This is a genomic window from Allobosea sp. NPDC055594 (assembly GCF_053618995.1).
The window spans coordinates 112,069-169,019 of record NZ_JBSHIO010000004.1 but is presented as its reverse complement, the minus strand read 5'-3'; the positions used below and the strand labels follow the sequence as shown (position 1 = coordinate 169,019).

The window sequence follows — 56,951 nt, the reverse complement described above, 5'->3', positions numbered from 1 at the left end:
GCAAGATCCTGCAATGGCACCGTTTCCCGCGTGAGGCGGTGGTCACCGACAAGGGCTGGATCGAGACCCTGGTCGCGATCGCGAGCCCGCTCGTGCCCTTCGTCGAGGTCAGGAGCTTCAAGCCCGGCGCCTTCGACGCGGCGCTCGCCTGGGCGAGCGAGATCGAGGGCGGGCCGAACGCCTGATTCCCCGTTTTCACCCCGAGCCGGCGGAAACGCGCCGGTCCCAAGATGAACGGCAGCCGACTGGCCCGTTCAGGCGGGGTTCCGCGCCCCGCTGCTCAAATGCCCATCAGCAGACGAAGGAGACCAGTCATGCGTCACATTCTCATCGCCGCGACCATCGCACTGGGCGCCGCCGTCACGCCGGCCGCAGCCGGCGAGGCCTTTGGCGGCGCGGCCGGCCTCGACAAGCTCGAGGCGACCTATGTCCGCCACAACCGCGAGCACCGGATGTGGGAGATCCAGCGCAACATGGAGCGCCAGCACCGCTATGAGCGCCGCCATCGCCATCGCTATCGCGACGGCTACGGCTATGGCTATGGCCGCCGCCATGGCGGCCCGCCGCCCTGGGCCCCGGCCCATGGCCGCCGCTATCGCGACGCCTACGACCGCTGGTAAGGCGGTCCGTCCCCCGCGCCCTTCGTGCCCCTGTTCCCCACAAGCGAAGGGCGCGGGAATTTCGACGCTCTGCCTTCTCCCCTTGCGGGAGAAGGTGGCGCGGAGCGCCGGATGAGGGGTCGCGCAGCGCTATGCGGTTTCGGCCGCTGCAAGCGCTAATCTGTCAAGGTCGCGAGACCCCTCACCCCGACCCTCTCCCGCAAGGGGAGAGGGGGCAGGTCCCGCCTCCCGCGCCCAAGCCTTTCCCCGCCCGCAGGCTCGCCTGCGGGCGTTGTCGCATCTGAGGGGCAGCGGAGCGCCGCGAGGCGCGGTTTGGTATCCGCTTCCGTGGCCGGGAGCGGCGCGGATGGGTTGAGCCACCACCCGCACGCCCCGTGGCGCTCCGCCAGGCGGCGATTTGAAAACTCCGGGCCGCGCTTCATTCGGATCTTGCCCCGATCCCGTCCGCTGCCTTCGCCAGTTCCCCTCTTCGGGTCGTCGCGTCGGCGCTCGGGCGGTTCACGATCGGCGGCAGGTCCGGCTAGCGAGCTCCTCGCGCAGGGGCCGTAGTACCCCCAGGTCGGTTCCCGAAGCCTCCCGGGACCGGGGTGCAAGCCCGGCCGCAGGCGCCGCGCCCACCCCGCCAAACGACATGCCTCCGGTCGGCCGCCCCTCGGGGATGGGATGCGGGGGATCATACGGGAGATTGGGAGGACGGGGATAAGTTCGGCGCTCAGCCAAGCGTCACGCGCGCAGAAACATTCAAGAAGTGCGGGGATGCGGATAATTTGCCTCGATAGGCCTTGGCGATGCTCTAGACATGATCCCAGCGCCGATGGCTTTGCATTCTAGTACATGGGATTCGGGCGATTAGGCTTGACGAAATGGGAGGCTCAGACTGTAACTTCTGCCCGCGGCGAAACACGATGCTGCGTTGTCTGTAAACGGGACTACGCTAGATAGACCCGATACATAATATATTTGGGATGGAAATGAAGCATTCTCATGAATTTAGAGACCCGATACATACTTTTATTCATGTCAGGTCCGATGAAAGAAAAGTGATAAATTCTGAACCATTTCAGAGGCTAAGAAATATTCATCAGCTAGCACTAACTTATTTGGTTTATCCTGGAGCAACTCACCGAAGATTTGAGCATTCTCTGGGAGTTATGCACCTAGCTTCCCAGATATATGATATCATTACGGGACCTGGAAATGTTCATTCTAGAATAAATTACTTGTTACCGGACGGTGATTCACTCAGGTACTGGCGATCTGTAATTCGTATGGCAGCACTTTGCCACGATATTGGACATTTACCATTTTCACATGCGGCAGAGCATAAGTTATTACCTAAAGGTTGGGACCATGAGAGAATTACTAAAGATCTTATTCTTTCTGATGAAATGAAAGAGATTTGGAATAACATGACTGCGCCTCTTCGGCCGGAGGATGTAGTTAAACTTTCTGTTGGAGTGAAAAAGTGCCCGGAGCTACAATTTACTATTTGGGAGACTATACTTTCTGAGGTTATTGTCGGGGACTCTTTTGGAGCCGACAGAATGGACTATTTACTAAGAGATTCGTACCATGCGGGCGTTCAGTATGGGCGGTTTGATCATAACAGATTGATTAATTCCATAAGGATACTCCCCAGATCGGAAAAGGGAAGCTTAGAGCCCTCACTTGGGATAGAGCAGGGTGGTCTTGAGGCGGCGGAGTCGCTTATTCTAGCAAGATATTTCATATACAGACAAGTATATTTTCATCACATAAGACGTGTATATGATATACATTTGATTGATTTTTTACAAAATTGGCTGCCTGCTGGCCAATTTGGAACTAATAAGCATGATCATTTATCGATGACTGATGCCGAAGTTATCTCAGGCATCAGGCAATGCGCCATTGATCCGCAGCATCAAGCGCACGATGCAGCATCACGTATACAGAATCGTAACCATTTTAGGCGAGTGTTTACCGGAGTGCCCGGGGATAAAGCAGGTGCCGTTTTGGAGCCGGGCAAGGCCTTGTTTGAGCAGGCTTGCAAGGTGTTCGGTGACGAAAGGCTGAGGCACGACTACGTGCCGCCAAAGGCATCAACTCCTGACTTTCCAGTCCTGCTTTATGACGGAGCCGTTGCTTCCTGTCACGGACTGTCGCAGGTCATGGAAAATATTCCTACAATGGAGGTCGATTCGATTTACTGTTGCCAGTCGGTTCAAGCGGACGTAAAGCAGTGGCTCGAACAAAACAAGAATCAAATTCTGAACCTAGCAGGGCAAGAGAACCTCATATGACGGTATCGACTAAGGAAAACTTACTCGCAGTTGACCTTGAGTTGATCGCTCGCCTTAAAGAGGTTGGGAGTTGGTGTGGCGAGACCCACGTTCAAAAATCTATGTTCTTGCTGTCTACAGTCCTAGATTCTGATCTGGGGTATGAATTCATTATTTATAAGCATGGGCCGTTCAGCTTTGATTTTCGTGATGATTTGATAGCGCTCCAATCAATCGGTGCAGTCAAACTCAACACAACCGTCCCTGGATACGGACCGAGTTTTGAGATTAGCGATTTTGCAAATAAGATTCGTGAGAAGAACAAGGAGTTTATCAAAAGACATTTGAAATCTATCGATTTTATCGTGAAGAAATTTGGTAAAAATGATGTTAAGTTCCTAGAAAAGATAACTACCGCAATTTATATTGCGAAAAATGCTAGCTCTGAAAGCGAATCCTCTTGGGTTGCCAAGATGCACGAGCTGAAGCCGCACATTCCATTTAAGGAGTGCGAAGCTGCAGTGAATAGTGCTCAAATTTACCTTTCCGAGGTCAAACAATTCAGAAAGTGAGCTGAGGAGGGCCTGCTACCTCCGCCTTCCCCGCCTCTCCCCCGCCCCCTTCGGCCGCGATTCCGGCACCGGGCCCATTTCGTCGAGCCCGGGCTTCCGCGGTCGCGCCACGCGCGCGAGCGGCTTGGCTTCACCCCCGCCCCAATTATGCGGGCCCATATCGGCGTCGGTCGGCTTGCGGGCGCGGGTCGGCAGGTTGGCGCTGGCCCCGTAGGACCGCTCGCCCTGGTACTTGCCGGCGCTGCCCTCGACATCGCTCTGGCGGGCGAGCGGGTCGTCGGCGATGGCGAGCTCGGTCGCCTGCAGGCGCTTGATCTCGTCGCGCAGGCGGGCGGCGGTCTCGAATTCGAGGTCGGCGGCGGCCTCGCGCATGCGCTTTTCGAGATCGGCGATCGCGGCCTTGAGGTTGTGGCCGGCGACCGGCGCCTCGACCAGCCCGCGATCGACGGTGACATGGTCGCGCTCATAGACCGAGCCGAGGATGTCGCCGATGTTCTTCTTCACCGTCTGCGGCGTGATGCCGTGCTCTTCATTGTAGGCGAGCTGCTTCTCGCGCCGGCGATTGGTCTCGGCCATCGCCCGCTCCATCGAGCCGGTGATGTGGTCGGCATAGAGCACGACCTTGCCGTCGACGTTTCGGGCGGCGCGGCCGATGGTCTGGATCAGCGAGGTCTCGGAGCGCAGGAAACCTTCCTTGTCGGCGTCGAGAATGGCGACGAAGCCGCATTCGGGAATGTCGAGGCCCTCGCGCAGCAGGTTGATGCCGACGAGGACGTCGAACGTCCCGAGGCGCAGATCGCGCAGGATCTCGATGCGCTCGATCGTGTCGATGTCGGAGTGCATGTAGCGCACGCGCACGCCGTTCTCGTGCAGGTACTCGGTCAAGTCCTCGGCCATGCGCTTGGTCAGCACGGTGACGAGGGTGCGGTAGCCCTTCTCGGTGACCTCCTTGATCTCGTCGAGCAGGTCGGCGACTTGGTGCTTGGCCGGGCGGATCTCGACCGGCGGGTCGATCAGCCCGGTCGGGCGGATGACCTGCTCGGTGAAGACGCCGCCGGTCTGCTCCATCTCCCATGAGCCGGGGGTGGCCGAGACATGCACCGAGGCGGGGCGCATCGCGTCCCATTCCTCGAAGCGCAGCGGCCGGTTGTCCATGCAGGAGGGCAGGCGGAAGCCGTATTCGGCGAGCGTCGCCTTGCGGCGGAAGTCGCCCTTGTACATCGCGCCGATCTGCGGGACCGTGACATGGCTTTCGTCGGTGAAGACGAGGGCGTTGTCGGGCAGGTACTCGAACAGGGTCGGCGGCGGCTCGCCCGGCTTGCGGCCGGTGAGATAGCGCGAATAGTTCTCGATGCCGTTGCAGGAGCCGGTGGCCTCGATCATCTCGATGTCGAAGGTGCAGCGCTGGTCGAGCCGCTGCGCCTCGAGATAGCGCCCCATGCGGTTGAGCTCGTCGAGCCGGCCCTTCAGCTCCTCCTTGATCGACTTCACCGCCTGGTTCAGCGTCGGCCGCGGCGTGGTGTAGTGCGAATTGCCGTAGACCTTGATGAATTCGAGCTCGCCGGTCTTCTGGCCGGTGAGCGGATCGAATTCCGAGATGCTCTCGATCTCGTCGCCGAACAGGCCGATGCGCCAGGCGCGGTCCTCATAGTGGGCCGGGTAGAGCTCGACCGTGTCGCCCCGGACCCGGAAGGTGCCGCGCGCAAAATCGTGCTGGACGCGCTTGTACTGCAGCGCCACGAGGTCGGCGATCAGCTGGCGCTGCTCGATGCGCTCGCCGAGCTTCAGCGAGAAGGTCATCGCCGTATAGGTCTCGACCGAGCCGATGCCGTAGATGCAGGAGACCGAGGCGACGATGATCACGTCGTCGCGCTCCAGCAGCGAGCGCGTCGCCGAATGGCGCATGCGGTCGATCTGCTCGTTGATCGAGGATTCCTTCTCGATATAGGTGTCCGAGCGCGGCACATAGGCCTCGGGCTGGTAGTAGTCGTAATAGGAGACGAAGTACTCGACCGCGTTGTCGGGGAAGAAGCTCTTGAACTCGCCGTAGAGCTGGGCCGCCAGCGTCTTGTTCGGCGCGAGGATCAATGCCGGGCGCTGCGTCTCCTCGATCACCTTGGCCATGGTGAAGGTCTTTCCGGAGCCGGTGACGCCGAGCAGCACCTGGTCGCGCTCCTGCCGGCTGATACCGTCGACGAGATCGGCGATCGCGGTCGGCTGGTCGCCCGACGGAGAGAAATCGCTCTTCATCTGAAAACGCACGCCGCCTTCCGATTTCTCGGGCCGTTCCGGCCGATGCGGCGTCCAGGGCTTGCCGGGCTCGATGAACGGGCTGCCGGTCTCCAGCAGCGTCTGCAGCGACTGCGCCGTCAGCGAGGCCGCCGTCTCGCCATCCGAGCCGGCGAAGGCGGCGTCGGCCTTCTTGGAGAGCTTGCGCTTCTTGGTCTCGCCGGCATCGCCCGGCCGCGCCTCGTAGCCGGCCTGCGGCGTGTCTTTGAAGCCGGAGGCGCCGCCCGGCACCGCCGTGCCGCGGTTGATCGCCGGGTTGAGCAGATCGGCGAGATAGCCCTCCAGCGGCTTCAGATCAGGCTTGGTCGCCTTGGAATTGGGCGTGCGGGCGCTCGCCGGCTTCTTGGCGGGCTTGGCCTTGGCCGGCTTGGTCTTGGCGGCGGGGCGTTCCGCCTCGGGCGAGACGGTGTCGGAGCTGGCATCGGGGCGCTTTGGCATGGCCGCAATATGGGCGCAGATCGCCGCCGATGCGAGGGGGCGGGCACGCGCTCCGGCCTGATTGATGACAGGAGTTGACAGGAGACGATCTGCTCGCATTAGTTGCATTAATGGGTAGTGCAATCAATGGGGGCGGCCATGCCGGGGGGCTGGGACCGATGCGGCGGCCGTCGACGCCTTCATCGCGAAATGGCGTGTCTCGGAGGGCGCGGAGCGGGCCGCCTACGCGCAGTTCCTGACCGAGTTCTGCCGATTGATCGGCGCCGAGACGCCGCTGCCGCCGACCAGCGATGCCGAGGCGGTGACCTATCGCTTCGAATATCCGGTGGCGTTCCACGATGACGCCGGTACGGCCGGCACCGGCCGCATCGACCTCTACAAGAAGTCCTGCTTCGTGCTCGAAGCCAAGCAGAGCCGCCTGAAGGGCCAGCGCAAGGAGATCCTGCTGGCCGGGGACGGGGCGGATGAGCCCTCGGCCGCGCCACGCGGTCGCCGCGGCGCCGACCGCTCGCTCGACGTCATGATGCTGCACGCCAAGCGCCAGGCCGAGCATTATGCCCGGGCTCTGCCGGCCTCGCATGGCTGGCCGCCCTTTGTCATCCTCTGCGATGTCGGGCACTGCTTCGAGTTCTATGCCGACTTTTCCGGCCAGGGGAAGAACTACGCCCAGTTCCCCGACCGGCACCGTTTCCGTGTCTATCTCGACGATCTCCGCGGCCCTGCGATCCGGGCTCGGATCGCCGGGATCTGGTCCGATCCCGGCTCGCTCGACCCCGCCCGCCATGCGGCGCTCGCGACGCGCCAGATCGCACTGCGGCTCGCCGCCGTCTCGAAGGCGCTCGAACGGCGCTACGACGCCGAGGATGTCGCGCTCTTCCTGATGCGCTGCCTGTTCACCATGTTCGCCGAGGATGTCGGCCTGATCCCGCGCGACAGCTTCAAGCGCTTGCTGCGCGAATGCCTGGAGGCGCCGAAGAGCTTCAAGCCGCTGGTCGAGGATCTCTGGCGGGCGATGGATCGCGACGACTATTCCTCGGCGGTGCGGGCGCAGATCAAGCAGTTCAACGGCCGCATGTTCGCCGAGCCGCAGGTCTTCGTGCTCGGCCGCGACGGCATCGCCGAATTGCTGGCGGCGGCCGAGCATGATTGGAGCCTGGTCGAACCGGCGATCTTCGGCGCCCTGCTCGAACAGGCGCTGGAGCCGGTCGAGCGGGCAAGGCTCGGCGCGCATTACACGCCGCGCGCCTATGTCGAGCGCCTGGTCGTCGAGACCGTGATCGCGCCGCTGCGCGACGACTGGCGGGCGGTGCTCGGCGCCGCCCAGCAGGCACGCGATGGCGGCAGTGCGCGGGTGGCACTGGCGCTGGTCGAGGCCTTCCACATTAAGCTCTGCAAGACGCGGGTGCTCGACCCTGCCTGCGGCACCGGCAATTTCCTGCATGTCGCCCAGGACCTGATGAAGCGGCTCGAGGGCGAGGTGCTGGAGACCGCCGCCGAACTCGGCGCGGTCGAGCATTTCGGCGGCTTTGCCGAACGCGGCGTCGGGCCGGGGCAGTTCTTCGGTATCGACGCCAATCGCCGGGCGGTGGCGATCGCCGATCTGATGCTCTGGATCGGCTATCTGCAATGGCATCTGCGGACGCGGGCCTACGCGCCGCGCGAGCCGATCCTGCGGAAGCTGGCGCAGATCGTGCCCGGCGACGCGCTGCTGACCTGGGATGATTGGCCGGTGCCTTCGGTGGAGGCCGGCCGCGAGGTCGCGCCGGCCAATCCGCGTCCGCCGCCCTGGCCGGAGGCGGAGTTCATCGTCGGCAACCCGCCCTTCATCGGCGGCAAGGACCTGCGCCGGCGCCTCGGCGACGGCTATGTCGCGGCGCTGCGGCTGGCCTGGCCGCAGATGAACGAGAGCGCCGACCTCGTCATGTACTGGTGGGATCGGGCCGCCGCGCTGCTCACCGCACCGGGCACGGCGCTGCGGCGCTTCGGTTTCGTCACCACCAATTCGATCACCCAGCTCTTCCAGCGCCGCACGGTCGAGCGGCATCTCGATGCGCGGAGCCCGGTCTCGCTGCTGCTGGCGGTCGCCGACCATCCCTGGACCAAGGCCGGCAAGGACGCCGCCGCGGTACGCATCGCCATGACGGTGGCCGCCGCTGGCCAGCATGAGGGACGGCTGCTCGAAGTCATCGCGGAGACGGGTCTCGACAGCGATCAGCCGCAGATCGGCTTTGCTGAGCGGGCGGGCCGGATCAATGCCGACCTCACCATCGGTGCCGACGCCTCGCAGGCCCGGCCATTGCTTGCAAACGAGGCCCTGTGCTCGCCTGGCGTCAAGCTGCACGGGGCGGGCTTCATCGTCTCGCCGGACGCGGCGCAGGCGCTCGGCCTCGGCCGGCGGCCCGGGCTCGAAGCCCATATCCGGCCCTATCGGAACGGGCGCGATCTCACCGCCCGCCCGCGGGGCGCCCTGGTCGTCGACCTGCTCGGGCTCGATGCCGGCGAGGTCCGCGAGCGCTTCCCGGAGGTCTACCAGCACGTCAAGTTGACGGTGAAGGAGGCCAAGGATGCGACCGGCAGGCTTGTTGGCCGCGATGCCAACAACCGGCAGTCCTATCGCGATCTCTGGTGGGTCTTCGGGGAACCGCGCCGCGAATTGCGCCCGGCGCTTTCCGGCCTGCAGCGCTACATCGCAACGGTCGAAACCGCCAAGCATCGCGTCTTCCAGTTCCTCGACCAGGCGATCCTGCCGGACAACATGGTCATCGCGGTCGCGCTCTCCGACGCCTTCCATCTCGGCGTGCTGTCCTCGCACTTCCACGCGATCTGGAGCCTGCAGCAAGGCGGGACCTTGGAGGACCGGCCGCGCTATTCCAAATCGCGCTGCTTCGACCCTTTTCCCTTCCCCGACGCCACGGAGAGCCAGAAGCAGGTGATCCGCGAGCCGGCCGAGGCGCTCGACGCCTTGCGCAAGCAGGTGCTGGCGGCGCATCCCGGGCTGACGCTGACCGGGCTCTACAATGTCCATGACAAGATCCGGGCGGGTTTGCCGCTGACGCCCGGCGAGGAGAATCTCCGCGACCGCGGTCTCGTCCTGATCCTCGGCGAGCATCACGACGCCATCGATGCCGCGGTGGCCGCAGCCTATGGCTGGCCGGCCGATGCCGGAGCGGAGGAGGTGCTTTCCCGTCTGATCGCCCTCAACCGCGAGCGGCGCGGCGAGGAAGCGCGCGGCGCGGTGCGCTGGCTCCGGCCGGACTATCAGCGCCCGCGCTTCGGGGAAGGCGGGGGCATGGGCGAGCAGGTCGAGGCGGCCGAACTCTTGTCGCTGCCTACCGCCGCGGCCGGCCTGCCTGCCTTTCCAACCCAGCCGGTCGAGCGGGTCGCTGCCGTGCTCGCCGTCCTGGCCAGGGGCGGTGCGCCGCTCGATGCCGAGGCGATCGCCATGCAATTCCGGCAGGGGCTCAAGGTCCGCCCGGCCATTCGCGCCGTCCTCGTTTCGCTGGCGCGGGTCGGCGAAGTCTCGACGGCCGATGGCGGCAGGCGCTTCGGCCGCCGTTTCGCGGCGCAGGGTTAGAGCATTTTCGAGCGAAGTGGACACCGGTTCGCGTGAAGAAAATGCGATTGAAAAAGAGATCGAGCATTTCCGTGTTTCAGGGAAATGCTCAAAAACTGTCGCGCCAGCGTCACGCCGCTGTCGCGCGGCTGCAAACTCCGGGCGCGAAGCGGGGGCCTTCCGCTCTTCCCAACCCGGAGTCCTCCATGCGTCTGCGCCTCGCTGCCGTCCTGCTTCTCTCGTCCACCATGCTCGCCGGCGCTCAGGATGCGTCCCAGGGAGGCTCGAAGGAGTTCCCGGCCAAGCTGGTCGGTCACGCCTTGCTGCCGGCCAACACCATCATCCCGGCCCCGGCCGATGCGCCGGCCGACCTCAAGGTCTCCGGCAAGTTCATCACGCCCGGCAAACGCGTCGAGCAGGTCGGCACGGTGATGGGCACCTCGGTCGGGCGCCCGACCGGCCTTTCGACTCCCTTCGCCGGCCAGCCGGTGCAGGGCTTCTCTGGCATCCGTTCGCTGGGCAATGGCGAGTTCCTGGTGCTGACCGACAATGGTTTCGGAGCCAAGGCGAACTCGCCGGACGCGATGCTGTTCTTCCACCGCCTCAAGGCCGATTTCGAGGGCGGCAAGATCGAGCGCCTGGCGACCACCTTCCTGCACGATTCCGACAAGAAGGTGCCGTTCCGCATCGCCAATGAGGGCACCGAGAAGCGCTACCTGACCGGCGCCGATTTCGATCCGGAATCGATCCAGCCGATCGGCGACAAGATCTGGATCGCCGAGGAGTTCGGCCCCTATCTCATCCGCGTCGACCAGAGCGGCAAGGTCGAGGCGGTGTTCGAGACGCTCATCGACGGCAAGCCGGCCCGCTCGCCCGACCACTTCGCCGTCACCACGCCGGCTGCCCCGAACCTGCCGGTCGCGTTCAATGTCCGCCGCTCCAAGGGCTATGAGGGCATGGCGCAGTCGCCGGATGGTCGTTTCCTCTATCCGCTGCTCGAAGGCCCGCTCTGGAACGCCGAGACCAAGGGCAATGAGGAGCTCGACGGCAAGGAAGTGCTGCGCATCCTCGAATTCGACGTGCAGAACGAGAAGTGGACCGGCCGGTCCTGGTTCTTCCCGCTCGAGCAGAAGGGCCTCGCCATCGGCGACTTCAATATGATCGACAGCACTACAGCGCTGATCATCGAAAGGGATAACGGCGAAGGCACCGCCGACAAGGCCTGCGCTGCCGGCCAGAAGGGCCCGGACTGCTTCCACGACCTCGCCAAGTTCAAGCGCATCGTCAAGATCGAGATGAACGACGCCAATGTCGGCAAGGCCGTGCGCAAGATCGGCCATGTCGACCTGATGAAGATTGCCGATCCCGACAAGAAGGCGAAGCTGGGCGCCATCGACGGCGTGCTGCCCTTCCCCTTCTTCACCATCGAGAATGTCGACGTGGTCGATCTCGCCAAGGGCATCATCGTCGTCGGCAACGACAACAATCTGCCCTTCTCCTCGTCGCGCGACCCGAAGAAGGCCGACGACAACGAGCTGGTGCTGATCGAGGTCAAGGAACTGCTCGCCGCCAAGTGAGGCGCCAAACGAGGCGCTGAGCGCGCCGCAAAGCCGTCGCCGGGCTGCTCAGCCGATCAGCCCGGCCATGGCGACCACGACAGGCCCCATCAGCGGTAGCAGCACGTTCGAGATCGCATAGGTCACGGTGTAGCCGATCACCGGGATCGAGTTGCCGGCGAGCGAGACCAGGGCGCTGATCGAGGGCGTGCTGCAATGCTGGCCGGCAATGGCGCCGAGCAGGATCGGCCCCTCGATCCTGAGCAGATAATGGCCGATATAGAGCGAGGCCACCGCCGGCAGGGCCGAGACCAGGACGGAGAGCACCGGCAGGACGAGCCCGTATTGCTTGAGCAGGGCGAAGGCGTCCGGCCCGACCGAAAGCCCGACTGCGGCGATGAAGGTCGCCAGCCCGAAATCCTTCATGAAGGCGGCGGCCTCGGACGGGATCGCGCCGCTCTGCGGCCGGTGCATGTGCAGCCAGCCGAAGACCAGGCCGGAGACCAGCGCCCCGCCGCCCGTGCCGAGGGTGAGGTCGAGCGCCCCGATCTTCAGGCTGAGCTCGCCGAGCAGGAGCCCGGCGACGATGCCGAGCCCGAGCATGACGAAATCGGTCGCCGCGCTGGGCGAGAGCAGATGGCCGAGCTCCGGGCCGGCGCGGGCGATCGCATCCTCCGTACCGTACAGGGTCAGGATGTCGCCCTGTTCCAGGATGGTGCCCGGCAAGGCGGGGATGTTCTGGCCGAGCCGGCGGATCCGCGAGATGAAGACGCCGCGCCGCAATTCGGCACTGGCAAGCCGGCGCAGGTCGCGGATCCTGCGGCCGCGGACTTCTTGCCGGGTCAGAACCACCTCGCGCTCGACCAGCGGAGCATTGGCGCCGGGCGGCATTGGCACCTCGGCTCCGAGCCGCTCGCTGATCGCGATCACGGCGCGCCGTCGGCCGACCACCAGCACGATGTCGTCGGCTTCCAGCATCGTATCGGTGGTCGCCTTGTCGAAGCTGCCGCCGCGCCCGACCTGCGTGATGGTGACGACCCCGTTGACGCTGTTCTCGAAGGCGCCGACGCTGCTTCCGCCGATCGCGCCGGCGCGGAAACCGCGTGAGACGATCTCCGGCACGCCGTTCTCCTTCGCGGTATCGTCATCGGCGCCGAGCTCGCGGGCAAGCGCAGCCGAGGCCTCGCGCACATTGATCCCGAGCAGGAGCGGGCCGATCTGCGTGGTGAAGACGACGATGGCGACGAGGCCGAACAGATAGGTGATGCTGTAGGCGGTCGCCATATTGCCCTGCAGGCGCTCGATTTCGGCGGCAGGCAGGGCAAGGCGCGTCATCGCCTCCGAGGCGGTGCCGAGCACGGCGGATTCTGTGGCCGAGCCGGCGAAGAGCCCGGAGGCCGTGCCGGCATCGAGGCCGAACGCCAGGATTGCCGCTGCCAGCAGCAGCAGCACCGTGACGACCTCGACGAAGGACAGGATGCCGTAGCGCCAGCCTCCGCGGATATTGTTGAAGAATTGCGGCCCGGCCGTGAAGCCGAGCGCGAAGATGAACAGCGCGAAGGCGACGTTCTTCAGGTCGGGGCTGATGGTGACGCCGAGCTGCCCGATCGCAAGCGCGACGAACAGCGTGCCGCAGACGCCGCCGATCTCCACCGAGCCGATCCTGATCTTGCCGATGAGATGGCCGAGCGCCAGCGACACGAACAGGGCGACGACCGGTTGCGCGATGAACGACACGATGAAGCCCCGTCATGCTGCCAGCGACCAGCTGACTATCGGCGGCGTCTTTTGCGCGTGCAAGTTGGACGCAGGGCCAATGATCGCGGCTTATTGGGTCGCGGCTTATTGGTCCGAGCTTGCTGGCTTGACGTCCAGCTCAGCAGATCGCGTTGCGCAGCGCCGGCGCCAGCAACAGCTCCGCGGCGGAGCCGGTCTGAATCCAGCTCTTGGCCGAGGCGTCCTCCTCGCGCGGGTCGATCCGCAGCACGATCTGCTCGAGATCGCCGAGGCGGCAGAGGCGCTCGCGCGAAATCTCGGTGGTCATCGGCCCTTCCGGCTGCGCGCTGTCCTCGTTGCTGGCGACGATCGGCGCGCTGTCGGGCAGGCCGATCGTGACGGTGCGCAGCCGCGTCGCGATCGGGGCATTGCCGGAGAGCAACCGCATCCGCAGGCCGACATCGCCGGGCCGGCTGCCCTCGCGGACCGCGAGCTCCAGCCTGATCTCCCGGCCGCGATGCTGGCCGAAGCCGATATTGCCGAGGATCGCCGAGGCGATCCGGCGATCGGCCGGGCCGGGCGCGGCATCCGAACGCTGCTCGGCGAAGACCGCGGTCGCCGGTGCGATCTGCGTCGCGATCGTGGTCGAGCGCATCTCTTCGGGGCGCAGATAGCGCATCGTGTCGGCCGGGGTCGACACGGTCAGTTTCAGGAAGGAGCGGTCGAGCCCCATCGCATCGAGATGGCGGGCGATCTTGGCGTCGATCTCGCCGGTCGCCTGCTCCTGCTTGACCGTGCGCTGTTCCTTGGTCTCCTTGACCAGCTCGCGTGTCTCGATGATGCGGTCGCCCTCGCGACGGCGCACGATCTGGTAGTCGCGCACCGTCGTCGTCTCGGTCTCGACGATGGTCTGCTGATGCACGCCGATGCGCGATTGTGGGGGGATGATCCGCCTGACGCCGCCAGCGAGGACGAAGGTGCAGGCCGAGGAGCAGAGCGGGCTGCGCTCGTCGATGGTGCCCAGTGCCGGACCGCGCTGGCTCAGCACGGTCCGCGCCACCGCGATGTCGAGCCCTTGCTGGCGGATCAGCTCGCCCATGGCGATCGCGACCTCGACCGTGCCGCCGGTCGAATAGATCAGGATCGGCAGCTTGCGGCCGCCGAGCCCGGCGAGGGCGCGGCGCAGCTCTTCCAGCGTGCCATTGGTGATCGCGCCCTGAGCGGCGAGCCATTCGCGGCAATGCGGTTCGCAGCCCGGTTCGGCGCTGCGGACCGCCATGATCCGCATGGGTTCCGGTGCCGGCGCAGGCTTGTCCTGCGCCGCTGCCGGCAAGGCGAGCAGCGAGACGGCGAGCGCCAGGCAGGAGGCGATGCGGGACACGAGAGCAGGAGACTCCATGAAGAGGCCGCGCAAGGGAAGCCCAGGCGCACCGATTTGACAACCGCTTGCGCCGGTCAACGGGTTCCGGCGCCATGGCGGCTGCTGCGGCGACGGGCTGACGCTTCACACCGCCGATTGGGCGGCTTTGAGGCGCTCTCGCGACGCGGCGATGGCTTCGCGCTCAGGCGGTGATCTGGTCGATCTCCGCCAGCTCTTCGGCCGAGAGCTTCCATTCGGCCGCTTTCACATTGGCGGCGATCTGCTCGGGCCGGGTCGCGCCGGCGATCACGCTGGAGACCACCGGCTGCGCGGCGAGCCAGGAGAAGGCGAGCTCGACCAGGGTCTTGCCGTGCTTCTCGCAGAAGGCGGAGAGCTTCTCGGTCTTGCGCCAGTTCTCCTCGGTCAGCACCTCGCCGGCGCGCTGTGCCTCACGGGTCATGCGGGCGCCTTCCGGCATCGGCTGGTTGCGCCTGTACTTGCCGGTGAGCAGACCGTTGGCGAGCGGGAAATAGGGCAGGAGGCCCATGCCGAAATGACGGGCGGCCGGGATCAGCTCCTTCTCGGCGCCGCGCACCAGCAGGCTGTACTCGTCCTGGCAGGAGGCGAAGCCCTCGATGCCATGGGTCTTCGCGGTCCAATGGGCGTCGGCGACCTGCCAGCTCGGCAGGTTCGAGCAGCCGATATAGCGCACCTTGCCCTGGCGGATCAGGTCCTCGAGCGTGCGCAGGGTCTCGTCGATCGGCGTCAGCGGATCGGGACGGTGAATCTGGTAGAGGTCGATCCAGTCGGTCCTGAGCCGGCGCAGCGAATCCTCGACGGCATTCATGATGTAGGCGCGCGAGCCGCCCTTCTTGAGCCCCTCCTCATCCATGTTCATGCCGAACTTGGTCGCGAGCACGATCTGCTTGCGGCGGGCGCCGAGCACCTCGCCGAGCGCGGCCTCGGAGCCGCCGCGATTGCCGTAGATGTCGGCGGTGTCGAACAGGGTGATGCCGTGTTCGATGGCGGCATCGACGACCTTGCGCGTCGCTTCAAGGTCGATCCGCCCGCCGAAATTGTTGCAGCCGAGCCCGACGAGCGAGACACGCAGGCCCGAGCGGCCGAGATTGCGGGTAAGCATGGCGGTTCCTCTCCTCCGAAAGCCGGGCACAGAGGACCAGAGCCGGGGCCGGGCGGCAAGAGCGATCAATGCGGGCCGGGCGCGGCGTCGCGCGCAGGCCGCGGCGATCCGCCGATGCGGTCGCGATTGACCGAACGCAAAGCAGCGGCAAAATGCGCGGCTAGAATTGGCCTACCAAACCCCGATACAGCCGGAGATCCCATGGCCCCGATGATCAAGAGCGTCTTCACCGCCTATACGGAAGAAGGCGAGGGCGAGCGCGAGGCGGCGCTCGGCTATGCTCTGTCGCTCGCGCAGCAGGCCGGCGCGCATCTGACCGTCCAGGCGGCGGCGATGCGCTACAATGTCCCCGGCACGCTGATCGGGGATTTCGGGACGGCCTTCGTCGCCGCCGAGAACCGCCGCATCACCTCGCTGGCGAAGCGTTTCGCGGAGCTTGCCCGGACCAGCGCCGGCCTCGCCGGCGTGACCAGCACGGTCGAGACGCCGGAACTGGTCTATGCCGAGCTCGGCGGGCGCCTGGTCGGCCAGGCTCGTGTCCATGATCTCAGCGTGCTCGACCTCGAGAAGGACGCTGCCGAGCGCGATCGCGGCCTGATCGAAGCCGCCCTGTTCGACTCGGGCCGGCCGGTGATCATCGTGCCGCCGGAGGTCGAGCGCTTCGCCTGCGGTCGCATCCTGATCGCCTGGGACGGCAGCGCGACCGCTGCCCGGGCGGTGGCGGAGGTTCGCCCGTTCCTGGCCGGGGCGGAGGTCGAGATCCTCTCGGTCACCGGCGAGAAGGACCTGTCGAAATACGTCGCCGGGGCGGAATTGGCGCCGCATCTGTCACGGCACGGCGCCGCTGTCAGTGTCCGCAATGTCGCCCTGTCGGCCGGCCAGGACGTCGCCGAGGCGATCCGCATGGCCGCAGCGGAGTTCGACGCCGATCTGATCGTCTGCGGCGCCTACAAGCATTCGCGGCTGCGCGAGTGGATTCTCGGTGGCGTCACCCAGTCGCTGCTGAAGTCCAGCTCGCGGCCGCTGCTGATGAGCCACTGAGCCCGCGCTACGGCGGCCCGGTCAGCCGGGTCTCGCCCGGTCGAGCCATGTCGAACCCCCCGCGCGCCGCCAGTGTGGCGCGCGGCCAGCCAGCGCGATAGCGGGTTTGGCGATCGGCCGGACCTCGGCCGGAAAGCGAGGATGACGGCACCGGTCACAGCGCGCTGGCCGGAGACGGCTCCTGCTGCGCCAGCACGCGCGCGGCGTCGGCCGACAGCAATGGCGAGGCGCTCTGCCCTTCCCGGATGCCGGACGCAAGCAGCGCGGCATCGCCCGCCGCACCAGAGATCCCACCGGCGCTCACCACCACGCCGAGGCCTTGCCCCAGGCCGGCGAGCGCCCGCACCATGCTCGCCGCCTCCTTGTCCTGCATGTTGGAGATCAGGCGGCGGTCGATCTTCACCTTGTCGAAGCCGAATTCCCGGATGTGGTAGAGGTTCGAGTAGCCCGTGCCGAAATTGTCGAGCGCGACCCGCACGCCTGCCTGCCGCAGCGCGCCCAGGGCCGCTTTCGCGGCATGCAGGTCATGCACGATCGCGCTTTCCGAGATGTCGACCTCCAGTCGCGATGGCGGCAGCCCCGCGGTCCGGATCGCCGCAAGGACATTGTCGCTCAATGTGCGGTTCTTGAGCTGGGCCGGCAGGATGTCGACCGAAAGGACGATGTCGTCGGGCCATTCGCGCGCAGCCTGGCAGGCGATGGCGAGGACGCGCCCGGCAAGCTGGTGGATCAGCCCGGTTTCCTCGGCGACTGGCAGGAAGCGCTCGGGTGAGAAACGCTCGCTGCCCGCAACGACCCAGCTCGGCACCGCTTCGAACCCGGTCACCCTGCCGCTGGCGAGATCGATCGATGGGCGGAAGCGGGGTCGGATCTGGTCCTGCTGCAGCGCCTCGCGCAGTTCCCGTTCGATCTGCTGCCGCTGGCGCACCAGCCGGTCCATGTCTTCCTCGAAGAAGCGGAAGGCGGAGCGGCGTTCGCCCTTGGCGCGATAGAGGGCGAGATCGGCCTTGCGCAGCACCTCGGGCGCCGTCTGCGCGTCGTCCGGCAGGAAGGCGATGCCGATGCCGGTCGCGACGCGGTGCTCGACCCTGCCGATCACGATCGGCTCGGCCAGGTTGTCGATGACGCGCAGCGCGATATTGGCGCTGGATTCCAGCCCCATCAGGTGTTGTGCCAGCAGCACGAACTCGTCGCCGCCGAGACGCGCCACCAGGTCGCCCTCGCGGACCGAGCGCAGCAGGCGTTCCGCCACGATCAGCAACAGCTCGTCTCCGGTGCCGTGGCCATAGGTGTCGTTGATCTGCTTGAAGCCGTTGAGGTCGAGCAGATAGACCGCGTGCACCTGCCCCTGTGCCGGTGGCGAGGCGGCCGCCCTCGCCAGCGCCTCCTCGAACTGCCGGCGGTTCGCCAGCCCGGTGAGCGGATCCTGATAGGCGAGCGCGCGCGCCCGGCCCTCGGCCGCGATGCGCCGGGCCATCTCGCGCTTCTGCTCGCGATAGCGGCGCATCGCGAAGATCAGCAGACCCACGGCCAGAACGGCGCCGATCAGCAGCGCCTCGTCGAGCTCGATCGCCCTCTGCTCCGTCGCTGCGCCGCCCTGCGTCACGAAGATGTCGACCGCATAGGCGACATAGGTGAGCACGAGCACTACGGCCAGGACCATGCCCAGATCCTGGATGCTGATGCGGTGCCGCAGGATGTGCTTCCAGACCCTCGACAAGCAGGCCTCCCGAAACCGCGCGCCGGCCCGGTTCCGGCGGCGCGAGAACGCTGTTGTAGAACCGTTTACGCGGAAGCTGGAGCCCGGGCCAAAAAAACGCGGCCCGGACGAGTGCCCGGGCCGCCGATGCTGTCATATGGGCGCGAGCCCGTCAGGCCACTTCGGCCTTCTGCTTCTGCGAACGCTTGCGCTCGTTCGGATCGAGGATCGCCTTGCGCAGGCGGATCGACTTCGGCGTCACCTCGACGAGTTCGTCCTCGTCGATCCAGGCCAGCGAACGCTCCAGCGTCATTCGGATCGGCGGGGTCAGGCGCACCGCCTCGTCCTTCGAGGTGGTGCGGATATTGGTCAGCTTCTTGCCCTTGAGCACGTTGACCTCGAGATCGTTCTCGCGGGTGTGTTCGCCGACGATCATGCCCTGATAGACCTTCCAGCCCGGCTCGATCATCATCGGGCCGCGATCCTCGAGGTTCCACAGCGCATAGGCCACGGCCTCGCCGGTCTCCATGGCGATCAGCACGCCGTTGCGGCGGCCTGGGATCTCGCCCTTATAGGGCAGATAGGCATGGAACAGCCGGTTCATGATCGCCGTGCCGCGCGTATCGGTGAGCAGCTCGCCCTGATAGCCGATCAGGCCGCGGGTCGGGGCGTGGAAGACGAGGCGCAGCCGGTTGCCGCCCGAGGGCCGCATCTCCAGCATGTCGGCCTTGCGCTCGCTCATCTTCTGCACGACGACGCCCGAATGCTCCTCGTCGACGTCGATGACGACTTCCTCGACCGGCTCGAGCAATTGCCCGTTCTCGTCACGCTCCAGCACGACGCGCGGACGCGAGACGCCGAGTTCGAAGCCCTCGCGGCGCATGGTCTCGATCAGGATGGCGAGCAGCAATTCGCCGCGGCCCGAGACGATGAACGAGTCCTTGTCGCCGGATTCCTCGACCTTGAGCGCGACATTGCCCTCGGCCTCCTTGAACAGCCGGTCGCGGATCATGCGGCTGGTGACCTTGTCGCCCTCCGTGCCGGCGAGCGGGGAATCGTTGACCGCGAAGGTCATCGAGACGGTCGGCGGGTCGATCGGCTGGGCGGCGATCGGCGTCTCGACGCTGGGATCGCAGAAGGTGTCGGCGACGGTGCCTTTCACCAGGCCGGCGATCGAGACGATGTCGCCGGCGACGGCTTCCTCGATCGGCTGGCGCTCGAGGCCGCGGAAGGCGAGGATCTTCGAGATGCGCCCGGTCTCGACGGTCGTGCCGTCGCCCGAAAGCACCTTGATCGTCTGGTTCGGCTTGGCCGTGCCCGAGGTGACGCGGCCGGTGATGATGCGGCCGAGATAGGGGTTGGCCTCGAGCAGCGTGCCGAGCATCCGGAACGGGCCTTCCTCGACCTTCGGCGCCGGCACGTGCTTCAGGATCAGGTCGTACATCGGGGCGAGGCCCTGATCCTGCGGGCCTTCCGGCGAATGCGCCATCCAGCCCTGCTTGCCCGATCCGTAGAGGATCGGGAAATCGAGCTGCTCGTCATTGGCGTCGAGCGCGGCGAACAGGTCGAAGACCTCGTTGATCACTTCCTGGACGCGGGCGTCGGGCTTGTCGACCTTGTTGATCGCGACGATCGGGCGGAGGCCGAGCTTCAGCGCCTTGGAGACCACGAACTTGGTCTGCGGCATCGGGCCTTCGGCGGCGTCGACCAGCACGATCGCGGAATCGACCATGTTGAGGATGCGCTCGACCTCGCCGCCGAAATCGGCGTGGCCGGGGGTGTCGACGATGTTGATGCGGGTGTCCTTCCAGACCACCGAGGTGGCCTTGGCCAGGATGGTGATCCCGCGCTCCTTCTCGATGTCGTTGGAGTCCATCACCCGCTCGGCGACGCGCTGGTTCTCGCGGAAGGCGCCGGACTGCTGCAGCAGCTTGTCGACCAGCGTGGTCTTGCCGTGGTCGACGTGGGCGATGATGGCGATGTTGCGCATGGACATGCGGAAAGCGGCCTCGGTTGACGACCGCGAGCCGACTGGGATTTCCCGGCCGGCGCAGCCTGAGCGTGAATGGACAATGGGGTTAGTTGCGCTGCACATAGACGCTTGGCGCCGTTTGGGCAACCGGCAAGCCGCGAAGTCCCGCCACGCACCCTGCGGGTTGCCGGCTCATTTCCGGCAGGCGAAGGGCATGAAGGTGCTGGACAGGCCGGCATTCATCCCGGCCATCACCATGATGTTGGCGAGGTTGAGTTCCTCGGCGCTGCGCGGGCAGACATCGGGCGGCGTCTGGCAGCCGGATTGCATGAAGGCATCGTGGCGGACGAGGAAGTCCGGGCCAAGCCCCTTGCTGCCGAAGCGGCGGATCGCCTCGTCATAGGCCTTGCGATAGCGCTCGCATTTCACCGCCGGCCAGTTCTCGCCGCCGCGCATCTGGGCCTGCGCGGCCGCGATGCCGGGCCACGGCCCGCCGGCGACGGGCAGGGCGAGCGGCAGCGAAAGCGCCAGGGCGAGCCCGGCGCGCCGGGAGAGAATTGGGGGCATGGTGGCGCTTTCCTGTCGGGGGGCGGTTCAACTGGCCGATGGCGGCTCGCCATGGGCCAGCCTGCGCTCGGCGACGGCCCGGCCGAGCTGGTCCATGGCGAGCCGGTAGGCGCTGACGCCGCCGGCGTCGATGTCGCCCCGCGAATAGCTCGCCAGCACTTCGGCGAGCACCGCATCGGCCTGACGCTCGAGCCGGGCGACGGCCGCCTCGTTGGGGGCGACGCGGATCGCGCCGAGCAGCGCGACCATCTCGCCGAGCCCGGCCATGGCTCGCTTGCGGCGTGCCGCGCTCTCGACGCCGAGCAGGCCGGCGGCGCCGGAGCCGAGCAACGAGAGCGCCATGACGCCGAGATAGAACCAGTCGCCATAGAGCTCGAAGAAGGTCTCCTGCTCGCCATCGATGAAGGCGGCGGCGCCACTATGGACCGCGAGCGGTGCGTCCTTGTCGGTCGCAGGGGTTTCGAGCCCCTGGATCGCCGGCAACTCGCCGGCGAGCGCGACCCGCAGCGACAGGATCGCGCTGACCAGATCGGCGACGCGGCTGTCGTCGAGCGACTGCGCCGCCATCAGGCGCGAAGTGATCGAGATCGTCGGCAGGTTTTCCGCCGGCAGCGGCGGATCGCCGCCGAGCGCGCCGCGCACGATCTCGCCGGCCTCGACCGCCCGGTTGCGGGCCGCGAGCGCGTCGGCTTCGCGGATCGGGATGATGCCGGGTTCATCCCCGAAGGCGGCGCGCAGTCGCTGGGCGGCTTCGTTCGCCGTGCGGGCGCTGATCGCGCCGACGGCGAAGAAGGCGTCGATCCGCCCCTCGCGGGCGGCGCCGATCACCATGTCGCGGGGCAACCCGACAATCTCGACCTCTTCGGGCTGGACGCCATATTGCGACAGCACCAGCTTCAGGAGGTCGATATTCTCGGCGGGATTGCGGATCACGCCGATGCGCTTGCCGCGCAGGCCGGCGACGCGGTCGATGGCGAGTTCCTTGGCGGTGATGAAGAAGGGGAAGGAGCGGCGCGTGATCAGGGCGGTGTCGGCCTTGGCCGGCAGGGCGATGTCGGGCCGTACGATGGCGAGGTCGACCTCGCCGGCATCGATCTTCCGGGCGCTCTCGGCCGAGCCTTCGGTCAGGACGAGGCGCAGGCGGACCGGCTTCTTCTCGCGGCTGAGGCCCTGGACGAAGGCCGCGGCCATGCGCGCATCGTCGGAGCCGAGCGGCCCGACGGCGAGCTTCAGCGTCTTCGGCTGGCTCCAGAGATAGACCCCGAGCGCCACGAGCCCGGCCGTCAGCAGCAGCCCCGCCAGAACCGCAAATCCGCGCCGCCCCATGCCTCGCCCGCTTTCGCCCCGCTTCGTGCCGATCGCTCTCGACCGGCATCATGTCACAAGTGCGGCGGCGGGAGCGTGACGGCAAGCACCTGCGACAAGAGTCTGCAAGAAGAGTTCGCAAGTCTCGGCCGGCGACAGCAACGGCAAGGGTGCGGGAGCATGTGCAATCGTGCTACAGCGCCCCGATGACGCGCCCCGAACCCAGCTTCCCGATCAAGATCTGCGGGCTCTCCACGCCTGAGACGCTCGAGGCTGCGCTCGCCGCGGGCGCCGACATGATCGGCCTCGTCTTCCATCCGCGCAGCCCGCGCTTCGTGATGCCGGACCAGGCCTCGCGGCTCGCGGGGCAGGCCCGCGGCAAGGCCGAGATCGTGGCGCTGACGGTCGATCTCGAGCCCGCCAGGGCGATCGAGCTCGCGCAGCTCGTGCGGCCCGACTGGCTGCAGCTCCACGGCAGCGAGACGCCGGAAGCCGTGAGGGCGATCAAGGCCGCGACCGGGCTGCCCGCGTTGAAGGCGCTGGGCATCGCCGGCGCGGCGGATCTCGACCGGATCGCGGCCTATGCCGACAGCGCCGACATGATCCTGCTCGACGCCAAGCCGCCCAAGGACGCGGCCTATCCCGGCGGCCATGGCCGGCCCTTCGACTGGACGCTGCTCGCCGGCCTCGACCCGGCTTTCCGCTTCATGCTATCGGGCGGGCTCGATCCGGCGAATGTCGCGGAGGCGATCCGCATCGCGAGGCCGTCCGGCGTCGACGTCTCCTCCGGGGTCGAAAGCGCGCCGGGCGTCAAGGATGTCGACCGGATCGCGGAATTCGTCAGGGCCGCCCGCAGGGCGGCCAAGGCACTGAGCGACGATATCTTGAAGAAGGCAGGCCAGGCATGAACGCGCCGCACGCACGCAACAGCTTCCGGAACGGCCCGGACGAGAACGGCCGCTTCGGCCAGTTCGGCGGCCGCTTCGTCGCCGAGACGCTGATGCCGCTGATCCTCGAGCTGGAGGCCGCCTACATCGCCGCCAAGGCCGATCCGGCCTATCATGCCGAGACCGCCGACGGGCTGAAGCACTATGTCGGTCGCCCCTCGCCGCTCTATTTCGCCGAGCGCCTCACCGAACATTTCGGCGGCGCCAAGATCTATCTGAAGCGCGAGGAGCTGAACCACACCGGCTCCCACAAGGTGAACAACGTCCTCGGTCAGATCCTGCTGGCCCGGCGCATGGGCAAGAAGCGCATCATCGCCGAGACAGGCGCTGGCCAGCACGGCGTCGCCACCGCGACGCTCTGCGCCCGCTACGGCCTCGAATGCATCGTCTATATGGGCGCGGTCGACGTCGCCCGGCAGGCGCCGAACGTCTTCCGCATGCAGATGCTGGGCGCCACCGTCGTGCCGGTCGAATCCGGCACCAAGACGCTCAAGGACGCGATGAACGAGGCCCTGCGCGACTGGGTGACAAATGTCGCGACGACCTTCTACTGCATCGGCACCGTCGCCGGCCCGCATCCCTATCCCGCGATGGTGCGCGACTTCCAGTCGATCATCGGCAAGGAGACGCGCGAGCAGATGCAGGAGCTGGAAGGCCGCCTGCCGGATTCGCTCGTCGCCTGCATCGGCGGCGGCTCGAATGCGATGGGCCTGTTCCATCCGTTCCTCGACGAGAAAAGCGTCGAGATCTATGGCGTCGAGGCGGCCGGCCACGGCATCGCTTCCGGGCTGCATGCGGCTTCGCTCACCGGCGGGCGCCCCGGCGTGCTGCACGGCAACCGCACCTATCTGCTGATGAACGAGGACGGGCAGATCAACGACGCCCATTCGATCTCGGCCGGGCTCGACTATCCCGGCATCGGCCCGGAGCATTCCTGGCTGCATGATGTCGGCCGCGCCACCTATCTCTCGGCGACGGACGAGGAGGCGCTCGCAGCCTTCCAGCTGATCTCCAAGCTCGAGGGCATCATCCCGGCGCTGGAATCGGCGCATGCCCTCGCCAAGGTCGCCGAGCTCGCGCCGCAAAAGCCGAAAGATCATCTGATGGTGGTCAATCTCTCCGGCCGTGGCGACAAGGATATCCCGCAGGTGGCGGAGATTCTGGCGGCGCGGTGACCTGAGCATTTTCGAGCGAAGTGGACACCGGTTCGCGTGAAGAAAATGCGATAAAACAAAGAGCTAGAGCATTTCGCGATTCGGAGAAGCGCGGAAATGCCTCGCACCGTCCTGATGCTGCCCCATTGGCTTGCGCATGGTCGGGGCGCAGAAGCGGCACCGCTTCTGCGGACCATGCCAGCGAAGGACGATCATGTCTAAGACCAAGAAGGCCCTGCTCATCGCCGCGCTTGCGGCGCTCGCCGCTCCCGTTCAGGCTCAGAGCCCCGGCCCGCTCGCCCCGGCGGAAGGCATCGTCATCCGCACCGAGGGGGAGGTCAGGGTGAAGCCGGATCTCGCCACGATCCAGGCCGGCATCGTCAGCGAGGGCAAGACCGCCGCCGAGGCGTTGGCGAAGAACACCCCGGCGCTGGCGAAGCTCGTCGAAGCGGTGAAGGCGGCCGGCATTGCCGGCGGCGACGTCAGGACCTCGCAGGTCATGCTGATTCCCCGCATGACCCAGCCTTCCGCTTCCTCCTCGCCGCAGCCGCGCGCGCCGAAGATCGACGGCTACGAGGCCCGCACCGGGCTCACCGTCGTCGTGCGTGACATCACCAAGGCCGGTCCGCTGATCGATGCGCTCGCCGCCGCCGGCGCCAACGAGATGTCGGGGATCATGTTCGGCCTCGTCGATGAGGACACCGCCAAGGATGCGGCACGTCAGAAGGCCGCCGAGGCGGCGCGGGCCCGCGCCTCGCTCTATGCCGAGAAGCTCGGCGTCAAGGTCGGCGAACTCGTCTCGATCGTCGAAGCCGAGGCCGAGGCGCCGTCCCGTCCGATGGGCGAGATGCGGGCCTATCGCATGGCCGCCGCGGGTGGAGCACCGATGGCGGTCGAGCCCGGCGAGATCACCGTGAGCGCGACGCTGCGCACGGTCTGGCGCATCGAAAAGCAGTAATTCTCGACGCTTTTTGCCTTCCTGCCCGTGGCGGGCGAGCAGGCCGGGGCGGTCCGCATTCCGTACCGCCTCGGTTCCGCCTTCATGCTAGGCTCGGCGCATGACGAGCTATGGCCAGTTCTGTTCGATGGCGCGCGCCCATGAGGCGCTGGGCGGGCGCTGGACGTTGCTCGTGGTGCGCGAGATCCTGTGCGGCAGTAGCCGCTTCGGCGAGATCCGGCGCGGCATTCCACGCATTTCGAAGACCATGCTCGCAGAGCGTCTACAGGCGCTCGTGCTGTCCGGCGCGCTTTCGCGCCGGGATGACGGGCAGGGCCCAGAATACGTGCTGACGCAGGCTGGCCTGGAGCTCGCCGAACTCGTCAGGGCGATGGGGGCCTGGGGCCAGCGCTGGCTGCCGCGTCACGCAGAAGGCGAGGATCTCGACCTGGGGCCCGTTCTGGTCGACATGCAAAGGCGGGTCCGCTTCGAGACCCTGCCGCCTGAGCCGCTGGTCGTCCGCTTCGAGATCGCTGGCCATGGGCCGCGCTTCCTGCTGCTGCGGCCGGGCGAGGCCTCGCTCTGCAGCCAGAATCCCGGCTTCCCCGAAGTGCTCTGCGTCCGTGGACCGCTCTCGGCGCTGGTCGCCTGGTGGCGCGGCGATGTCGGCTTCGCGGAGAGCCGGCGGCTCGGCCTGTCGATCGCAGGCCCGCGCCCGCTGGCGGCAGCCTTTCCCGATTGGTTTCAGCTCTATGCCTTCGCCGGGATCCGCCTGGCGCGGGACACCGAAAGGACGAGCCCATGACTGTCCGTATCGTTCGGCTGGGAACGCCGCGCGCTGCCGGAGAAGGCACGCGCATCGGTACGGTCCGGCGCGTGCCGCGCGGCGTGCCGAAGGAGCGCTATGCCAGCGAGAACTGGTTCGACGTCTGGTTCCCGGTCCTGTCGCCGACGCCCGAGCTGATGGCGCAGGCCAAGTCGGCCGAAACCGAGAAGGACTGGGCCGGCTTCACCCGCGCCTTCAGGGCCGAAATGGCCGAACCGGCGCCGCGCCACGCGCTCGACCTGCTGGCGACCTTGTCGCATGGCAGCGATTTCTCGGTCGGTTGCTATTGCGAGGTCGAGGCGCATTGCCATCGCTCGGTGCTGCGTGCGCTGCTCGAGGAGCGCGGGGCGAGGCTCGGTTGAAGGCCGTATCGACGGCCTTCTTGCCCGCAGCCCTCTCCCCGAGGCGCCGCGCGTCGCGAAGCTCGCCTTTGCGAGGTCCGGATTCCGGACCTGACGGGGCGGCGCTTTCGGGCGACAAGGGCATGCCTCATGCAACATGCCTTACGCAAGGAGCGTCACGTGACCCAGCCGACCATTCTCGACCGCATCGGCAAGACGGCGCTCATCCCGCTGCGCCGGATCGCGGCCGCCAATGGCGCGCGCATCCTGCTGAAGCTCGAAAGCGAGAACCCGACCGGCAGCATGAAGGACCGGATGGCGCTCGCCATGATCGAGGCGGCCGAATCCGACGGGCGGCTGAAGCCGGGCGGTGCGGTGGTCGAATATACCGGCGGGAGCACCGGGGTTTCGCTCGCTCTGGTCTGCGCGGTGAAGCGTCACCCCCTCCACATCGTCACCTCCGACGCCTTCGCCCGTGAAAAGCTCGACCACATGGCGATCCTCGGGGCGAAGCTGACGGTCATCGCCAGCGAGGGCGGCGGCATGACCGAAAAGCTCACCCGCGACATGATCGCCGCCGCCGGTGTGATCGCCGAGGAGACCGGCGCCTTCTGGACCGACCAGATGAAGAACCGCGATCAGCTTTCCGCCTATGATGCGATGGCGGACGAGATCTGGAACCAGGCCGAGGGCAGGATCGACGGTTTCGTTCAGAGCGTCGGCACCGCCGCCTCGCTGCGCGGCCTCGGGGCAGGGCTGCGACGCCATGATGAGGGGATCAGGGTGGTCGCGGTCGAGCCGGCGGAGTCGCCGGTGCTTTCGGGCGGCGCCCCCGGAGCGCACAAGATCGACGGCATCGGTGCCGGCTTCGTCGTGCCGCTCTGGCAGGAGGGCATGTCCGATGCGGTCGAGCGTGTCTCGACGCAGGAAGCGCGGGCGATGGCGCTGCGGCTCGCCCGCGAGGAGGGGCTGTTCGCCGGGCTCTCGACCGGCGCGAATGTGCTCGCGGCATTGCGGCTCGCCGAGCGGCTCGGCGAGGGCGCAACGATCGTCAGCCTGATGTGCGACACCGGCCTGAAGTATTTCGGCAGCTGGCGCACCACCCTTGCAGAGCAGGGCTGAGCCTGCGCCCTCTCGCCAGCCGGGCCCGGCCATGCTAACCGCAGCCGCATGACACAGACTGGCCAGACCCGTATCGAGAACCGCTTTTCCGCCTGCGCCAAGGAAGGCCGGGCCGCGCTCGTGACTTTCGTCACGGCCGGCGACCCGGATTTCGACACCGCGAACGCGATCCTGCACGCTCTGCCCGCGGCAGGCGCCGACATCATCGAGCTCGGCGTGCCCTTCACCGATCCGATGGCGGATGGCATCCCGGTCCAGCTCGCCGGGCAGCGCGCGCTCAAGGGCGGCCAGACGCTGAAGAAGACGCTGGCGATGGTCGAGGGCTTCCGCAAGGCCGGAAACGACACGCCGATCGTGCTGATGGGCTATTACAATCCGATCTGGGCCTATGGCGTCGAGCGCTTCCTCACCGATGCGCGCGCTGCCGGCGTCGATGGGCTGATCGTCGTCGACCTGCCGCCGGAGGAGGATGCCGAGCTCTGTCTGCCGGCGCTCGCCGCCGGGCTGAGCTTCATCCGCCTGGCGACGCCGACCACCGATGACAAGCGCCTGCCGCGCGTGCTCCAGAACACCTCGGGCTTCGTCTATTATGTATCGATGACGGGTGTCACCGGCGGCACCATCGCCAATTACGACGCGGTCGGCGATGCGGTCGGCCGGATCAAGCAGCACACCAGGCTGCCGGTCGCCGTCGGCTTCGGCGTCAAGACCGCCGCCGATGCGGCTGCGATCGCGCGCGGCGCCGATGGCGTCGTCGTCGGCTCGGCCTTGGTCGAGCGCGTCAGGCTTTCGCTCGATGGCGAGGGCAAGGCCACGGAAAAGACGGTTTCGGCTGTCACCTCGCTGGTCGCCGAGCTCGCCGCCGGCGTCCGTTCGGTCGCAAAAGCTGCGGCCTGAGCTGCTAGCAGCTCACGTAATTCGAGGATGATCCGATGAACTGGATTTCCGAAGTCGTTCGCCCGCGCATCAAAACGCTGTTCAAGCGCGAGAGCCCGGAGAACCTCTGGATCAAGTGCCCGGACTCCGGGCAGATGGTCTTCCACAAGGATGTCGAGGCCAATGGCTTCGTCATTCCCGGCTCGGAACATCATCTGCGCGTCAAGGCGCCCGATCGGCTGCGCCTGACCTTCGACCAGGGCAAATGGCTCGATGTGGCGCTGCCCGAGGCCGCCGTCGACCCGCTCAAGTTCCGCGACGAGAAGCGCTATGTCGACCGGCTCAAGGATGCCCGGGCCAAGACCGGTGCGAGCGACGCCTTCAAGGTCGGCTATGGCCGCGTCCAGGGTCTGCCGATGACCATCGCGGTGCAGGACTTCCACTTCATGGGCGGCTCGCTCGGCATGGCGGCGGGTGAAGCCTTCATCAAGGGCGCCGAGACCGCGCTCGAGAAGAAGACGCCCTATGTCGTGTTCGCGGCTTCGGGCGGGGCGCGCATGCAGGAAGGCATCCTCTCGCTGATGCAGCTGCCGCGCAGCACGGTCGCGGTCCGGCGCCTACGCAAGGCCGGCCTGCCCTATTTCGTCGTCCTGACCAACCCGACCACCGGTGGCGTCACTGCCTCCTATGCCATGCTCGGCGACGTCCATATCGCCGAGCCGGGTGCGCTGATCGGCTTCGCCGGTCCGCGCGTGATCGAGCAGACCATCCGCGAGAAGCTGCCCGAGGGCTTCCAGCGCTCGGAATATCTCAAGGATCACGGCATGGTCGACATGGTCGTGCACCGCCACGAGCTGCCGGCGACGCTGGCACGGCTGGGCCGGCTGCTGACCCGGCAGCCTGCCCCGGACGCGAACGCCGAGGCGGAGGCCGAGCCGCTTCCGCTCGAGGCCAACTGAACTCTCGCACGACGCATCGGGGATCGCCGGCCGCCGCTCCGCACCGGCGCGATGCTTTCGCCGGCCGGGGGGCCGGACCCGCATGAGCACATCCGACCTGCTGCTGGCGCGCTTCCTGGCGCTCCACCCCAAGCTGATCGATCTTTCGCTCGGCCGCATATTGCGCCTGCTCGAGCGCCTCGGCGATCCCCAGAAGAAGCTGCCGCCGGTGATCCATGTCGCCGGTACCAATGGCAAGGGCTCGACCATCGCCTTCATGCGGACGATCCTCGAGGCCGCCGGCCTCAGCGTCCACGTCTACACCTCGCCGCATCTGGTGCGTTTCCATGAGCGCATCCGGCTCGGCCGGCCGGGTGGCGGCCGCTTCGTCGACGAGGGCGTGCTGGTCGAGGCGCTGGAACGCTGCGAGCGCGCCAATGCCGGCGATTCCATCACCTTCTTCGAGATCACCACCTCGGCGGCATTGCTGCTGTTTTCCGAGCACAAGGCCGATGTCGTGCTGCTCGAGGTCGGGCTCGGCGGGCGCTACGACACCACAAACGTCATCGACCACCCGGCCTGCACCGTGGTCACCCCGGTCTCGCTCGACCATTCGGAATATCTCGGCGATACCGTCGCCAAGATCGCCGGCGAGAAGGCCGGCATCTTCAAGCGCGGCGCGCCGGCCGTGATCGCGCCGCAGGGCCCGGAGCCGACCGCCGTGCTGGAAGCCGCCGCCGAGCGCGCCGGTGCTGCGAAGATCCTGATCGGCGCACAGGATTTCAACGTCCACGAGGATGGCGGGCGGCTGGTCTACGAGGATGGCGACGGCCTGCTCGACCTGCCGCTGCCGCGCCTTACTGGGCGCCACCAGCACGTCAATGCCGGCACGGCGATCGCGGCGCTGCGCGCGGCCGGCTATGGCGGCTTGCCGGTCGCCGCTTTCGAGCGCGGCATGACCGAGGCCGAATGGCCGGCGCGGTTGCAAAGGCTGTCGCGGGGGCGCCTCGCCGAACTCGTGCCCGCCGGTGCCGAGCTTTGGCTCGATGGTGGCCATAATCCCGATGGCGGCCGTGTGCTCGCCCAGGCCATGGCCGATCTCGAGGAGAAGAACCCGGCGCCGCTGGTGATGATCACCGGCCTACTCTCGACCAAGGATGGCCGCGCCACGCTCGGCCATTTCAAGGGGCTGGCGCATGCGCTCTTCGCCGTGCCGATGCAGAACCAGCTCGCCGCCCGTCCGGCCGAGGAGGTGGCGGAGCTCGCCCGCGCCGCCGGGCTCAAGGCGGAGGCTTGCGGCTCGGTCGAGCAGGCGCTGCGCGAGATCGCCGCGCGCCACTGGCCGGTGCCGCCACGCATCCTGATCTGCGGTTCGCTCTATCTCGCCGGCGAGGTGCTCCAGGCCAACGGTACGCCGCCGGTTTGAGGCCGGGGCGAACGGCCCTATCGTCCTGGTCCGCCTGCCAGCTGCGCCGAGGAGAACCATGCCAGTTGCCGGATTGACCACCCTCGGCATCGTCCTCCTGTGCAGCATGCTCGGTGGCTGCGTGACCTCCGGCGGCGAGGCGGGCCAGGCCGCCGAAAGCGTCGACCGGGTGCGTGCCGGCGAGCCGACCTTCCTGCAGCAGACCTACATGACCATGGACAAAAGTTGCCGGCAGGTGAAGCGGCCGACCGCCGTGCTGACCCGTGACCCCGAGCACGGTAAGGTCAGGATGGCGACGCGCAAGGCAGAGGCGGTCTACGGCCCCGGCCCCTATGCCCATTGCGACGGGCGGGTCGGCAACTCGCTCGCCTTCGAATACACCTCGCGGCCGGATTACCGCGGGCGCGACGGCTTCGAGGTCAAGGTGCGCTATGCCGATGGCGAGGTCCGCCATGGCCGCTTCGCGATCGAGGTTCGCTGAGCCCAGAGCATCGGACCGAAAAGTGGAACCCACTTTTCGGACGAATCCGGTGCTTCAACACGGAATGAGATCGCCAGAGCGTATCCGATAGGATGCCCGGCGATCGAAGGGAGCCGAGCCTATGGAGAGAGCTTTCGGACAGGGCGGCCAGCGGGCTTCCGTGATCGGCCAGGGCAGCTGGAACATCGAGCTCTCCGAGCGCAAGGCCGTCGTCGCGGCGCTGCGGCGCGGGCTCGATCTCGGGCTGACCCATATCGACACCGCCGAGATGTATGGCGATGGGCGTTCCGAGGAGATCGTCGGCGAGGCGATCTCGGGCCGGCGCGACGAGGTCTTCCTGGTCTCCAAGGTTCTGCCGCACAATGCCTCGCGCGCCGGCTCGCGCGCCGCCTGCGAACGCTCGCTGCAGCGGCTCGGCACCGACCGGCTCGATTGCTATCTGCTGCACTGGCGCGGCTCATACCCACTGGAAGAGACCTTCGCCGCCTTCGAGGCGCTGCGCGAGGAGGGAAAGATCCGCTCCTGGGGCGTCAGCAATTTCGACACCGACGACCTCGACGAGACGCTGAACCTGGTCGGGCCAGGCCAGGTCGCCTGCAATCAGGTGCTCTACCATCTGCGCGAGCGGGCGATCGAGCACGCCGTCATCCCCTGGTGCGAGAAGCACGGCGTCGCGGTCACCGCCTACAGCCCGTTCGGGCAGGATGATTTTCCGGAGCCCGCTTCGACGCAGGGGCGGGTGCTGGCGCAGATCGCAGCGAAGCATGGCGCGAGCCCGCGCCAGGTCGCGCTCGCCTTCCTGACCCGGCGCCCTCAGGTCTTCGCGATCCCGAAGGCGGCGAGGGTCGCTCATGCCGAGGACAATGCCGGGGCGCTGTCGCTGCGGCTGGACGAGGCCGACATCGCCGGGATCGAGGCAGCCTTCCCGCTCGGGCGCAGGCCGCGCTCGCTGCCGATGCTGTAGCAACCCCCTGGACAATCGCGCTGTCGTCCCGGGCGACCCGAGGGCGCGATCGGGCCTACCCCACCAGCGTCTTCGGCAGCATGCAGTGGATGCCCTTGTTGCCGTTGACGGTCTGGGTGACGCGCAGATCGGCGGCGAGGCTGCACAGCATATAGGCCTCTTCGCGCGAGAGCTTCGTCCGCTCGGTGATCAGGCCGATCATCTCGCGCAGCGCGTCTTTCGCGCAGATGTCGAGATCGGGATCGATGCCCATGGTGATGTGGTGGGTCCGGGTTTCCGCCCGGGGCATGGCGAAGGACAGGTCCTCGCGTAAGTGGAATTCGAAAGTGCCTTCCAGCGCCGTCTCGATCGCGGTGATGCAGACTTCGCCGTCGCCCTGCGCGCCATGGCCGTCACCGCAGGAGAACAGCGCGCCCTCGACGAAGACGGGCAGGTAGAGCGTCGCGCCGGCGCCGAGTTCCTTGTTGTCGATATTGCCGCCGAAGGCGCGCGGGATCAGCGAGGTCACCCGCCCCCAATGCGCCGGCGGCGCAGTACCCATCACGCCGAAGAAGGGGGCGAGCGGCAATTCCATGCCCCAGGGCAGGTTCGCGACGTTCCGCTCGCGATCGAGATGGATGTAGCGGAAGGCGTGGTAATCGAACTCGTCCGGCAGCGTGCCGCCGAGCGGGCGGAACATGGTGTAGCCGAAATCGGTGCGCGGCTTCACGCTCCGGATCTGCACCTCCAGCACCTGGCCGGGCCGCGCGCCTTTCACCGCGATCGGGCCGGTGAGGATGTGGCCGGGCACCATGCGCTCGGCCTTCTCGTGGATCTCGTGGATCTCGGGCGGGATCGTCTGATTACCGTCCGGCAGATGGGCAGGCCCGCCGGTCACCGTGCGGATGGTGACGCGGTCGCCGCTCTCGATCTCCAGCGCCGGCTTCAGCTGCGCGTCGAAATAGCCCCAATGGCAGGTGGCGAGGCTGGAATCGAGCTGGTGATGGGTCATGGCATGGCCTCGTTGCGGCGGCGCGGGCGGTCGTCAGGCTGGGGGCGCGAGTCCGGCTTCTGCCCGGCTGCGGGCATTGCGGCGGATCGTATACAGCGTCGCGCCGATGACGATGGCAGAGCCGATGAAGGTCGAGAGCGACGGGATCTCGGCGAAGAAGACGAAGCCGGTGAAGCTCGCCAGCAGCAACCGGCTGAAATCGAGCGGCGCGAGCGCCGCCGCCTCGCCGACCTGGTAGGCTTTGGTGATCAGCCATTGGCCGGCGGTACCGAACAGGCTGAGCAGCACGAGCGCGAGCCATTGTTCGGCTGTGGGCCAGACCCAGTAGGCCCAGGCTGGCCAGGCGAGGACGACGATCAGCACCAGCCCCTGATAAATCAGGATCGTCTCGGTGCGCTCTGACGTGCCGAGCATGCGCACGCTGACGGTGATGCAGGCGCCGAAAACCGCGCCGCCGACCGACATCAACGCCCAGAAATTCAACCCCTCGGTCGAGGGGTTCAGCATGATCAGGATGCCGATAAAGCCGATGACCGTCGCGGCCCAGCGCCGGCCGTCGACCTTCTCCTTGAGCACCAGCACCGCCGCGATGGTGACGAACAGGACCTGGCTGAAGCTGATCGAGGTCGCCTGCGCCAGCGGGATGTGGATCAGCGCGCTGAAGCCGCAGAGCATCGAGGCCAGCGTCACCACCCCGCGAAAGATCTGCAGGCCGGGATGGCGAGTGCGCAGCATCGAGGGCAGCGCCCGGCCGACGACGAGCACGATGACGAGGCTCATGATCAGCTGGCGGATCATCAGCGTCTCGACAAGCGGGATCGAGCTGCCGAGATGCTTGAACAGCCCGACCATCACCGCATAGACCAGCAGCGCCGACAGCATGTAGACCGAGCCGCGCAGGTTCGGGCTGGCGCCGCGCCACCACAAGCCGATGCGTGAGCGGCGTGCCGCCAGCCAGCCGGGGTCGGCCGGGGTGATGCCGGCGGAGTCTGGTGACAGCGTAATGTCGGGGAAAGCGGCGCTGCCGCCCGGACAGCCGTCTTCCTCGGATGCTGGCGGCGCAGGCTCGCCGATCCCGGCGCTCTCGCTGCCGCGGGCCTCCTGATCCGAAAGACGGTCGTCGCTCATCGCAGCCCGGAGCCGGGCTCAGCGCCAGCGGCCTATGATTGGTCCAGTTCGGGAACTCTCGCCGATTTGCCGGTTTCGGAGGAGGGGGCTTGCGCACATGGCAGGGTTGTTCTGGCGTCCGGCCGCTCCGCCTTCAGGGCAGGGGCGTCATTCGGCTGGGCGGCTGCCTGCGCCGCCATTGTGGCGTATAGCAGCGCGGATCGCGCATTCGGGCGGCGATCGGACAAGGTGACTCGGGACGATGCGGGATCTGCTGGCCGATATGGCGAACGGCGTGCGCGAATTGTCTCCGCGGCGCTTTCCCTGGCGGCGCTTCCTGCTTGCTCTTTCGCTCGGCATTCTCGGCGGCTGGCTGTTTTCCTATCTGCGCCTGCCCCTGCCCTGGATGCTCGGCTCGATGGTGTTCTGCACCGCCGCCGCGATCTCGCGCGCGCCGGTCGCGGCTCCGCCGGTGATCCGCCCGCCGATGTCGGCGGTGATCGGCGTCATGCTCGGCTCCGGCTTCCGGCCCGATCTGATCGCGCAATTGCCGAACTGGCTGCCGACGCTCGCCGGGCTCGTGCTCTTCATGGCGGCCTGTGCCTTCTTCTGCGTCGGCTATTTCCGCCGCGTCGCCGGCTATGACCCGGTTACCGCCTTCTTCGCCGGCATGCCCGGCGGCCTCGTCGAGATGGTGATCACCGGCGAGGAGAAGGGCGGCGATGCGCGCACCATCGCACTGATCCACTCCGCCCGCATCCTGCTCGTGGTGATGACGCTGCCCTTCATCGTGCAATGGCTCGTGGGCGTCTCGCTCGGCATCAACCGCACCTCCGGCCCCTCGATGATGCAGACCTCGGCGCTCGGCTGGTTCTGGCTGATCGCCTGCGGCGTGCTCGGTGTCATGCTCGCCCACGCCCTGCGCCTGCCGGCGAAGCAGCTGCTCGGGCCGATGCTGGTCTCGGCGGCGGTGCATGTCGCGGGCCTCAGCGACTCCGTGCCGCCCTTCGAGATCGTCAACCTCGCGCAGCTCATCCTGGGCGTCACCATCGGCTGCCGCTTCGTCGGGACGCCGCCGCAGGCGATCCTGCGTATCCTCGTGATCTCGGCCGGCTCGACGCTGATCCTGCTCGCGCTGACGCTGGCGTTCGCCTTCGCGGTCGCCCATATCTCGCGTTACCAGCCGGTTCCGCTGATCCTGGCCTATTCGCCGGGCGGGCTCGCCGAGATGAGCCTGATCGCGCTCGCCCTGCATACCGAGGTCGCCTTCGTCGCCGCCCACCACATCATCCGGGTCTTCCTGGTGATGATCGGCGCCGGGCCGCTTTTCGGCCTGCTCGGTGGCAAGGCCAAAAGCGCGAGCAAGCCGAATTAGTCAGCGCCCGACCGCAGCCGCGAGCCCGCGCTCCAGGGCCGAGGCGAGCGCGGCGCGCTGGCGCGCCATGAAGGCGGCGCCGTCGAGATGCAAGCTGGTTCCGGCCCGTGCCGCGCCGACCAGATCGATCAGCGCTGCGGCGAAGGCCCGCGGCTCGTCAGCGATCCGGAAATTCGCGGGGATCTCGGTGAATCCGCGGCAGGAGAGCGGCGTCGCCACCGCTGCTGCGCCGAGCTGCATCGCCTCGATCGTCTTGAGCTGCACGCCGGTGCCGGCCCGGCTCGCCAGGGCCAGGGTCCGGCAGGAGAGCAGGAATTCGCGCGCGTCCGGCACGCGTCCGACCAGCTTCACATTGTCCGCTACGGGAGGCATGTCGGGCGGCAGGCGTCCGGCGACCGCGATCTCGAAATCGCGCGGCAGCAGCGGGCAGACCTCGCGCAGGAACCAGTCGAGCCCGGTGAAGTTCGGTACCCAGGTCCAGGTGCCGATCAGGCCGATATCATGGGCCGCCGCGACCGGCTGGATGCTCAAGGGCTCGACCTCGGCTCCCGAGACCAGCGGCAGCACCGCCGATTTCCCGGCCATCTCCGGACCGAGCGCGGCGCGGTCCCCCTCGGCCAAGGTCCAGACGAAGCGCGCCTCCTGCCAGAGCCTTCGCTCGACCTTCTCGAGCAGATGCGCCTCGCGCGCGAACAGCGCCCGCATCAGCGGGCTGCGGGCGTGATCGGCGTTCTGCTGCGCCGAGACATGCTCGATATTATGCTCGACCAGCACGCAGGGGCCGAGCCCGGTCAGCTCGGGAAAAGCGCCGGGCAGCATCACGGAATTCAGCACGATCGCGTCGAACGGGCCGCGCGCCCTGACCGCCTCGACGAAGCGTCCGCGCCCCGCCAGCCTGAGCTTGGCGCAGGCGACCGGCAGCGCGGCAGCGAGCGCGCTGCCCAGCCATTGCAGCTTGCGCGCCTTCGAGACGACGGCGTTCTCGACATCGACCGCGTCGATCACCACCGCCCCGCCGGGGTCCGCCGGCACCTCGCCGGGCCGCAAGAAGCCGAAGGCGGTGACCTCATGGCCGGCGGCACGCAGCGCATCGAGGATGGCGGCATTGGCGATCTCGAAGCCGGTATCGGGCCGGGCGACGGGGATCAGCGTGGTGAGAAAGGCAAGGCGCACGGTGTTCCGCATCCTGGGATCGTGGCCGAGAACAGGGCGCAGGCCGGCCGCCGGGTCAAGTCTGCTCGGGCGGTAACCTCAACGGCATGTGATCGCGGAGGCCGGGCACGGCGGTGCCATGCATACGGAACCTTAAGCGAATCGGCTGCGATGCTGTGACGACAATGGAAGCCCCGGGAGTTGTTCACCGGTTTCCTGCCGGGGCGAGGACGATCGCATGACACAGCAGGCACTGGCGGAGAGGCCAGGTTTCGGCGCCCCCGAAAGCTTCGAGATCGTGGCGCAGTCGGCGCCCGAGATCCTGGCCCATGTCGAGACCGTGGTCTGCGTCCCGACCTTCCGGCGGCCCGACATGCTGGAGCGCACCTTGCGCTCGCTGGCGGCGCAGCGCGGCGCCGGGCCGTTCGCGGTGATCGTCGTCGAGAATGAGGGCAAGGAGCGCGCCGGGGCCGAGCGGGCCTGCGCATTGTTCGCCGAGGGGCTGTTCGAGGGGCTGGTCATCGTCGAGCCGCGCCAGGGCAACTGCAAGGCCTACAATGCCGCCTGGCGCTGCGCTTTGACGCGCCTGCCGGCGCTGCGCCAGATCGCCGGCATCGACGATGACGAGGAGGCCGAGCCCGGCTGGCTCGCCGCCTTCCTGCAGGCCGCGGCGAGCGCGCCGGCCGAGCTGTTCGGAGGTTCGGTGACGCCGCGCTTCGAGGATCCGACCCGCGCCTGGCTCGGCGCGCATCCGATCTTTCGCTCGCATTACAGCGCCTCAGGGCCGATTCCGATGCTCTATTCCAGCGCCAACTACCTGATCCGGCGCGAGGTGCTGGAGACGCTGGGCTTCCCCTATCTCGACGAGAGCTTCGACTTCACCGGCGGCGGCGACAGCGATTTCTTCAGGCGGGCGATGGCCGCCGGCTTCCGCTTCTGGTGGGTGCAGGAAGCGGTGCAGCGCGAGACCATGCCGGCCAGGCGTACCGAAGCCGACTGGGTCCGGGCGCGCGGCTACCGCAATGGCGCGATCTCGGCACGGATCGAGCGGCGCAGCCGGCCCGGTACGGCCGGGCGGCTGCGCGTCCTCGCCAAGAGCCTGGCATTGCTCGCCGCCTCGCCCCTGCGCGGGCTGATGCTCGGCCTCGACACCCGCTCGCTGACCATCGGCCTCTACCATGCCCAGGTCGCGCTCGGCCGCCTCGGCACCGAATTCGGCGTCGCCGACGAGCAGTATCGCGTCCCCGAGAAGAACTGAGCCGCTTCGGGCGCCGCCGCCTCAGGCCTCGTTGACGACGAAGCCGCGGATCTTGCCGGCCTGGGCGCCGAGCGTCGCGGCGGCGCGCTCCATATCCTCGCGGCCGACCGCGCCCTCGCGCAGCACCAGCACGATATCGTCGACCGCTTCGGCGAAGTGCAGGGTGAGCTCGTCGCTGCCGATCGCTGCGCCATCGACGATGATCGGCCCGAAGCGCCGGGCGGCGCCGAAGAAGTCCCCTCTGATCTTCGCTCCGGTAATTGCGCTGGTCGGGCCCCGGCGCGGCAGGAAGAACAGCCCGGTCCCCTCGTCCTGCAGGGCGGCCCGCACCACGCCGGCGGCGCCTGAGACGATGTCGGCGAGACCGAGCTGCGCCTCCTCGGCGAAGCTCTTGGTCAGGCTGGCCGTGCCGAGCCCGGAATCGACCAGGATCGCCGCCTTGCCGGCGAGAGCCGCGTCGAGCGCCAGGTTCAGGGCCAGCGTCGAGGCGCCGGCCCCGGGACGCAGGCCGACGATCAGGATGCGGCGGCCGCCATCGCCATCGGCGGCGGCTTCGAGCGCCTGCCGCAGCTCGCCGATGCTGCGGGCAAAGCGCGCCTGCGGCTTGTCGAGCGTGTCGACGAGCGGCCCCTTGCCCTGGAAGACCGAGCGGGTTTCCTCCAGCTCGCGGCGCCAGCGCCGGTGGCGCACGGCCGGGAGCGTCGCGAGCAGGGGGGCCGCCGAGGTCGCCAGGATCTCTGGCAGGCGCTTGGCTTCGGGCTTCCCCGCCAGGCGCCGCCAGCCGGCCTTGGCGGGCTTCGCCGCTGCCGCCGGCGGCGGAGCGGGCGGCTCCGCTTCGATGGGACGGATGGCGGGCAGCGCCGCAGCGGGTGCCGCTGCCTTCGGCCCGTTGTGGCGCGGCGTCGCGGCGCTGCGCGCGCTGCCGGTGGGCTGGGCGGGCCGTGTCGGCGTCGCTCCTCCGAGGAAGGCGAGCCCGACTGCCAATGCGGCGCCGAGCCCCGCACCGCCGATGCCGCCGAGCAGGGCGATCGTCCGCCGCGACATCCCGGATTTCTGCAAGGGCGGCATCGCCTGCGAGATGATGCGGGCATTGGTGGTGTCGATGCCGGAAAGCTCGCTGGTCTCGCGGGCGCGCTTCAGGAACCCCTCATAGATGACGCGCGAGGATTCGACCTCGCGTTCGAGCTCGCGCAGCTCGACCCCGGCCCGCCCGGCGGCGAACTGGCCGGATTTCAGCGCGTCGACGCCGCTTGCGGTCTGCTGCTCTGCGGCGAGTGCGCGGTCATATTCGCTTCTGGCGGCGCGTGCGATCCGGCCGAGTTCCTCGGCGATCTGGCGGCGGGCGTCCCGCACCTGGGCCTGTGCCGCAAAGAGCGCGGGATGCCGGGCTCCGAGCGAGGCGGTCAGATCGGCCTCCCGGCTCAGCGCCGCGCCGAGCTGGGCCCGCAGCGCGGTCATCGTGTTGGAGGCGAGGGCCTCTGGAATGGCACCGGCCTCGAGTGAGGCGGCACGGGTGCGGGCGATCTGCTCGTATTTCGCCCTGGCCTCGGTGACCCGGGTCCGTGCCGCGACGAGCTGGGCGCTGCTGAGCGCGAGCTGCTCTTCGCCGATCGACTTGCCGCCGGCGGCGGCGAGATTGTTGGCTTCCTTGAAGCGCTCGGCCTTGTTCTCGGCATCGCGCAGGCGCGAGCGCAACTCCTCGAGCCGGCTGGTCAGCGATTCCGTGGCGCGTCTGGCGGCGGCGTCGCGCACCGCCGCCTGATCCTCGAGATAGGCGTTGGCGAGGGCGTTGGCGAGGCGCGCGGCTTTTTCAGGATCACGCGAGGTCACCGAGATGTCGATCACGAAGGTGCGCTCGCCGCGCCGTACCGAGACGCGGCGGTCGAGTTCGGCGAGGGCGTAGAGCATCCCGTCGCGCTTGCTCGTCGTCCCGCCGAACAGCCGCGACAGCAGGCCGGGGCTGGCTTCGCCGCCGAATTCCGGGTCCTTGTCGAGATGCTCGCTCTCGACGACGCGCGCCTTGATGCTGTCCGAGGCGATGATCCGCGCCTGGCTTTCGAGATAGGCGGTGATCGAGGTCGGGTCGCTGCCGACCGTGGTCGGCGAGACCTCGTTCTGGAGCACGCGAAGATCGCGCGGATCGATGAAGAGCTGGGCGGTCGAGACATATTTCGGCGTGACCAGCAGGCTCGCCAATGCCGCCAGCATCATGCCGGCCAGGGCGCAGAGCAGGATCAGGCCCTTGCGCCGCCAGAGCGTGCCGATCAGCCAGAGCGGATTGGCCAGCACCGAGAGCGACGGCCGGCCGGCAGCGTCCGGTGCCGCGACGGCCGCCTGCTGCGGCGGCGTCGCGGCCCGGTCGATCTCGCCGGGTGCGGTCTCGGTGGTGAACATCAGGCTACGCTTCACTCGTTTCGTTCTGGTTGGCGTCCGGCTTGCTCGGGACGGGGTACCGGGTCATTCACTCAGGCCCGGCCGCTGCGATAGCGTTCGAGCACCTGCATCATCGGTTTGGGGCGGTAGTCCTCGTCGAGCGGCAAGGGCCGTGCCCTGGCCGGGTCCTTGCGCGGAAAGGTCTCGTGGACCCAGCTGTAGCGATCGCTCAGCCCCCAGGTGACGATCGCCTTCGGCCTGCCGCCTGCGACCACGGCCTCGAGATAGGTCGCGACCAGCTTGGCGGCAGCCCGGTCGCGCATTCCGGTATCGGGCGGCAGCTTCCAGTCGATCACGTCGAGCTCGGTGACCTCGACCCCGACGCCGAGCTTGCCGAGGGCGGCGACGAAGCCCTGCACGCCTTCGCTGTCGATCGCGTTCTCGGCATAGAGATGGGCCTGCATGCCGACGCCGTGGATCGGGATGCCCTTGTCCTGCAGGCGGCGCACGATATCGATCGCGATCCTGCGGCGCGCGACGATGCCCGGCCCGGCCTCCTCGAAATTGAAGTCGTTGAGCACAAGGCGCGCCTTGGGGTCGACCCGCGCCGCGGTGCGGAAGGCGATCTCGATGTGATCGGGTCCGAGCAGGCGCTGCCAGATCGTGTCGCGATAAGGCTCGCCGGGTTTGGGCTCGAAGGCGATGACCTCGTTGACCACGTCCCAGGTCGCGATCTTGCCCTTGTAGCGGTCGACCACGACCTCGATATGGTGGGTCAGCTCGCGCTCGGCCTCGGCTCGGCTCGCCATCTGCCTGGCCCAGGGCGGCAAGGCCATGCCCCAGAGCAGCGCATGGCCGCGCAGCGCCTTGCCGTGTTTCAGCGCGAAGCCGACCAGTTCGTCCGCCCCGGAAAAATCGAAGCGGGCGCGGTCATGGCGCAGTGCCTCCCATTTCAGGTCGTTCATCGGCACGATGACGTCGCAGAGCCGGACCAGCGCGTCGCGATAGCGCGCATCGGCGCGGAAGGTCTCGATCTGAGCCGCCGAGCCATAGGGGATCGGCGCCCGGCCCGGTGCCGCGGCGGCGCCGTCGTCGGCGAGAGCGGCCGCGGCGATGCCGGCAGCCCCGCCCAGTACATCCCTGCGCGAAATGGCTGTCATGTCGTGGCCGGGCATAGCCTCGTTTCGTTTAGGGTCGCTCAACGCGTCTGCGCTAGACACGGGGCGATCTCCGCCCTGCCAGAGGCACGGAACGGGCCAGCCGATCTGTCGAAACGGACTTCATGTCGCCCGACCGCGCCTCCATCGCCGCCTACCTCACCATCCTGAGCGGCTCCGCCGGCCGGCTCGTCATCTCCCTTGTCTACTTCCTCATCGTTGCGAATACGTTGACCCTGGGCGAGTTCGGCATTTTCGCCACCGCCTCGGCGACGGGCGTCATCCTTTCGCGTCTGCTCGCCTTCGGCTTCGTCTCGCCGGTCTACCGGGTCGCCACCGTCAAGCCGCGTCTGCTCGGCACCTATCTCGCCGGCTTCGCGGCGCTCGGGCTGCTGTCGCTGCCGCTGATCGCGCTGGCGAGCTGGGGCACCTATGCGCTGCTGTTCGCCGGCAAGGTCGCGCTTCTGCCCTTCGCGACGATCATCCTCGCCGAGGTGCTGGGCTGGCGGCTGGTCGAGCTCGTCGCCATCGTCAACAACGGCATGCGCCGCTTCCGCGAGGCGGCGCTTCTGGTGGTCATCGGCTCGGGCCTGCGCACGCTGGCCGCGATCGGCTTCTATCTCCAGGCGCGGCCGACGCTGGAGGGCTGGGCCTTCGCCTATCTCGGGGCGACGGCGCTGAGTGCCCTGATCGGCTTCCTCGTCTTCCTGCCCAGAATGCGCCTGGCCTTCGTCCCGGCGCTCTATCCGCGGCGAATGGCCGATGCGCTCTCGGCCGGCGCTGCCGACATCCTGTTCTACCTGCAGGCCGAGCTCGACAAGCTCCTGATGCTGGCCTTCGCCGGCGACCGCGTCGCCGGGCTCTACGCCATCGCCATGCGCGTCATCGACCTCACCGCCATGCCGGTGCGCAGCTTCAACCAGATGCTGGTGCAGAAGATCATGCAGGAGCGCGGCCTGCGCGGCGGCGCCCGGCATCAGGTCCTGGTCGAGCTCGCCATCGCTGTCGTCTCGATCGGCGGGCTGATCGCGATCATCCTGCTGCTGGCGCTGTTCCCGCGCGCGCTCGGCGGCAATGTCGCGCTCGCCTCCTATCTCTTCCTGCCGATGCTGCTGGTGCCGGCCTTCCGCAATCTCGTCGAGTACCAGGCCGAATTGCTCTACGCCCGCGAGCGCACCGGCTCGCGCGTGCTGCTGCTCTGCGCCGTTGCGGCGCTCAAGGCGGTGCTGATCGCCTGGGTGATGACGCGTCACGGCGCCGATGGCAGCTGGGCGCTCTGGCTCAACGGCGTCTTCGGCGCGCTCTACCTGCTCTCGACGGTCTTCACCTATCGGCTGCTCGGCAAGGCGGGCTGATCGGCTTCTCGCCTCACCGCCCTGGCTCGGCTTCGGCCAGGGCCCGAAGCCGAGCCAGCGGCACACCGGTGAAGGATTGCACGCCGACGGCGACCTGGCCGGGCCCGAGCACCTCCTCGAAGGAACGCAGCCCTTCGAGATCGGCGACATCCTCGTCGAACCAGAAGACCTTGCAGGGCTCGTGGGCATCGGGCCAGTGGCCGGCCTCGGCGAGGCCGCGCACGCCTTCGACGAAGTAGCCGTAGATCATGTACTCGGAAAACTGCCGGTTGGCGGCGATGGCCGAGACCCAGTCGCGGCCGGTCTCCTGCTCGATGCGCGCCATCATCGCGACGATGTTGTCGCGCCGCCAGCTCACCAGATTGTTGATGTAGTCGGCGCTCGGGAAGGCCGGTTGCGGCAGGCCGAGCAGCCGGCTCGCAACCTCGCACCAGCCGCGATGGCGCTCCATCTCCCGGGTGATGCCGCCTGGCTTGCGATAGAGCCGAACGCCATCCGCCGTGCTTAGGCTGGTGACGTCGAAGGGTCGCAGGAAGATCATGTCGGAATCGGCGAAGAGCACGATGTCCTCGTGGCTCTTCAGCGGCAAGGCGAGCTTGCGCAGTTGCTGGGCGTGCCAGCCGCGCAGCGGCGGGATGCCGCGTATGAGCGCGCCCGGTCCGGTCCAGACCCGCCGGCGCCCGAGGCTGAGCGGATCGGGCCAGGAGGAGAGCCAGTGCGGCAGCAGTGCCGATTCCGGAAGGACCTGCCGCCGCGGCCCGGCAAGCGATGCGAACAGGGGAAGGTCGCGGTCCTCGACCAGCAGATAATGCATGGTGTGGCCACTGACGAAACGGTCGATGCTGGCGCAGAGCAGCCGGCAACGCTCGAGATCGCCGGCATAGCTCGGGGTCGCGATCGCGATACTGGGATTCGTCACGCGACCTTGCGTCCCGTGAGCCTCTGCCGCAGCACGCGCAGCAGGAAGATCGGATTGCCCACGACATAGCGCCGCCAGAGCCGGCCGGGCTCGAGCCAGAGCCGGTAAAGCCATTCCATTCGCAGCCGCCGGATCCAGAGCGGCGCCCGTGTCACCTCGCCGGCCAGGAAATCGAAGAAGGCGCCGATTCCGGCGGCGACGCTGCAATGGCGCGGCCCGAGCTTCTCGGCGATCCATTTTTCCTGGCGCGGATTGCCGAAGGCGACGAGCAGGAGATCGGGCCGCTCATACTCCAGCCTTGCCAGCAGGGCCGCCTCATCTTCCGCCGAGAAATAGCCATGGCTGAGAACGGCGAAGTCATGTTGGGGATGCTCGTTCTGCAGCCGTGCCGCAGCGCGCTCGGCGATGCCCGGCTTGCCGCCGAGCAGCATCACGCGCAGCGGCTCGCGCTGCGCCGCCAGCAGGGCCGGCGTGAAATCGGTGCCGTTGAGATTCGCCGGGAAATGGGCCCCGTGCAGAAGCTGCGAGGCGACATCGACACCGATTCCGTCGGGCAGAATGAGGAAGCTGGAGAGAGCGGCCCGCAGGGCCGCATCGTTCGCAGCGAAATTGGCGAGATGGGCATTGCAATAGGCCAGCCGCAAATGACGCTTCCGGTCGAAGGCGCGTGCGATCAGAGCCAGCGCCTGATCGCGCGTCAGGGCCGCGACTTGCACCCCGACGATGTCCCGCCGCGGCGCCTCGATCGCGGGCATGCGCCCGACCAGGGGCTGTGCGTAGGGAGCGGAGAAGGCGTTCATCGCGGATTCGGCCCAGGCAAGCATGCGTCGCCATGGTGACGCCAGCGGCGCATGTCTTGGGGGATTTGCAAGGTCGGTCAAGGCGAACCCGTTCCCAAAGTAAATCGAATCTTCAGCCGGCCCGGGGCCGGCCCCGTTCCGGTTCGGGTCTGGCGTGTTCCGAAATGACACGCCAGTTCCCGACTTCCAGGCTCACTATGCCGGAAACGTGCCGTAACGGCAGGTTTTGAGGCCTTCTTGCGCGCCGGCAGGTCGGCATCGCGCTTGCCACCCAGCCCCTGCGAGTGGCGTCGGTCGGGACAATTGTTCCGATCCGGGCCGCTCGGGAGCGAGGCGCTGGATGATGACCGTCAACGAACTGAACTATGCCGCTGCCTCTGCCGCCGATGAACGCGCCAACTCGCTGCGCCACTGGATCGGCATGATCACGGCGCTCGTCGACGTGGTCATGGTGCTGGCGATCGTGATCGGCACCTCCTTCGCCTATCACCTCTATGCCTACGCTGATTTCGGCAACGGCAAGATCACGCTCGAGCTCGCCTCGATGATCGCGGCGATCTTCGTCTTCATCAACGCGCTGCGCGGGCGCTACCAGCTCGCCAACTACCTCTCGACCAAGGGCCAGATCGCCTCGGCCTTCACCGTCTGGAACATGGCGATGGTCGCCTTCATCGCTTTCGTCTTCCTCGCCAAAATCGTCGACCATTATTCGCGCGTGGTGGTGATCGTGACCTATCTCGCCGGCATTCCGCTGGTGGCGCTCGCCCGCTCGGGGATCGTGCGGGCGGTGTCGATGGCGAGCAAGACCGGCCGGATCACCTCGGAAAGGGTTTTCCTGATCGGCCGCGAGAGCGAGGTGATGTCCTTCGTCTCGCGCCATCAGCCCTGGAATATCGGCTTCTCGATCGTCGACGTCGCCTTCCTGCGCAGCAGCGACGCGCGCCGCATCAACGATCCCGCTGCGGCCCTGACGGCCGATCTCGCCGCGGCTTCCGCCCGGGCGCGCGACCTCAAGCCCGATGCGGTCTTCATCGCGCTGCCCTGGTCCGATCAGGAGACGATCGACGCCTGCGTCGACGCCTTCATGAACCTGCCGGTGGCGATCCACATGACGCCCGAGCCGATCATGGACCGTTTCGAGAATCCGCATATCGTGCGCGTCGGCTCGCTCGCCTCGCTGCGCCTGACGCGCCCGGCGCTGTCCTTCACCCAGGTCACGTTCAAGCGTGTCTTCGACATCTGCGCGGCGAGCGTGATCCTGGTGGCGAGCCTGCCGCTGCTGCTGCTGATCGCGCTGGCGATCAGGCTCGACTCGAAGGGGCCGGTCCTGTTCCTGCAGCGGCGCTATGGCTTCAACCAGGAGCCGTTCCGGATCTTCAAGTTCCGGACGATGACCACCACCGATGACGGCGCGGTGATCCGCCAGGCGACCCGCGGTGATCCGCGCATCACACGGGTCGGGCGCCATCTGCGGCGCTATAATCTCGACGAGCTGCCGCAGCTCATCAATGTCATCGCCGGGCAGATGTCGCTGGTCGGCCCGCGTCCGCACGCGCTCGCCCATGATCGCGAATACCAGCGCAAGATCGCGCTCTATGCCCGCCGCCACAACGTCAAGCCGGGCATCACCGGCTGGGCCCAGGTCAACGGCCTGCGCGGCGAAACCGATACCGACGAGAAGATGGCGCGCCGTGTGGCGTATGACCATTGGTACATCGACAACTGGTCGTTCTGGCTCGATCTGGCCATCCTGCTGCGCACGCTGTTCAGCCCGCGCGCCTTCCGCAATGCCGGCTGAGCCGTCGGCATCGCGGCACTGCAACCCTCTCCCCTGAAAACAGCCCTTCGCGTCCGCCGGCTTTGCGCTAGATTGCCCCGGCTTCATCAGGGAGGGGCGTTGTTTTCATGAATCAAATCGATTTGAACGGCCGGGTCGCCATCGTCACCGGTGGCGCGCAGGGGATTGGCCGGGCCGTCGCCGAGCGTTTCGCCAAGAGCGGCGCCAAGGTCGCGATCTGGGATCTGGACGGCAAGCTGGCCAAGGAGACAGCGGCTGCGATCGGGGCCGAGGCCAGCGGGCTCGGCATCGACGTCACCGACGCCGCCGCCGTGAACGAGGCCGCCGCCGAACTCGAGAAGCGCCTCGGCAGCGTCGATATCCTGGTCACCAGCGCCGGCATCGCCGGCCCCAACCGCAAGACTTGGGAATACCCGCTCGACGAATGGGCCAAGGTGATGCGGCTCAATGTCGACGGCACGCTGCATTGCTGCCAGGCGGTGGTCCCCGGCATGATCAAGCGCAATTACGGAAGGCTCGTGCTGGTCGCCTCGATCGCCGGCAAGGAAGGCAATCCGACGGCTTCGGCCTATTCGGCCTCGAAGGCGGCGGTGATCGCGCTGACCAAATCGCTCGGCAAGGAGCTGGCGACGCAGGACATCGCGGTCAACTGCATCACCCCCGCCGCGGCCAAGACCCGGATCTTCGACCAGATCACCCAGGAGCATATCGACTACATGCTCTCGAAGATTCCGCGCGGGCGTTTCCTCGAGGTCGACGAGGTCGCCGCCATGGTCGCCTTCCTCGCCTCGGCCGAGAACAGCTTCACCACCGGCGGCGTCTTCGACCTTTCGGGCGGCCGCGCCACCTACTGAGCGGGGCCGCGGCCAGAGGCCTTTCCGCAATGCAAACGGTGCTGGCCATGCGGCCGGCGCCGCTCCTAATATGGTGCCATGACCGCGACCCTTCCTTCCGCCGCTGTGCTCGGCGCCCGCGCCTTCGCGGCGCTCGCCGGCCTCAACCGCTTCACCGACGAGCCGGGCAAGCTGACCCGGCTCTATCTGTCGCCGGCGCATCGCCAGGCGGCGGAATGGACCAAGGGGGCGATGGAGGTCGCGGGCCTCGCCGCCTTCATCGATGGCGCGGGCTCGGTGCAGGGTCGGCGCGAGGGCGCAAGGCCCGGCCTGCCGGCGGTGCTGATCGGTTCGCATATCGACACGGTCAAGGATGGCGGTCGCTTCGACGGCAATCTTGGCGTCGTCGCCGGCATACTGGCGGCGCAGGCCCTGCGCGATGCCGGCATCGTCCTGCCCTTCGCACTCGAGGTCGTCGCGTTCGGCGATGAGGAGACGGTGCGCTTTCCGACCGATCTTTCGACCTCGCACGCCCTGATCGGCGAGTACCGGCAGGACTGGCTCGACGGCACCGATGCCGACGACGTCAAGCTGCGCGATGCCCTCGTGAAGTTCGGGGGCGATCCGGCCGGCATTGCCGGCCTCGCCCGCAAGCCGGGTTCGCTCAAGGCCTATCTCGAGGTCCATATCGAGCAGGGGCCGGTGCTCGAGGCCGCTGGCGAGGCGGTCGGCATCGTCACCGCCATCGCCGCGCAGAAGCGGGCCCGCGTCCGGGTCACCGGCGAGGCCGGCCATGCCGGCACCGTGCCGATGGCGCTGCGCAAGGACGCGCTCGCCGCCGCCGTCGAGATGGCGCTGGCGCTGGAGGAGATCGCCCGCGGCCATGATCAGGCGGTCGGCACGGTTGGCGTCTTCCGGCCGGACCCGGGCGCGACCAATGTCGTGCCGGGCGCCGTCGATTTCACCATCGATTTCCGCGCTCCGGCCAACGAGACCGTGGCGAGCATGGACGCCGCCATTCAGATGCGTTTCGGCGAGATTGCCGCGCGGCGTGGTGTCCGCCTCGAGATCACGCCTTATTCCCAGTCAAAAGCCGTGCCGATGGACGAGGCTCTGCAGGAGGCCTTCGCCACTGGCATCGCCCGTACCGGCACCAATCTGACAGCGCGGCGCCTGCCTTCCGGCGCCGGCCACGACGCGATGGCGATGGCGGCCTTCTGCCCGGCGGCGATGCTGTTCGTGCGCTGCGAGAAGGGCATCAGCCATTCGCCGCTGGAGAACATGACCGAACTCGACGCCGGCATCGCCATCCGCGTCCTGCTCGAGACGCTCCTGGAGCTGGCGCGCCGCGAGGGCTGAAGGGTCAGCCCGGCGCGGCCGTGGAGACCGGCTGCGCGCGGCGACGCTCGCGCCGCGCCGGCCGCTGCGCGGGCTTGCGCCAGAGATGCAGCAGCGCCAGGCAAAGCCCGACCAGCGCCACCCAATGGCCGGGACGCAGCGCCGTCCAGTCCTGGTAGACGATGATGTCGGCATTGGCCTGGAAGATCAGCCAGGCCGAGGCGCCGGTGGCGAAGGCGTACCAGGCGGTTTCGGCCAGTGCCGTGGCGAGGCCGGTCGCGAGCGCGGTCAGGGCGAGCGAAGCAAAGCTCAGCGGAATGCCGAGGCGATTGAGGCCGCGATAGGCCATCAGCAGCGCGAAGAGCCCGGCGAGCAGCACCGGCTGGGTCACGTCGATCTTGGATTGCAGGGCGAAATGGAACAGGCCGAGCATGGCGATCGGGTAGACGAGGCTGTGCAGACGCTGCCAGCGTGCTGAACCGAGCCGGCGGATCATGCCGTCGGTCGAGGTCGCCCCGAGCGCGACGAGGCCGGTCAGCGCGGTGATGCCGACGATAAGGTAGAAGCGCTTGACGATCTCGGAGGCGATCAGCCCCCAGTCGAAGCCGAGATCGATGCAGTAGAGCGCCAGGTGGCCGAGCGCATAGGCGAGCGCCGAGAGGCCGAGCATGCGGCGGATGCCGATCAGCCGGTTCCAGTCGAGGATGCGACGCAGCGGCGTCACCGCGAGGGTGACGACAAGGATGCGCAGGCTCCAGGTGCCGGTATCGTGCACCGCCTGCGTCCATGGTTTCGAGCCGAGCTGATGGGCGAAGGCCTGATAGGCGAGGTAGGCGGCCGGCATCAGCACCAGCGCGAAGCAGCCGGCGCGGAGCGCATCGAAGCGCCCCTTCCTGTCGGTCCACGGCCAGTCGCTCGCCTCGATCAGAGCCATGCTCGCTCCCTTTGCCCTCGGGGTCGCAACCCGGATACGCCAGATTCGCCGCGGGCGTCATGCATCTCTGCGCACAAGCGCGTGAGCGGTCGTGAGCCGGCCCTGCATCGGCGCATGCCGATTGAGCTTCCCATAGATCACGCTTTGCGTTTCGATTCGGGCCGCATGTGCAGCCGCGATTCGCCGGCACCGGAACGGAGAAGCTCGATGTCGCGCAGTCCCAAGGTGGTTTTCGATGTCGGTAACGTCCTGCTGCGCTGGGACCCGTTCCATCTTTACCGGGACGTGATCCCGGACGACGCTAAGCGCGACTGGTTCCTGACGAATGTCTGCACGGCCGCCTGGAACATCGAGCAGGATCGCGGCCGGCCCTGGACGGATGCCGTCGCCCTCCTCGTTGCCGAGCATCCGGAATGGGAGCGTGAGATCCGGGCTTTCGACGAGCGTTGGCACGAAACCGTGCCGGGCGTGATCGAGGACAGCGTCGCGGTGCTGGCCGAGCTCAAGGCCAAAGGCGAGCAGGTCTACGCCATCACCAATTTCTCGCGCGAGAAATGGGCGGAATGCCTGGTCCGCTTCCCCTTTCTGCGCAGCTTCGACGGCACGATCGTTTCCGCCCATGAACGGCTGCTCAAGCCCGACCCCGCCATTTACCATGTGCTGATCGAGCGTTATGGGCTCGATGTCTCCGACTGCATCTTCATCGACGACAGCGAGAAGAATGTCGCGGGCGCGCGTTCGGTCGGCATGCAGGCGGTGCATTTCCGCGAGCCGATCGACCTCAGAGGCGAGTTGCGCGCGCTCGGCGCCGCGCTCTGAGGCAAAGCCCGGCGCCGCGTCTCGCAGCGCCGGGGCATGGCTTCGGACGGGGCGGCTACCAGTAGTAGCGTGGGCCGTAATAGCGGCGATAGGGCCGATAGCCATAGGGTCGGTAATAGGGGTAGGGCCGGTAGTAGCGTGGCCCGTAAAAGCGCGGGCCATAGCCATAATAGGGTCTCCGCCAATAGCGGCGTCGGGGGCCGTAATAATAGTACTGGGCGTAGTCGGCCTCGGTCTTGTCGAGCGCTTCGGCGTCGATCTCGGGTGCGGATTCCGGCCGGCGCGGCGCTGCCGGCGCGGCTTTCTGCGGCTGGGCCGCCAGACCTGCCGATGCGAAGCCCGCTGCCGCCAGGGCGCCTATCAGGCTTCCGAGGAAAGAGCGTCTGTCCACGATGCTGTCCTCCCTTCCAAGGGCGAGAATCAACGTCGAGGAGGGCTTTTGGTTCCAGGCCGCGTGCTTTCGCGCGCGGCCTGCGGTTCTCAGTCGTCCATCTTGAGGGCGGCGATGAAGGCTTCCTGCGGGATCTCGACGCGGCCGAACTGCCGCATCCGCTTCTTGCCTTCCTTCTGCTTGTCGAGGAGCTTGCGTTTGCGCGAGGCGTCGCCGCCATAGCATTTCGCGGTCACGTCCTTGCGCAGCGCCCGGATCGTCTCGCGGGCGATGATCTTGCCGCCGATCGCCGCCTGCACCGGGATCTGGAACATATGCGGCGGGATCAGCTCCTTGAGCTTCTCGCACATGGCGCGGCCGCGGGATTCGGCCCTGGTGCGATGCACCAGCATGGAGAGCGCGTCGACCGGCTCGGCATTGACCAGGATCGACATGCGCACGAGGTCGCCCTCGCGATAATCGGTGATCTGGTAGTCGAAGGAGGCATAGCCCTTCGAGATCGATTTCAGCCGGTCGTAGAAGTCGAACACCACCTCGTTCAGCGGCAGGTCGTAGACCACCTTGGCGCGGCTGCCGACATAGCCGAGATCGATCTGCAGGCCGCGCCGATCCTGGCAGAGCTTCAGAACCGAGCCGAGATATTCGTCGGGGGTGAAGATCGTCGCCCGGATCCAGGGCTCCTCGATCGCCTCGATCTTCATCACATCCGGCATGTCGGCCGGGTTGTGCAGCTCCAGCACCGTGCCGTCGCGCAGCTTGAGATGATAGACGACCGAGGGCGCGGTCGAGATCAGGTCGAGGTTGAACTCGCGCTCGAGCCGCTCCTGGATGATCTCCAGATGCAGGAGCCCGAGGAAGCCGCAGCGGAAGCCGAAGCCGAGCGCCGCCGAGGTCTCCATCTCATAGGAGAAGGAGGCATCGTTCAGGCGCAGCTTCGACATGGCGCCGCGCAGCAATTCGAAATCGGCGGCATCGACCGGAAAGATGCCGCAGAACACCACCGGCTGCACCGGCTTGAAGCCCGGCAGCGGCTCGGCGACCGGCTTGCGGTCATCGGTAATGGTATCGCCGACCGCGGTGTCCGCGACCTCCTTGATCGAGGCGGTGAAGAAGCCGACTTCGCCGGGGCCGAGTTCCTTGACCTCGGTCATCTTCGGCTTGAACACGCCGACGCGGTCGACGCCATAGCTGGCATTGGCCCGCATCATCCGGATCGACATGCCCTTCTTCAGCACGCCGTCGATGATGCGCACCAGGACGACGACGCCGAGATAGGCGTCATACCAGGAATCGACCAGCATCGCCTTGAGCGAGGCGTCCGGGTCGCCCTTCGGCGCCGGCAGCTTCTCGACGATCGCTTCGAGCACGCCCTCGATGTTGAGGCCGGTCTTGGCCGAGATCGGCACGGCGTCCGAGGCGTCGAGGCCGATCACATCCTCGATCTGCTCCTTGATCCGCTCGGGATCGGCGGCCGGCAGGTCGATCTTGTTGAGGACGGTGACGATCTCGTGATTGGCGTCGAGTGCCTGGTAGACGTTCGCCAGCGTCTGCGCCTCGACGCCCTGCGAGGCGTCGACGACCAGCAGCGAGCCCTCGCAGGCGGCCAGCGAGCGCGAGACCTCATAGGCGAAGTCGACGTGCCCGGGCGTGTCCATCAGGTTCAGGATGTAATCCTTGCCGTTCTTGGCCTTGTAATCCAGCCGGACGGTCTGCGCCTTGATGGTGATGCCGCGCTCCTTCTCGATGTCCATCGAGTCGAGGATCTGCTCGCTCATGTCGCGTGCGGCGACCGTGCCGGTCTGCTGGATCAGCCGGTCGGCGAGGGTCGACTTCCCGTGGTCGATATGGGCCACGATCGAGAAGTTGCGGATGTTGTCGAAGCTGCGGGTGCTCATCGGCCGCAGATAGCAGTGCGCGCGGGTTGCGCCAAGGGTTTGCGATGGCTCTGCGCAATGATCCTTGCAAGGGGCAGGGCCGGCGTGGCCGGCGCTATTGTGCCGCCAGCAGGCGTTCCTGCGCCCAGTTCAGCGCCTTGTAGTCGAAGCCCGCCTCCAGCGTCGGCTTCACCACGGCAAAATAGGGCGAAATGTCAAAGTCGCGCGGCATGTAGAGCGAGTGATGCCGGATGTGCAGGATTTCGCGATAGTCCTCCTCGCCCATGGCCTGGGCGTATTCGATCGTCGGCAGAACCGGATAGCGCGCCGCCTCGAAAGCCTGCGCGATCAGCGTCGAGCAGATCGCCCGCGTCGGGTCGCCGGAGCCGAGCGCGATCATCCGCCGGCGCCAGTTGGCCGGCGCCCAGGGTAGCGGGAAGAGCCAGCGCGCGAGATCGAGGATGTTCTTCAGGTCATATTGCATTCCCAGCCGGTCGAGCACGTAGTCGACGGCGATCTGGCGGCCCTCGCGGTCGAGCGCCTGCGGCCGGCAGATCCTTGTGCCGAAAGCACCGTATTTCGCCAGCGGCGAGAGCACGCAGCCGACATCCATCTCGACCTCGGCGAGCTCCAGCGGCTCGCCCTCGGGGCTGAATTTTCCGGTATCGCCGACATAGAGCGCGGCATGCGACCAGGTCGACTGCGTCAGATATTTGATCGCGGCCGAGACCTTCATGCTGCCTTCGACCAGGAGCACGTCGCCGGGCCGCAGTGCCGTCCGCATCCGCGCCAGTGCCTTGGCGTCGACCGGTCCGGCCTGTGGCTTGCCGCGGGTGATGAAGCGCACCAGCGAGCGTCCGAGCAACTCCAGCCCTCTGTTCATCGACGCCTCCCTGCGTCGGCGCCGTCCCCGGCGTCTTCCCCACCAGCAAAGCGGCGCGGCGTGACTTTTCGGTAAGCACCTGACTGGCTTGGCCGCGAGAGAACGGGAATCGCCGAACATCGTAAAGTCCGGGTTGAGACTTGGTCCGCCCCGGCGCGACGAGCAGGCATCTCGCCATGCGCATCCATCATAATGGAATAAATCTTGCTTGATGGACGAAATGCCGATCTTGTAGGAAGGACGGAGGAAAAATGCAGGAAGATGCTGAAATCGCGATCGAGAGGCTGGACGGGGCGGGCGCCGCTGCCGCGGTTCCGGCGCTGACCGAGATATTGCGCGATGCCGTGGCGAACGGCGCCTCGGTCGGCTTCATGGACTTCAACACATCGGCCGATTTCGAGCGCTTCTGGCAGGGCATCGCCGAGCAGGTCGAGACCGGGGCCGTACTGCTGTTCGTCGCGCGCGGCGCCGAGGGCATCGTCGGCACGGCGCAGCTGCATCCGGTCGGCAAGCCGAACCAGCCGCACCGGGCCGAGATCGCCAAGGTTCTGGTGCATTCGGGGGCCCGGCGTCGCGGCATCGGCGAGGCGCTGATGCGGGCGGCCGAGGCACAGGCGCTCGCCATGGGCCGCGATCTGCTGGTGCTCGACACCGACGAGGCCGGCGCGGCGCGGCGTCTCTACAACCGGTTGGGCTGGACGGAAGCCGGCACGATCCCGCGCTATGCGCTGATGCCGGACGGCCGAGACTGCGGCTCGACCTTCTTCTACAAGGCGTTGCCGTCGCCGGCCTGAGGCGGGCGACGGCGGATTGTCACTCGGCCTTGCGGAAATAGGGCTCGACCTCGCCCTTGAGCTTGACCGTCATCGGGTTGCCGTGGCGGTCCTTGGCGTTGCCGGCGGTCAGGCGCACCCAGCCCTCGCTGATGCAGTACTCCTCGACATTGGTCTTCTCGACGCCCTTGAAGCGCACGCCGATGTCACGCGCGAGCAGCTCCTCATTGTAATAGGGGCTGTTCGGGTTCGAGGAGAGCCGGTCGGGCAGGGTGTCGGTCATCGTGTCGGGCCTTCGTCTGGGTCTTTGCGAGATCATCCGGCGCCGATCGGGCGCCTAGTCCCGCCTCCCATACCCTCAGATCGCGCGCTCAACAAATTCGCCCGTGCGGCTCGCTCCGGGGATCGTCATCATGGCCGCAGCAACCAGGCTGGTGCTCGACTCCAGGCGAAAGCAAATCTCGCCGGCGGCGAGCCACCGGCGAGATCGTCACGGCTGAAGCAGTCGCTTCGTCGCTGCGCTGTGAGCTTGGGTGTCAGCGGATCGGCGGGGCGTAGTGCAGACCGCCGTCCTTCCATGATGCGTTGATGCCGCGCTTGATCTTGAGCGGGCTGTCCTTGCCGATGTTCCGCTCGAAGACCTCGGCATAGGAGCCGACCTTCAGGACGATATTGTAGGCCCACTCATTCGGCAGGCCGAGCGCGTCGCCGAGCTTTCCTTCCTTGCCGACCAGCCGGAGGATGTTCGGATTGGCCGTGGTGCTCGCGGTTTCCGCGATATTGGCCGAGGTCAGGCCGAATTCCTCGGCGGCATGCAGGGCATGGGCGGCCCATTTGACGATGTTGTACCATTGGTCGTCGCCCTGCCGGACGGCCAGGCCGAGCGGCTCCTTGGAGAGCGTCTCGTTCAGGATCGTGTGCTTCTCGGGCTCGGTGAGCTTGGTCCGGAACGCATAGAGGACCGAACGGTCGGAGCTGAACGCATCGCAGCGGCCGGCCTGGTAGGCCTGGGCGGCCTCCTCCTGCGAGGAATAGGCGACGATCTCGTTCTTGAGCTTACTGACGCGAAAGAAGTCGGTCAGGTTCAGTTCGGTGGTCGAGCCCTGATTGGTGCAGATCGTCGCGCCATTGAGTTCCTTGGCGCTCTGGACTTCCCCGGAACGCACCATGATGCCCTGGCCGTCATAATAGTTCACGCCTGCGAACAGGATGCCGTTGGTCGCTTCCCGGCCCAGGGTCCAGGTGGTCGTGTTGAACAGCACATCGACTTCGCCGGTCTGAAGCGCCGTGAAACGCGCTGCGGGGCTCAGCGGGATGATCGAGATCTTGTCGGGGTCACCGAAGATCGCCGAGGCGATGGCCCGGCAGAAATCGATGTCGAGGCCGACATATTTGCCGCTCTTGTCGGGGATGGCGAAGCCGGGCGTGCCGACCGACGAGCTGCATTTGAGCGTGCCGCGCTTGGTCACATTCTCGAGGGTGCTGGCGTTCGCGGCACCGGACATCGTCGCCACAAGAATTGCTGCGGCCGTAATAGCTCTCATCGTTCGATCCTCCGATTGTCGTTGCTTGTTTTTCTATGGGGTCATCTGCGCAAAGCGTGGCGCTACCACCCGCGCGCTGCCGCGCCGGCGCCTCCGGCGAGGCGGCAGCGTGCGGCATCGGCGGACGGCTGGTGGCCTATGCCGGACGAAGGCGCTGGCGCGTGATCGCGGCGTGGAAGCGCGCGCCGTGGATCAGGCCTTCATCGTCGAAATCATAGGTCGGGTTGTGCAGCGGCGAGGACGCTTCGCCATTGCCGACATAGGCAAAACAGCCCGGGACATGCTCGAGAAAGCGCGCGAAGTCCTCCGAGCCGGTCATCGGCTCGCGCGCGACGGCGATGCCGTCATCCCCGAACACCGTGCGGGCGGCGGTGAGTGCCTCCTGCACCAGCGCCTCGTCATTCACCAGCGGCACGAATTCGCGCGTATAGCTCAGCTCGGCGGTGACATTGTAGGCCAGCGCCGTGCCCGCGACGATCACGCCCATCTGTTTCTCGATCGCCGCGCTGATCTCGGGGCGGAAGCTGCGGGCATCGCCGAGAATGCGCGCCAGACCGGGCAAGGCGTTGCGCGTCCCGTCCGTCAGCAGTTCGGTCACCGAGACGACGCCGATATCCGTCGGGCTCAGACGGCGCGCGACGATGGTCTGGAGATTGGTGACGAGCGCGCAGGCCGCGACCAGGACCTCATTGCCCGAATGCGGGCGCGCGGCATGGCCGCCGACGCCCCTGAGCACGATCTCGAAATTGTCCTCGGCCGACATGAACGGGCCGGCCCGCGTCTGGAACCGCCCGATCGCGAGGCCGGGGGCATTGTGCAGCCCGTAGATCTCCTCGAAGGGGAAGCGTTCGAGCAGCCCGTCGGCCAGCATGGCGAGCGCGCCCTTGCCCCATTCTTCGGCCGGCTGGAACAGGAAGCGCACCGTGCCGTCGAAGCCGCCTTCCTCGGCGAGCAGCTTGGCGGCCCCCAGAAGCATCGTCGTATGGCCGTCATGGCCGCAGGCATGCATGATTCCGGGCGAGCGCGAGCGATGGGCATGGTCGCCCTGCTCGGTGATGCGCAGCGCGTCCATATCGGCCCGCAAGGCGATCGAGCGGTTGCCGCTGCCGCGCTTCAGCGTCCCGACCACGCCGGTGCCGCCGATGCCTTCAGTGACATCGTCGAGGCCGAATTCG

General features: G+C 67.3%; 48 protein-coding genes and 1 pseudogene (2 of these 49 only partly in view). 27 read left to right on the top strand and 22 right to left on the bottom strand.

What is annotated here, in order from left to right; translation table 11 throughout:
- From ACWGRX_RS10320 to ACWGRX_RS10305, 4 genes are all read left to right on the top strand, one after another.
- Positions 1-185 carry the 3' end of a SpoIIAA family protein gene (locus tag ACWGRX_RS10320; RefSeq protein WP_327521223.1) on the top strand. Its footprint begins 202 nt before the window's first position, so the window shows 185 of its 387 coding nt (coding positions 203-387); the start codon falls outside the window, past its left edge; the stop codon is at positions 183-185.
- Positions 186-314: 129 nt separating this feature from the next.
- The gene (locus tag ACWGRX_RS10315; protein ID WP_452117477.1) at positions 315-620 is read left to right on the top strand and encodes a hypothetical protein; all 306 of its coding nucleotides are present in this window, start codon (positions 315-317) and stop codon (positions 618-620) included.
- A gap of 965 nt (positions 621-1,585) precedes the next feature.
- On the top strand, positions 1,586-2,902 hold the full coding sequence (locus ACWGRX_RS10310) for an HD domain-containing protein (protein ID WP_452117476.1): 1,317 nt from the start codon (positions 1,586-1,588) through the stop codon (positions 2,900-2,902).
- The gene (locus ACWGRX_RS10305) at positions 2,899-3,453 is read left to right on the top strand and encodes a hypothetical protein (protein ID WP_452117475.1); all 555 of its coding nucleotides are present in this window, start codon (positions 2,899-2,901) and stop codon (positions 3,451-3,453) included. Before ACWGRX_RS10310 ends, ACWGRX_RS10305 begins: the two co-directional genes overlap by 4 nt.
- A gap of 15 nt (positions 3,454-3,468) precedes the next feature.
- Here the strand turns inward: ACWGRX_RS10305 and uvrB are convergent, their stop codons facing one another.
- A complete protein-coding gene (uvrB, locus tag ACWGRX_RS10300; protein ID WP_452117474.1) occupies positions 3,469-6,180 on the bottom strand; it encodes an excinuclease ABC subunit UvrB in 2,712 nt (903 codons plus the stop codon).
- Between the two features lie 172 nt (positions 6,181-6,352).
- Between uvrB and ACWGRX_RS10295 the strand changes: the two are divergent.
- From ACWGRX_RS10295 to ACWGRX_RS10285, 3 genes and pseudogenes are all read left to right on the top strand, one after another.
- Positions 6,353-7,246 (top strand): annotated as a pseudogene (locus tag ACWGRX_RS10295) (type IIL restriction-modification enzyme MmeI); the annotation flags it as partial.
- A 6-nt stretch (positions 7,247-7,252) separates the two neighbouring features.
- Complete coding sequence (locus tag ACWGRX_RS10290; protein ID WP_452117657.1) at positions 7,253-9,754, top strand: class I SAM-dependent DNA methyltransferase; 2,502 nt, start codon at positions 7,253-7,255, stop codon at positions 9,752-9,754.
- 185 nt (positions 9,755-9,939) lie between these two features.
- The gene (locus ACWGRX_RS10285) at positions 9,940-11,310 is read left to right on the top strand and encodes an esterase-like activity of phytase family protein (protein WP_452117473.1); all 1,371 of its coding nucleotides are present in this window, start codon (positions 9,940-9,942) and stop codon (positions 11,308-11,310) included.
- Positions 11,311-11,358: 48 nt separating this feature from the next.
- Here ACWGRX_RS10285 and aspT read toward each other — a convergent pair whose 3' ends face one another.
- The 3 genes from aspT to ACWGRX_RS10270 all read right to left on the bottom strand — a co-directional run bounded on the left by aspT (position 11,359) and on the right by ACWGRX_RS10270 (position 15,506).
- Positions 11,359-13,026, bottom strand: coding sequence for an aspartate-alanine antiporter (aspT, locus tag ACWGRX_RS10280; RefSeq protein WP_452117472.1), 1,668 nt, complete (start codon positions 13,024-13,026; stop codon positions 11,359-11,361).
- A 139-nt stretch (positions 13,027-13,165) separates the two neighbouring features.
- On the bottom strand, positions 13,166-14,386 hold the full coding sequence (locus ACWGRX_RS10275) for a COG3904 family protein (protein ID WP_452117471.1): 1,221 nt from the start codon (positions 14,384-14,386) through the stop codon (positions 13,166-13,168).
- 181 nt (positions 14,387-14,567) lie between these two features.
- Entirely contained in the window at positions 14,568-15,506 is a 939-nt protein-coding gene (locus ACWGRX_RS10270; RefSeq protein WP_452117470.1) for an aldo/keto reductase, read from the bottom strand.
- Between the two features lie 201 nt (positions 15,507-15,707).
- On the opposite strand from ACWGRX_RS10270, the gene ACWGRX_RS10265 reads away from it, so the two are divergent.
- The gene (locus ACWGRX_RS10265; RefSeq protein WP_452117469.1) at positions 15,708-16,547 is read left to right on the top strand and encodes a universal stress protein; all 840 of its coding nucleotides are present in this window, start codon (positions 15,708-15,710) and stop codon (positions 16,545-16,547) included.
- Between the two features lie 154 nt (positions 16,548-16,701).
- Here ACWGRX_RS10265 and ACWGRX_RS10260 read toward each other — a convergent pair whose 3' ends face one another.
- The 4 genes from ACWGRX_RS10260 to ACWGRX_RS10245 form a co-directional block, all read right to left on the bottom strand.
- On the bottom strand, positions 16,702-18,267 hold the full coding sequence (locus ACWGRX_RS10260; RefSeq protein ID WP_452117468.1) for a putative bifunctional diguanylate cyclase/phosphodiesterase: 1,566 nt from the start codon (positions 18,265-18,267) through the stop codon (positions 16,702-16,704).
- A 151-nt stretch (positions 18,268-18,418) separates the two neighbouring features.
- Positions 18,419-20,242 carry a translational GTPase TypA gene (gene typA, locus ACWGRX_RS10255; protein WP_291637957.1) on the bottom strand — a complete coding sequence of 608 codons (1,824 nt, stop codon included), beginning with the start codon at positions 20,240-20,242 and terminating at the stop codon, positions 18,419-18,421.
- Positions 20,243-20,410: 168 nt separating this feature from the next.
- Complete coding sequence (locus ACWGRX_RS10250) at positions 20,411-20,785, bottom strand: hypothetical protein (RefSeq protein ID WP_452117467.1); 375 nt, start codon at positions 20,783-20,785, stop codon at positions 20,411-20,413.
- Positions 20,786-20,812: 27 nt separating this feature from the next.
- Positions 20,813-22,111, bottom strand: coding sequence for an ABC transporter substrate-binding protein (locus ACWGRX_RS10245; RefSeq protein ID WP_452117466.1), 1,299 nt, complete (start codon positions 22,109-22,111; stop codon positions 20,813-20,815).
- 185 nt (positions 22,112-22,296) lie between these two features.
- On the opposite strand from ACWGRX_RS10245, the gene ACWGRX_RS10240 reads away from it, so the two are divergent.
- The 11 genes from ACWGRX_RS10240 to ACWGRX_RS10190 all read left to right on the top strand — a co-directional run bounded on the left by ACWGRX_RS10240 (position 22,297) and on the right by ACWGRX_RS10190 (position 32,102).
- Positions 22,297-22,998, top strand: a complete 702-nt coding sequence (locus ACWGRX_RS10240; RefSeq protein WP_452117465.1) for a phosphoribosylanthranilate isomerase — start codon at positions 22,297-22,299, stop codon at positions 22,996-22,998.
- A complete protein-coding gene (gene trpB / locus ACWGRX_RS10235) occupies positions 22,995-24,212 on the top strand; it encodes a tryptophan synthase subunit beta (protein ID WP_452117464.1) in 1,218 nt (405 codons plus the stop codon). Before ACWGRX_RS10240 ends, trpB begins: the two co-directional genes overlap by 4 nt.
- A 193-nt stretch (positions 24,213-24,405) precedes the next feature.
- Positions 24,406-25,149 carry an SIMPL domain-containing protein gene (locus ACWGRX_RS10230; protein ID WP_452117463.1) on the top strand — a complete coding sequence of 248 codons (744 nt, stop codon included), beginning with the start codon at positions 24,406-24,408 and terminating at the stop codon, positions 25,147-25,149.
- Between the two features lie 100 nt (positions 25,150-25,249).
- On the top strand, positions 25,250-25,933 hold the full coding sequence (locus tag ACWGRX_RS10225) for a winged helix-turn-helix transcriptional regulator (RefSeq protein WP_452117462.1): 684 nt from the start codon (positions 25,250-25,252) through the stop codon (positions 25,931-25,933).
- On the top strand, positions 25,930-26,316 hold the full coding sequence (locus tag ACWGRX_RS10220; protein WP_291635855.1) for a DUF488 domain-containing protein: 387 nt from the start codon (positions 25,930-25,932) through the stop codon (positions 26,314-26,316). The genes ACWGRX_RS10225 and ACWGRX_RS10220 overlap by 4 nt, the downstream gene beginning before the upstream one ends.
- Positions 26,317-26,475: 159 nt before the next feature.
- Entirely contained in the window at positions 26,476-27,417 is a 942-nt protein-coding gene (locus ACWGRX_RS10215; protein ID WP_452117461.1) for a PLP-dependent cysteine synthase family protein, read from the top strand.
- Positions 27,418-27,465: 48 nt separating this feature from the next.
- Complete coding sequence (gene trpA, locus ACWGRX_RS10210) at positions 27,466-28,314, top strand: tryptophan synthase subunit alpha (protein WP_452117460.1); 849 nt, start codon at positions 27,466-27,468, stop codon at positions 28,312-28,314.
- A 35-nt stretch (positions 28,315-28,349) separates the two neighbouring features.
- Entirely contained in the window at positions 28,350-29,252 is a 903-nt protein-coding gene (gene accD / locus ACWGRX_RS10205; protein WP_452117459.1) for an acetyl-CoA carboxylase, carboxyltransferase subunit beta, read from the top strand.
- A gap of 82 nt (positions 29,253-29,334) precedes the next feature.
- The gene (locus tag ACWGRX_RS10200) at positions 29,335-30,657 is read left to right on the top strand and encodes a bifunctional folylpolyglutamate synthase/dihydrofolate synthase (RefSeq protein ID WP_452117458.1); all 1,323 of its coding nucleotides are present in this window, start codon (positions 29,335-29,337) and stop codon (positions 30,655-30,657) included.
- Positions 30,658-30,715: 58 nt separating this feature from the next.
- A complete protein-coding gene (locus ACWGRX_RS10195; protein WP_291635845.1) occupies positions 30,716-31,138 on the top strand; it encodes a hypothetical protein in 423 nt (140 codons plus the stop codon).
- Between the two features lie 121 nt (positions 31,139-31,259).
- Positions 31,260-32,102, top strand: a complete 843-nt coding sequence (locus ACWGRX_RS10190; protein ID WP_452117457.1) for an aldo/keto reductase — start codon at positions 31,260-31,262, stop codon at positions 32,100-32,102.
- 55 nt (positions 32,103-32,157) lie between these two features.
- Here the strand turns inward: ACWGRX_RS10190 and ACWGRX_RS10185 are convergent, their stop codons facing one another.
- On the bottom strand, positions 32,158-33,093 hold the full coding sequence (locus ACWGRX_RS10185) for an acetamidase/formamidase family protein (protein ID WP_452117456.1): 936 nt from the start codon (positions 33,091-33,093) through the stop codon (positions 32,158-32,160).
- A 33-nt stretch (positions 33,094-33,126) separates the two neighbouring features.
- A complete protein-coding gene (locus tag ACWGRX_RS10180) occupies positions 33,127-34,221 on the bottom strand; it encodes a DMT family transporter (RefSeq protein ID WP_452117455.1) in 1,095 nt (364 codons plus the stop codon).
- A gap of 241 nt (positions 34,222-34,462) precedes the next feature.
- Between ACWGRX_RS10180 and ACWGRX_RS10175 the strand changes: the two genes are divergently transcribed.
- Positions 34,463-35,575, top strand: a complete 1,113-nt coding sequence (locus tag ACWGRX_RS10175; RefSeq protein WP_452117454.1) for an AbrB family transcriptional regulator — start codon at positions 34,463-34,465, stop codon at positions 35,573-35,575.
- Here the strand turns inward: ACWGRX_RS10175 and ACWGRX_RS10170 are convergent, their stop codons facing one another.
- Complete coding sequence (locus ACWGRX_RS10170) at positions 35,576-36,748, bottom strand: glycosyltransferase (protein ID WP_452117453.1); 1,173 nt, start codon at positions 36,746-36,748, stop codon at positions 35,576-35,578.
- Between the two features lie 217 nt (positions 36,749-36,965).
- On the opposite strand from ACWGRX_RS10170, the gene ACWGRX_RS10165 reads away from it, so the two are divergent.
- Positions 36,966-37,985: a glycosyltransferase family 2 protein gene (locus ACWGRX_RS10165; protein ID WP_452117452.1), complete on the top strand. Its 1,020-nt coding sequence runs from the start codon at positions 36,966-36,968 to the stop codon at positions 37,983-37,985.
- A gap of 21 nt (positions 37,986-38,006) precedes the next feature.
- On the opposite strand, the gene ACWGRX_RS10160 is transcribed toward ACWGRX_RS10165, so the two are convergent.
- Positions 38,007-40,394 (bottom strand): exopolysaccharide transport family protein, encoded by a 2,388-nt coding sequence (locus ACWGRX_RS10160; RefSeq protein ID WP_452117451.1) that lies wholly within the window; start codon positions 40,392-40,394, stop codon positions 38,007-38,009.
- Positions 40,395-40,450: 56 nt separating this feature from the next.
- Complete coding sequence (locus tag ACWGRX_RS10155) at positions 40,451-41,518, bottom strand: endo-1,4-beta-xylanase (protein WP_452117450.1); 1,068 nt, start codon at positions 41,516-41,518, stop codon at positions 40,451-40,453.
- Positions 41,519-41,640: 122 nt separating this feature from the next.
- Here ACWGRX_RS10155 and ACWGRX_RS10150 point away from each other — a divergent pair, with 122 nt between their 5' ends.
- Positions 41,641-42,870: a lipopolysaccharide biosynthesis protein gene (locus tag ACWGRX_RS10150; RefSeq protein WP_452117449.1), complete on the top strand. Its 1,230-nt coding sequence runs from the start codon at positions 41,641-41,643 to the stop codon at positions 42,868-42,870.
- 13 nt (positions 42,871-42,883) lie between these two features.
- On the opposite strand, the gene ACWGRX_RS10145 is transcribed toward ACWGRX_RS10150, so the two are convergent.
- Positions 42,884-43,789, bottom strand: a complete 906-nt coding sequence (locus ACWGRX_RS10145; protein WP_452117448.1) for a DUF6492 family protein — start codon at positions 43,787-43,789, stop codon at positions 42,884-42,886.
- The gene (locus ACWGRX_RS10140; protein WP_452117447.1) at positions 43,786-44,589 is read right to left on the bottom strand and encodes a WecB/TagA/CpsF family glycosyltransferase; all 804 of its coding nucleotides are present in this window, start codon (positions 44,587-44,589) and stop codon (positions 43,786-43,788) included. Before ACWGRX_RS10140 ends, ACWGRX_RS10145 begins: the two co-directional genes overlap by 4 nt.
- A 343-nt stretch (positions 44,590-44,932) precedes the next feature.
- On the opposite strand from ACWGRX_RS10140, the gene ACWGRX_RS10135 reads away from it, so the two are divergent.
- The 3 genes from ACWGRX_RS10135 (at position 44,933) to ACWGRX_RS10125 (ending at position 48,579) form a co-directional block, all read left to right on the top strand.
- On the top strand, positions 44,933-46,387 hold the full coding sequence (locus tag ACWGRX_RS10135; RefSeq protein ID WP_452117446.1) for an undecaprenyl-phosphate glucose phosphotransferase: 1,455 nt from the start codon (positions 44,933-44,935) through the stop codon (positions 46,385-46,387).
- 107 nt (positions 46,388-46,494) lie between these two features.
- Positions 46,495-47,241 (top strand): SDR family NAD(P)-dependent oxidoreductase, encoded by a 747-nt coding sequence (locus ACWGRX_RS10130; RefSeq protein ID WP_452117445.1) that lies wholly within the window; start codon positions 46,495-46,497, stop codon positions 47,239-47,241.
- 78 nt (positions 47,242-47,319) lie between these two features.
- Positions 47,320-48,579 carry an allantoate amidohydrolase gene (locus tag ACWGRX_RS10125; RefSeq protein WP_452117444.1) on the top strand — a complete coding sequence of 420 codons (1,260 nt, stop codon included), beginning with the start codon at positions 47,320-47,322 and terminating at the stop codon, positions 48,577-48,579.
- A 4-nt stretch (positions 48,580-48,583) separates the two neighbouring features.
- On the opposite strand, the gene ACWGRX_RS10120 is transcribed toward ACWGRX_RS10125, so the two are convergent.
- The gene (locus ACWGRX_RS10120) at positions 48,584-49,492 is read right to left on the bottom strand and encodes a protein-methionine-sulfoxide reductase heme-binding subunit MsrQ (protein WP_452117443.1); all 909 of its coding nucleotides are present in this window, start codon (positions 49,490-49,492) and stop codon (positions 48,584-48,586) included.
- A 207-nt stretch (positions 49,493-49,699) separates the two neighbouring features.
- Between ACWGRX_RS10120 and ACWGRX_RS10115 the strand changes: the two genes are divergently transcribed.
- Positions 49,700-50,311: an HAD family hydrolase gene (locus tag ACWGRX_RS10115; protein WP_452117442.1), complete on the top strand. Its 612-nt coding sequence runs from the start codon at positions 49,700-49,702 to the stop codon at positions 50,309-50,311.
- A gap of 55 nt (positions 50,312-50,366) precedes the next feature.
- On the opposite strand, the gene ACWGRX_RS10110 is transcribed toward ACWGRX_RS10115, so the two are convergent.
- The 3 genes from ACWGRX_RS10110 to ACWGRX_RS10100 all read right to left on the bottom strand — a co-directional run bounded on the left by ACWGRX_RS10110 (position 50,367) and on the right by ACWGRX_RS10100 (position 53,459).
- Positions 50,367-50,702, bottom strand: coding sequence for a hypothetical protein (locus ACWGRX_RS10110; protein WP_452117441.1), 336 nt, complete (start codon positions 50,700-50,702; stop codon positions 50,367-50,369).
- An 89-nt stretch (positions 50,703-50,791) separates the two neighbouring features.
- Positions 50,792-52,597, bottom strand: coding sequence for a translation elongation factor 4 (lepA, locus tag ACWGRX_RS10105; protein ID WP_291635806.1), 1,806 nt, complete (start codon positions 52,595-52,597; stop codon positions 50,792-50,794).
- A 94-nt stretch (positions 52,598-52,691) separates the two neighbouring features.
- A complete protein-coding gene (locus tag ACWGRX_RS10100) occupies positions 52,692-53,459 on the bottom strand; it encodes a YiiX/YebB-like N1pC/P60 family cysteine hydrolase (protein ID WP_452117440.1) in 768 nt (255 codons plus the stop codon).
- 251 nt (positions 53,460-53,710) lie between these two features.
- Between ACWGRX_RS10100 and ACWGRX_RS10095 the strand changes: the two genes are divergently transcribed.
- Positions 53,711-54,253, top strand: a complete 543-nt coding sequence (locus ACWGRX_RS10095; protein ID WP_452117439.1) for a GNAT family N-acetyltransferase — start codon at positions 53,711-53,713, stop codon at positions 54,251-54,253.
- Positions 54,254-54,272: 19 nt separating this feature from the next.
- Here ACWGRX_RS10095 and ACWGRX_RS10090 read toward each other — a convergent pair whose 3' ends face one another.
- From ACWGRX_RS10090 to ACWGRX_RS10080, 3 genes are all read right to left on the bottom strand, one after another.
- A complete protein-coding gene (locus tag ACWGRX_RS10090) occupies positions 54,273-54,515 on the bottom strand; it encodes a DUF3297 family protein (RefSeq protein ID WP_291635799.1) in 243 nt (80 codons plus the stop codon).
- Between the two features lie 253 nt (positions 54,516-54,768).
- Complete coding sequence (locus tag ACWGRX_RS10085) at positions 54,769-55,776, bottom strand: amino acid ABC transporter substrate-binding protein (RefSeq protein WP_452117438.1); 1,008 nt, start codon at positions 55,774-55,776, stop codon at positions 54,769-54,771.
- Positions 55,777-55,912: 136 nt separating this feature from the next.
- Positions 55,913-56,951 carry the 3' portion of a M20 aminoacylase family protein gene (locus tag ACWGRX_RS10080; RefSeq protein ID WP_452117437.1) on the bottom strand. It continues 125 nt past the right edge of the window, so 1,039 of the gene's 1,164 nt are visible here — the last part of the coding sequence; its start codon lies beyond the right edge, outside the window — the gene reads right to left on this strand; its stop codon occupies positions 55,913-55,915.

Coding starts and splice junctions, on each gene's coding strand:
- ACWGRX_RS10155 (WP_452117450.1), bottom strand. CDS start 41,518: ATGACAGCCATTTCGCGCAGGGATGTACTGGGCGGGGCTGCCGGCATC.
- ACWGRX_RS10120 (WP_452117443.1), bottom strand. CDS start 49,492: ATGGCTCTGATCGAGGCGAGCGACTGGCCGTGGACCGACAGGAAGGGG.
- ACWGRX_RS10270 (WP_452117470.1), bottom strand. CDS start 15,506: ATGCTTACCCGCAATCTCGGCCGCTCGGGCCTGCGTGTCTCGCTCGTC.
- ACWGRX_RS10090 (WP_291635799.1), bottom strand. CDS start 54,515: ATGACCGACACCCTGCCCGACCGGCTCTCCTCGAACCCGAACAGCCCC.
- ACWGRX_RS10230 (WP_452117463.1), top strand. CDS start 24,406: ATGTCTAAGACCAAGAAGGCCCTGCTCATCGCCGCGCTTGCGGCGCTC.
- ACWGRX_RS10095 (WP_452117439.1), top strand. CDS start 53,711: ATGCAGGAAGATGCTGAAATCGCGATCGAGAGGCTGGACGGGGCGGGC.
- ACWGRX_RS10245 (WP_452117466.1), bottom strand. CDS start 22,111: ATGGGGCGGCGCGGATTTGCGGTTCTGGCGGGGCTGCTGCTGACGGCC.
- ACWGRX_RS10220 (WP_291635855.1), top strand. CDS start 25,930: ATGACTGTCCGTATCGTTCGGCTGGGAACGCCGCGCGCTGCCGGAGAA.
- uvrB (WP_452117474.1), bottom strand. CDS start 6,180: ATGCCAAAGCGCCCCGATGCCAGCTCCGACACCGTCTCGCCCGAGGCG.
- ACWGRX_RS10150 (WP_452117449.1), top strand. CDS start 41,641: ATGTCGCCCGACCGCGCCTCCATCGCCGCCTACCTCACCATCCTGAGC.
- ACWGRX_RS10305 (WP_452117475.1), top strand. CDS start 2,899: ATGACGGTATCGACTAAGGAAAACTTACTCGCAGTTGACCTTGAGTTG.
- ACWGRX_RS10315 (WP_452117477.1), top strand. CDS start 315: ATGCGTCACATTCTCATCGCCGCGACCATCGCACTGGGCGCCGCCGTC.
- ACWGRX_RS10190 (WP_452117457.1), top strand. CDS start 31,260: ATGGAGAGAGCTTTCGGACAGGGCGGCCAGCGGGCTTCCGTGATCGGC.
- ACWGRX_RS10130 (WP_452117445.1), top strand. CDS start 46,495: ATGAATCAAATCGATTTGAACGGCCGGGTCGCCATCGTCACCGGTGGC.
- ACWGRX_RS10185 (WP_452117456.1), bottom strand. CDS start 33,093: ATGACCCATCACCAGCTCGATTCCAGCCTCGCCACCTGCCATTGGGGC.
- ACWGRX_RS10250 (WP_452117467.1), bottom strand. CDS start 20,785: ATGCCCCCAATTCTCTCCCGGCGCGCCGGGCTCGCCCTGGCGCTTTCG.
- ACWGRX_RS10195 (WP_291635845.1), top strand. CDS start 30,716: ATGCCAGTTGCCGGATTGACCACCCTCGGCATCGTCCTCCTGTGCAGC.
- ACWGRX_RS10165 (WP_452117452.1), top strand. CDS start 36,966: ATGACACAGCAGGCACTGGCGGAGAGGCCAGGTTTCGGCGCCCCCGAA.
- typA (WP_291637957.1), bottom strand. CDS start 20,242: ATGTCCATGCGCAACATCGCCATCATCGCCCACGTCGACCACGGCAAG.
- ACWGRX_RS10200 (WP_452117458.1), top strand. CDS start 29,335: ATGAGCACATCCGACCTGCTGCTGGCGCGCTTCCTGGCGCTCCACCCC.
- ACWGRX_RS10265 (WP_452117469.1), top strand. CDS start 15,708: ATGGCCCCGATGATCAAGAGCGTCTTCACCGCCTATACGGAAGAAGGC.
- ACWGRX_RS10180 (WP_452117455.1), bottom strand. CDS start 34,221: ATGAGCGACGACCGTCTTTCGGATCAGGAGGCCCGCGGCAGCGAGAGC.
- ACWGRX_RS10225 (WP_452117462.1), top strand. CDS start 25,250: ATGACGAGCTATGGCCAGTTCTGTTCGATGGCGCGCGCCCATGAGGCG.
- ACWGRX_RS10125 (WP_452117444.1), top strand. CDS start 47,320: ATGACCGCGACCCTTCCTTCCGCCGCTGTGCTCGGCGCCCGCGCCTTC.
- trpA (WP_452117460.1), top strand. CDS start 27,466: ATGACACAGACTGGCCAGACCCGTATCGAGAACCGCTTTTCCGCCTGC.
- ACWGRX_RS10175 (WP_452117454.1), top strand. CDS start 34,463: ATGCGGGATCTGCTGGCCGATATGGCGAACGGCGTGCGCGAATTGTCT.
- ACWGRX_RS10135 (WP_452117446.1), top strand. CDS start 44,933: ATGACCGTCAACGAACTGAACTATGCCGCTGCCTCTGCCGCCGATGAA.
- ACWGRX_RS10115 (WP_452117442.1), top strand. CDS start 49,700: ATGTCGCGCAGTCCCAAGGTGGTTTTCGATGTCGGTAACGTCCTGCTG.
- trpB (WP_452117464.1), top strand. CDS start 22,995: ATGAACGCGCCGCACGCACGCAACAGCTTCCGGAACGGCCCGGACGAG.
- ACWGRX_RS10085 (WP_452117438.1), bottom strand. CDS start 55,776: ATGAGAGCTATTACGGCCGCAGCAATTCTTGTGGCGACGATGTCCGGT.
- ACWGRX_RS10240 (WP_452117465.1), top strand. CDS start 22,297: ATGACGCGCCCCGAACCCAGCTTCCCGATCAAGATCTGCGGGCTCTCC.
- ACWGRX_RS10285 (WP_452117473.1), top strand. CDS start 9,940: ATGCGTCTGCGCCTCGCTGCCGTCCTGCTTCTCTCGTCCACCATGCTC.
- ACWGRX_RS10290 (WP_452117657.1), top strand. CDS start 7,253: ATGTTCGCCGAGCCGCAGGTCTTCGTGCTCGGCCGCGACGGCATCGCC.
- ACWGRX_RS10140 (WP_452117447.1), bottom strand. CDS start 44,589: ATGAACGCCTTCTCCGCTCCCTACGCACAGCCCCTGGTCGGGCGCATG.
- lepA (WP_291635806.1), bottom strand. CDS start 52,597: ATGAGCACCCGCAGCTTCGACAACATCCGCAACTTCTCGATCGTGGCC.
- ACWGRX_RS10310 (WP_452117476.1), top strand. CDS start 1,586: ATGGAAATGAAGCATTCTCATGAATTTAGAGACCCGATACATACTTTT.
- ACWGRX_RS10100 (WP_452117440.1), bottom strand. CDS start 53,459: ATGAACAGAGGGCTGGAGTTGCTCGGACGCTCGCTGGTGCGCTTCATC.
- accD (WP_452117459.1), top strand. CDS start 28,350: ATGAACTGGATTTCCGAAGTCGTTCGCCCGCGCATCAAAACGCTGTTC.